Genomic DNA, 57,671 nt, shown 5'->3' with positions numbered 1-57,671 from the left:
CGATAGGGCTTTTATATTTTGACAATAAGTTCCAAACATCAGACTTAAATCGGTTCTAGATACTAAGTAAAAGTCACTTATCGCACAATAAAATAACCAACTTCCCTTAGAGTGAAAGCTAACTTGCGCTCCAACTTTCTTGTTCCCGCTGATCCCGCCCTAGCACCAAGATAATCCAAAACATCGCTTTACTATCCATAAAAACGCACTCTCATTTAGGCAAATTTATATGGTCGCTTTATTGTATTGCTAAAGGGTGGGTAAGAAATGTTGCACAAAATTAGCCTATTGAAGATAGCCTGAAGTTACTTAGTTTTTGCCTATATTAGCTACTTACACTCACACTAATCTTAGTAAAACAGTCTAAAGATTGTGTTGATGTTTTGCGAAATATCATAATGTGCCAAAACCAAAGTCACCAACAAAAAAGTAAAGTCCAATTACATGATTTTACATCCAACACCACCCTCAAACATAATCCGCCAAAAAACAAAAACAAACTTAGTGCTGAGCTGAACTATCACTCTTCCTTGACAAAAGTGTGATCTAGACCAGCTATAACCATCGTCAATTTACGATTGATAATCTGTTACAAGTAAAGAGCCTGATTTATAAGTAAGGGGGGTGTCAAATGTATAAATATTCACTTAACCATGAAAGTGACGAATACATTATACAAGCCGAATTTGCACGCAAAACAATTTCAATTACTTCAAAAGTGAAGAAGAAAAGCTTCAATCTCACTATTTCTGAGAAAGAGGCTGTAATACTAGAGGCAATTCTGAATAGTAGCAGCCCACTTTCACCAGTATCCGCACGCGATATCGAGCAGTACTATTTACTCAAGACAGGGATAGAACTGCACTTTAATTCATTAAAGAATACTATTGCATCTCTTAGGAAGAAGTTTCATACACTCCTCACCTATTTCTATCAGAGTCTTCCATATAAGAGTGATCGATTCATTTTGAATATGAATCGAAAAGGATATTTCTGGGTTCTAAACGAAGCCAAAAGCATACCAAAGTTAAACAATGAACAATTGTCTATTCGTCTACCTTGGTATCGAACTTATGGCCAACTGCTTACTCTACTTAGCTGCAATATTAAACCAAGTAGCGTAATTAAAGCACTATTATGGCCGCTACTCATAACTGTATCTATATATGCTTTGCAGGCTTTACTTATCGTAACGATGTTTAACTCATACTCGATGGACGCAACAAACACCCTTCTCAAATTTCAAGAGTTTGGTTGTGACAAGCCACCAGCCTTACTTCATCGCACCCTGAGGCAAGGAAAAAATATAGATTCGGTTTACTATATATCAAACACGGGAGCCAAGTGCTTTATCAACCCAAGTTCAATATTAGAACCATCTCAATATTCATTTTTAAAATGGTTTTCCAATCATGAAGGCTTCTTTTATACGAAAATAACATCCGATGATAGTGTGGTATGGGGGCGTTTTACTCGATCAAAAATTCATGCCCGTTATAAACTATATATGATTCCCTACTTAACAGATAGAGTGGAAATATATAAAAATGGGCATCTATTGAATACTTTTGATAACACTAAATCTACAGGTAATCTAAATAGATTCTTTAAATATAACGCAAAAAACAGCACTAGTATTGAGCTATTTTCAGATTACTTATACGAGAGGTTTTTGTTAATCCTACTATGTATCCTAGTAATTCAACAAAGGAAGTTAATTATTTCATTGACTCACCTTATAACTCAATGTGCTCGCTTAGAAGTAACGTTAGATCCTGTTATGGATAGAGCAACGGAACAGGTTCTATATTATGAACTACAGAGTTTTACGAACAGATGGAAAGATACAAACTCACAAAAACCAAATAATAACTCACACTGGAATTACATATATACTCTATTCCTATTAGGCACCATATCCAACTTCACTAGTGCTCGAAAAGTTGGTCTTAAAATATGCTCATCAGTGTTCGAGTCTAGATTAAAATCGGATAAGGTAAAAGAAATTATCACTAAAATGAATCAAGATCTTTTGATTATAGAACTATGGGATCAACATGGATTTCATTACAACAAACAAGCTATAGAATGTATAAAGAAGTTAAAAACCTGCAACCGTGTCAAGATAGCTATGACTGATTTTGGGGTAGAAAATAATCACATCCAAAACATAGCCCAAATTAAACCAGATTTTGTCAAAACAAATAGACATCTAACATCTAAAGCTGTTGCCCAAGAACATAAGTCTCTTGTTCACATAGAGACATTAAATACATTACATTCCGTATGTGACGTATATGATGTAATTATCATCTATACAGGTGTAGATGACGAAAAAATTTCGAATTCATTATTTGAAATGGAAGGTTACTACCAACAAGGAAAAATGTTCAATTACTAATACAGTTCTTTACTAGCTCTTATTTTATGAGGTTCCACTTCTGATACTCAATTCAGAGTGGAACAAATTATTAATTAGAAAAGTTCAAAAAAACCAACATTAACATCGCTACAAACTCCTTTTACTGATGATAGCTTGAATTATCCGTCATGCAATATGGATAGTTAAATCCTCCCCCGCACCTAAAAAGCATCCGACTCCCCATTGAATAAATAAGCCACCGAATCATTTATAAACTCAAGAGAATGCTATCGGATTATCTAATTTTTATTTAGATAAATATCTAATTTTATATATTTATTCGTTAACAAGTTTATATTAAAGATTCTTATCGTGATTGGTTGAGCTTTCACTTACCTTCACTATGAATATGTCGCTATGACATCAGTGGTTTTTCGATTTTACTATTATAAAGAATTTTGTTCTTTTAATAGAAATCGAATTATAAAAATCATAAAAAAACAAAGGACTAGTAAAATATGAAATTTGACAAATTGATGCTGATAATTGGCATTCATTTTTCTTCTGGAGCAATGGCCATTAATGGAATTCATATTGAAGATGAATTTTATGTTGGTGGGAAAGTCGGGGCAACAAAACTAAACATAACTTGTTCTAATGGCTATAGCTCATGTGATGACGATGATTTGGGTGCTGGTCTTTATGCTGGCTATCAAATAAAAAATTGGCTTGCTGTCGAAGGTGGTTATAACTACTTAGGTAGCTTCGATGCTACATACCTGTCTCAAAATAAGCTAGATGCGACAATTCAGGATATTGATTTAGGAATTAAAGCCGACTACGGACTGACTGAAAAGTTAGCATTATACGGTAAAGTCGGTAGTGCCTATTCAATAATTAATAAATCAATAAAAAATGGGGCAACCCAATACTCAGAAGAAAAAGAGTCAGACTTTGCCTTATTGTTAGCAACGGGTCTCGATTACCGATTAAATCGAAATTGGAATACTAGGTTGAGCTATGAATACGTCAATAATATCGACAGAGATACTGACCTTCACTTCCTAAACCTAGGGATAGATTATCGCTTTGGAAATAGTGCTCCACAACGTGAGTTAGAACCGACTCCAACTCCCCCTCCTCCAGTTGTTGTTGAGCCTAAGCAGCCTCAAGTTGTGGAGCACTTTACACAGGAGTTGAGCAGTTATAGCAACGACTCTTTATTTGAGTCGAATAGCGCTAATTTAACCTTCTCACTTCGTGAACAACTCAGACCTATGCTAAAGCGATTGAGAGCATACCCAACCTCAACAGTAGAAATTACAGGTTATACGGACAGCACAGGAGCGTCTAATTATAACCAGCGTCTCTCAGAACAACGTGCAAAAGCCGTTGCACAATTTTTCATACAAGAAGGGATCGACACCAGTCGTATTACAACCCGAGGTTATGGAGAACTATTTCCAATATCTTCCAACGATACAGAAAGTGGCCGTGCTAGAAACCGACGTGTTGAGTTGAACTCTCCGAAGCTAACTATAAAAAAATAACAATAATAGAAGGAATTAATTATGCAGTATTGGAAAATAAAGCCAGTAAAAGTTACACCAGCGATGATTCTATTATCATCTTTAATCATTACCGGATGCCAAGATAAAACCAGTGATGATGCACTATTAGCTCGCCATTCCACAAAAGCATGTGAGACTGAGTATACCGACTATTGTGATTCTGATGGAGATGGTATTTCAGATAGTAAAGAAAAAGAAAGTGGCTGGGATAGTAACGACCCGCATGTTCCAGTTGAGAACGGCAATCGTGACTATGACGGTGATGGCATTAAAAATGGTCGCGAGTCCGTAGCTAACTGGGATATGAATGATCCAAATGTTCCAGTGAACAATGGCAACTTCGACAGTGATGGTGATGGCATAAAAGATGGTAGAGAAGCCATAGAAGGATGGGATTCTAATGACCCTAACAGCCCTGTAATCGATGGAGATGCCGATGAAGATAGAGACGGTATCAATAAGGGGCTAGAAGAAATTGAAGGCTTGAGCGACACAAATCCAGATGACTCGGTTAAGAGCGGAGACTCCGATAGTGATGGCGATGGAATTAAAAATGGTAAAGAAACAATTGAAAACTGGAACCCTGATGATCCTAACGACCCCGTAAACAAGGGGGATTCAGATAGTGACGGCGACGGAATAAAAGATGGCAAAGAAACTATAGAAGGCTGGGATCCGAGTGATCCTAACGACCCTGTCGCTAGCGGTGACTCTGACGATGACGGGGATGGGATTGAAAATGGCCAGGAAGTAGTCAACGGTTGGGATCCTAACGAACCCAATGACCCTGTTGTCGATGGCAATATTGACAGCGACGGTGATGGTATCCCAAACGGTAAAGAAACCATCGAAGGTTGGGACCCTAACGACCCTTCCGACCCATATGATGGCGTCTGCTCTTCGCCACAAGAAGATGGAACGCCCGACTGTGACGGTGCAGACAATAATGGCGATGACAACGACTCCTTCTCTAACTTCAGCAACGCTGTATGTGGGGGGCAATTAAATGATACCGACAAAGAAAATGCAAAAGGTAGCTGTTTAAAAATTGCTACAGCCTCAGTTGATGGTAAAGCGTTTTGGTATACATCAAGCCCTAGTGTCTCACTAGTACAAGAACTTGGCTTTGTAACTTTTAAAGGCGGTATCAATACCAACAATGGTCTTACCTACGCCGATAGTTGGACTGAATCAGGTGCTCATGGGCCAACTGGCGGCGTATTTGCAAGGTTTGATCAACTATCATATGACGGGGTGGGTATCGAGAACAGTCAATATGCCCGATGGTGTAAACACTTGGCCTCAATAAACTATGCAGGTCGCGATAATTGGCGCTCAGCAAGCGTGCATGAGCTAGGAATACATCCAGCTAACGCTGATGAATTAGGTCTCAGTAAAGGTCAAGGTTTACGCAATGTCAAAGGTAATATGTGGCTAAACTTTGGCTGGCCAACCGAGCTCCACTATTGGACTACCACACTATATAATGAGAGCTATTACCTCAACTTAGACCTTGGAGACTCTCAATATCGTTATAGTCAATACAACTCTCAAGCTGATTATGCATCGTGTGTTTCAGAATAACTTAAACGCCTGCTCATAGGGCAGTAAACAACAGCGCCACTTTCATTACCAGAGCGGCGCTTTCATTTATTGCACAAACCAGAACATCAACTCATCAACTCATCAACTCATCAACTCATCAACTCAAGGTTAACAGTAATTTGTCTATTCATTCGTTACAGATTATCTTCAATTAAAACTTCAAATTCAAAACGTACTCGTGACTTCGACTTAAGCTCATTGCACTTAGCATGACAAAAGTAGCTGGCAGAACCACACGCTTGCAGTTTTTCAAGCAATTCATCACACTCCGGACAGAAAGCAACTTTCTTAAAATGCAAACTACAACTTTCACAATGATACTTGCCATCCCAAGCTAGCTCAGACTGGCACTTAGGGCAGATATTTTCACTCATTAGCATTTCCTAATTCACTACTCTTTTTACAATCTACTACTGCTGGGACTTAGCTTGCTTGATTTGATACATGTTCTTATCAGCTTGTGCAATCAACTGGTCTAACCCTTGAGGATCTTTTTCACAAGAAAGCCCGACGCTCACAGAGAACTGCACATCATTGATATAAAGAGCCTGTTGTAAGGTTTTTTCTAAGTTGTGGTAGAATTTAACAACACTTTCTTTATCATCAAAGCAAGAGAAAACCACAAACTCATCACCACCATAACGGCCTATCTTGGCACATGCCGTGGTTGCCTCATCAAGAACCTCGGCAACCGCCAACAGCACATCGTCACCGAAACTGTGGCCATAGGAATCGTTGATCGATTTGAACTTATCGACATCGACAAACAGACACGCCATCACTTTTTGTGCAAAGCACCGTTTAGCCAAGACTTTTTCGGCTTCATTGAACAGTGCGCGACGATTCAAGCAATGAGTAAGAGAATCACGATTCGCAAAAAAGTTAAGCTGATTCTCCAACTCAAACTTCTCTAGTGCTACCGAGTACAGGGAAGCTAATAGCTCTAAGATCTCGAGCTCAAATTCATGTGGCTCAGAAATGTACTGACTATAAATAGCGAAGGTACCTAACACATTACCGCGCGACGAGATGATTGGCACCGACCAACAGGCATGCAGATTCGCTTGATTGGTTAAGGCTAAGAAAGGTGCCCAATTTGGGTGTGCATTTATGTTGGAGACCATCACAGCTTTTTTAAGCGCAGCCGCCTCGCCACAGGAACCTATCCCCTCACCAATCCCCACCCCTTCTATCTGTTGATTATAAAAATCAGGCAAGTTCGGGGCGTATTCAAGGTGTAAAGTTTTTGACTCTGAGTTGAGCAGTAAAATTGAAGCCATGCGCTGCCCAAAAAGCTGCTCGGTAAGCTGAATGATCTTGTGGTTTAAATCTTTGCGATCCATCCCAAGAGCAAGCTTACGCAGTAAACTATTTACGGCTCGATGGCCTTCTAATAAAAATTGTTGTTCCATTCACTAAGGCTTTCAATTGTGCAATCGGGTACAGCTTGTTCTTATGCAAGCTTGTTATTGATTAATAATAACACACTAAATTAGTACGACACACAATCGAAGATCATAGGTTGATCTTTCGCTTTATCTATTTTGATCAGCGATCTACCCCAAAAAGAATATTTATATCACCACACACCGAAAGCATAAGTTACATGTGCTGCATTTCAATTTTAAATAGTCGTTTATATTGAAAGTGACATATAAAAACAAAATAAACAGCACAAGCCATTTCGATCTGTAGTCTAAATCATCGAATTACATGCGTCAGCATTTCAATATGTTGGTCATCTAACTGGGTTAACTTAACGGACAATGCCTTAAGCTCTGAGGTGTTCTCAATGTGAGTACCACCACACGGAATAGACACTAAAGTATCGGCATCCAACTGCCATTCCCAATAGCGAGAGTCTGTTAACGCCTCGCCTTCCAGTCTCATCGCTACTGGCGTCGACTTTGCGAGCCAGCCTGCAATCATCTGATTAATGTCGGCTTCAATGCCATCAAGGTTTGCTAGCATGTCCGCAACGTTCAAACCGCGCTTCTTCAAGGTTTTGCCTAAGCGATACTTATCGGTACACAGCTCAGGAGTCACAAAGCTAGTCACCTGTGCGTAGCTATTGAAGTCGTAACTACCAAGCGGATCTTTTCTATCTGCATCTTTGCGCCAGTAGCTCTCAGCCAGTACTTTATTCAGGGCTAAGAAAGCGATGTGGCCAGCACTGTGACCACGGCTCAAGCTGGCTTGGTACTCTTTATCAACCGACAACACGACTTCGTCGTTAATATTAATCATAGAAGCAGATGTAGGTAGTTGGTGGGCAACCACAAACGCCCACCCTTCCGTATCACGCTTAACAGGGATATCTGCTGCGATATAAAGCTTACCAGTAGATTGTTCTATTGCACCAACAAGACAGTCTTCAACGGGATATTGCACGTCGCCTACATTCACAAAGCCTTGGTCCGCAGGGTGATCGGGCCAAATATGGCTCACTGGGTGGAAAGGTGTCACCTCAGTGATCAGGTAAGTTTTGCTGTCGTCGCTTTCAACGTACAGCGCTTTAGCATTGAGCTGCCAAGACTGATGACAAAATTGAGTGATGGTTGGTGTGATTGCTGACGCAGGTGTAATCAAATCGCTAGTAGTCATATCGTTCTTCTTTTGGAATCGAGTCTGATTCGTTAAGCCATGTGATAAAAACATATTGTTATGGCTTAACGTGAATTTTGATTAAAAAAATACCCGAGACAGGCTCGGGTATCAAATCTATTGGAAAGGTTTACTTACGACCTTTAACCATGCTCATCATACGCTTACGTTTACGTTCTTGAGAAATTGTCAGCTTGTTTGTCTTAGCTTCAAATGGGTTCTCGCTGTTCTGGAATTGAATGCGAATAGGTGTACCCATAATTTCTAGTGAACGACGGTAGTAGTTCATCAAGAATCGTTTGTATGAATCTGGCAAGTTACGAACTTGGTTACCGTGGATAACGATAATCGGTGGGTTGTAGCCACCAGCGTGCGCGTATTTCAGTTTCACACGACGGCCACGAACCATAGGCGGTTGGTGATCATCAGTCGCCATCTTCATGATACGAGTTAGAACAGAAGTACCAACACGAGTCGTCGCTGACTTGTAAGCTTCTTGTACAGACTCAAACAAGTGACCAACACCTGTACCGTGAAGTGCAGAGATAAAGTGAATACGTGCGAAATCAACGAAACCTAAGCGACGGTCTAGCTCTTTCTTAACGCGTTCTTTAACGTCGTTATCTAGGCCATCCCACTTGTTTACAGCAATAACAATTGAACGACCAGCGTTCAACGCAAAGCCTAACAAGCTTAGATCTTGATCTGAGATGTTTTCGCGAGCATCAATAAGCAGCAATACAACGTTAGCATCTTCAATCGCTTTCAGTGTTTTAACCACTGAGAACTTCTCTACCGTTTCGTTGATATTTTTACGACGACGAACACCCGCAGTATCGATTAAAACGTATTCACGCTCATCACGTTGCATTGGGATGTAGATAGAGTCACGAGTCGTGCCTGGCATATCGTAAACAACCACACGCTCTTCACCAAGAATACGGTTAGTTAGCGTTGATTTACCTACGTTAGGACGGCCAATGATCGCTAGCTTGATCGGTTGATCTTGAAGGCGCTTGAATTCTTCTTCAGCTTCTTCTTCTGTAAACTCAACCTGCTCTTCTTCTTCGTCTTCAAACTCAGTCAAATCGCTTACTTCGCCATTCTCAGCTTTTAGCGCTTCTGCGAATGGGTTAAGAGCAAGGTCAATAAGTGCAGTAACACCACGACCGTGTGCCGCAGCGATTTGGTACATGTCTTCTACACCTAGTTGCCAGAAGTCAGCACTTGCAGCATCAGGGTCGATACCATCAACCTTGTTTACTACTAGCATTGAAGGCTTTTCTAGTTGACGTAGGTGCTTAGCAATCGCCACGTCTGAAGGGGTTAGACCCGCACGGCCATCTACCATAAATAGAACAACATCAGCTTCATCAATCGCCGCTAGCGACTGTTCAGCCATTTTAGTTTCAACACCTTCTTCAGTACCGTCGATACCGCCAGTGTCAATAACAATAAAGTCATGCTCGCTAAAATGAGCATGACCGTATTTACGGTCACGCGTTAAGCCAGGGAAATCCGCAACCAATGCATCACGAGTTCGAGTCAATCGGTTAAATAACGTAGATTTACCTACGTTCGGACGCCCTACTAGAGCAACAACAGGTACCATAACAACCTCTACAATTTCTTCTCTAAATGTAGTTATAGGTAAGCACTTGTTCGCAAGTTTAAACTCTTACCTATAACCACACGGTTTATTAATTTTTAACAACAAAACGGCTCCTGGCTGTTACCAACCAGGAGCCGACTGTGAATTATATCACGCTTTTATTGGCTAATCGTTAGTTTCTTTACATCGCCATTGCGAGTCGTCACTAAGTAGCCTTCAGGCAGTTCAATTGGTGCAACCGCAAAGCCGCTATCATCGACAAGTTGTTGAGCAACAAACTCACCCGATGAACGATCTAACCAGTGCAGATAACCTTCTGTGTCACCCACGACTACATACCCATTAATAATAGCAGGTGCTGTCAGTAAGCGGTTTTCTAACAATGGAGTGCTCCAAAGTTCAGTACCACTACGAGCATCAACTGCAACCACATGGTCTTTGTCGGTAACAACGAACAAACGGCTGCCATCACTTGCTAAATCAATCGCTGACGAATAGTTACGTTTCCAAATTGGCTTACCAGAACGAAGATCGATTGCAATCAGCTGACCGTTGATACCTACAGTATATAGGGTTCCACCAAGAACAATTGGAGATGCATCAACATCAACCAAACGATCGATTTCCGTTGCACCTTTTGGCGTACCTACTGGCTGTTGCCAAATAAGCTGACCACGGTCAACGATAGCTGCAGCTAGACGACCATTTGCAGTACCCCAGAATACACCACCAGAAACCGCAACAGGCGAGCTATCGCCACGAAGTGTTAGGCTTGGTACTTCAGTACTGATGGTCCATTTTTGTTCGCCGCTTACTTGATCTAACGCGATCAACATACCGCGACTGGTATGAACAATAACCATGTTGCTATCAGTTGCAGGGGATGCAAGCACCTCGCCATTCACTGATACACGCCACAGCTCTTCACCTGTTGATTCATCCATCGCGATCACTTCGCCATTTTCAGAACCAACAAATACTTTGCCGTAAGCCGCCGTTAAACCACCCGATAAACGAGCCAGTACGTCTTTCTCAAGATCGACTTTCCACAGCTCTTTACCTGTATCAGGATCAAGCGCTTTAACCATACCTTCACGGCTCGCAACAAACACTTTGTCGTAAGCCAATTCTGGCGATAGTTTTGAAAAGTAGTGACCAACACCATCACCAACCGACATAGACCATTCCTGACTAGGAGTGAACTCGCTGTTTACCGTTGGTACTGGAGCCATGATTACGGTGTCTTCTTCACCCGCACAGCCAGCTAGTAGGCCAAGAGCAATCGCACACAACGCCGCTTTTGGAAACATCTTCTTCATTCAAAGCGCCTTATTTAGCTAGGTCGTCAAGTTTGATTTGAAGCGTTTGGCTAGCGTCAACAGCTTGCTGTGCTTCTGTGTAAGCACTGTATGCTGCGTCAGTGTCGCCTTTACGAAGTGAGATATCACCACGCAGTTCAGCAACACGGCCTTTCCAAGATTCGTCTGTCATAGCAGCAAGATCAGCCAGCGCTGCGTCAAATTCACCTTGCTCAGCTTTAATACGTGCAACACGGTAAGTAAGTAGTGGCGCAAGTGCCGCGTCCTTAGTTGCCGATTTTGCCCACTCAAGCTGTTCAAGTGCTGCTGCTAGCTCACCCGCTTGTACTTGTACTTTTGCTAATTGCATAGCAGCAAGTACTGAGTACTCAGCATCTTTGTTTGCGTCGATGAAAGCTTGAATATCAGATTGAGCATCAACGCCCTTAGCATCAAGAGCTGAAATTACAGAGGTGTAGCTTTCTGAAGCAGCTTCACGCGCTTCAACGACTGAATCTTGGTAATAGCGCCAGCCAAATAGACCACCTAAACCAATAACCGCACCAAAGATTACGGCTTTACCGTTCTCTTTCCACCAATCTTTAATGGCTTCAACTTGTTGCTCTTCGCTATCGTAAAGTTCCACTTCCTGTCCTCTTTAATTCTTTAAACGCCAGCATAGTGCTGACGTTAGTATTCATTATGAGCGTTTGCTCAATGGCTAATTAGATTAGCGCAGCAACTTTCTCTGCAACTTCCGTTTGAGACACGGTTTCTTGCTCGCCGCCAACCAGATCTTTTAGCACAACTGTATTGTCAGCAACTTCGTTCTCACCAAGTACCAGCGCCACAACAGCACCTACTTTGTCAGCACGTTTGAATTGCTTCTTGAAGTTACCACCACCGAAGTGGTTCATTACACGTACGCCTTCAACAGTGTCGCGTAATTGATTCGCTAACTGCATACCCGCGATCATAGTACCTTCGCCAGCAGCAACTACGTATACATCAACACTACGGCGAACTTCTGTTAGCTCTAGCGTTTCCATCATCAGAACCAGACGCTCTAGACCCATTGCGAAGCCAACTGCATTGGTTGCTTTGCCGCCTAGTTGCTCAACAAGACCATCGTAACGGCCGCCGCCACAGACTGTACCTTGAGCACCAAGACTATCAGTGATCCACTCAAATACGGTGCGGTTGTAGTAATCTAGACCACGAACTAGACGCTCATTAACTTGGTATTCGATACCAACAGCGTCAAGAAGTTCACATAAACCAGCAAAATGTTGCTTCGATTCTTCACCTAGATATTCAGATAGTCGAGGTGCGTCACCTAAGATAGCTTGAACATCAGGGTTCTTAGTATCCAGTACACGTAGAGGGTTAGTGTGCATGCGACGTTTACAGTCTTCATCTAGCACATCAATGTGTTGCTCAAGGAAAGCCACTAACGCAGTGCGGTAGCTTACGCGATCTTCTTGAGAACCGATTGAGTTTAGCTCTAGGCGAACGTGCTTATCGATACCTAGCTCACGCCATAGACGTGCTGTCATCATGATAAGTTCTGCGTCAACATCTGGACCATCTAGGCCAAACACCTCAACACCACATTGGTGGAATTGACGGTAACGACCTTTTTGAGGACGCTCGTGACGGAACATCGGGCCCATGTACCATAGGCGCTGTTCATCACGGTTGATAAGGCTGTTTTGAATACATGAACGAACACAACCTGCTGTGCCTTCTGGACGCAGCGTTAGGCTATCGCCATTGCGGTCATCAAAAGTGTACATCTCTTTAGAAACAACGTCTGTCTCTTCACCAACTGCACGGCTAAATAGGTTTGTTTCTTCAACGATAGGCATACGCACTTCGTTGTAACCGTATGCACTCACCACGTTTTTAACTGCGCTTTCTACTTTCTGCCACAGTGGTGATTGAGTTGGAAGGCAGTCGTTCATGCCTCGAATTGCTTGGATATTTTTAGCCACAGTATTTATTCCGTAATTTCTCACGACCAGGTGTTAGTGCGAATAGACAATCACACCCCATCGCGTTGTATTAATCTTCTAAGTTTTCTACATCAATGCGATTTGCTTGATCAAGCACTGACGCTTTTGCACGAATCTTAGCTTCAAGTTTGTCGACAAGGTCATCGTTGTCGAAGCGCTCTTTCTGACGCTTACCGTCTTCGTAGAAGGCGCTCTTACGTGCACTACCGGCTAAACCTAAGTGAGACACTTCAGCTTCACCAGGGCCGTTAACCACACAACCGATGATTGACACATCCATTGGAGTGATCACGTCTTCTAAGCGCTCTTCAAGGGCATTAACAGTGTTAATAACATCGAACTCTTGACGAGAACAGCTCGGACACGCAATGAAGTTGATGCCACGCGAACGAATGCGCAAAGATTTAAGAATATCAAAACCAACTTTGATCTCTTCAACAGGATCAGCCGCTAGCGAGATACGCAGCGTGTCGCCGATACCTTCAGAAAGAAGCATACCTAAACCTACCGCGGACTTCACAGAGCCAGCACGCGCACCACCCGCTTCGGTAATGCCAAGATGAAGAGGTTGGTCAATCTGCTTAGCAAGCAAGCGGTAAGAACCGACTGCAAGGAATACATCAGACGCCTTAACGCTGACTTTGAATTGATCAAAGTTCAGACGGTCGAGGATATCTACGTGACGCATTGCTGATTCAACAAGCGCTTCTGCTGTAGGTTCTGTGTATTTCTCTTGGATCTCTTTCTCAAGAGAACCGCCGTTAACACCAATACGAATCGGAATATTCATATCACGTGCGCAATCAACAACTGAGCGGATACGGCTTTCATTACCGATGTTGCCTGGGTTGATACGCAGACAGTCAACGCCGTATTCAGCCACTTTAAGTGCGATACGGTAGTCGAAGTGAATATCAGCAACCAAAGGAACAGAGACCTGCTGCTTGATTAGCTTAAAGGCTTCAGCGGCATCCATAGTCGGTACGGATACGCGAACGATATCAGCGCCAACTTTTTCCAGAGCTCTAATTTGAGCAACGGTCGCGGCTACATCTGTTGTTCTTGTGTTGGTCATGGATTGCACAGCAATTGGTGCACCATCACCGATCGGCACATCACCCACATAAATACGGGTTGATTTGCGACGAATAATAGGAGATTCGTGTTGCATATTAACTCTAAGGTAAGGTTATTCTAGCTACTTTGCCTGAAGTATACCCAGAAAGGTCGACAGGTTCACTTGCAAATGTCATTGATACGCCTTCTGGCGCACCTAGAATCACTTTATATGGCGCGGTTCCTGATAGATTTAACAACTGACCTGCTTTTTTGATGCCAGTCGACAAGATTTTACCCGTTGCATCTTTTACTTGGATCCAGCAATCAGCAGAGAACTGCATCACTAGCTCGTTAACCACAGCTTCAGGAGTAGTGTTTGCTTCAACAGCTTCTGCATTTGCATTAACTTCAGCAGTTGGTTCTGTCTCTGTTGCATGTGGTGCAGGCGTTTCGTCAGCAACAGCATCTGAACTATCTTCCGCATCGCTTATCGCAGCAAGGCCTTCAGTACCTTCAACAACAGAAGCACCCGCTTCGTTTTGTTCAGCTTCAATCACTTCTAAAGAGGTGAATTCAGGGGCGAGTGATTCTTCTACTGCTAGCTCTTCTGAGCTTTCAGTATTCGCTAAAGATTGAGATAAGGTGTCTTGTTGTTGGTTCTGCCACCACCAAAGTGAGGAGATACCCGCAATGACCGCAAAAATGCTCCAAGTCAGGATCATAATACGGCTGTTGTGCTTCTCGGTTTTGGTCTTACGAGAAAAGCTCAACATTTCTTGTTCTTGATGCTGAGCATCACCGGCGTGATGCAGCGCACTCAATACCACTTTTTCGTCAAGATTGACGTATTTCGCGTATGAACGAATATAGCCACGCATAAACGTCGCCACTTGATCTGACTCGAATTGGTTTTCTTCAATTTGTTGGATCAGCGTAACGCGAAGTTTCAAGCGATCAGAAATCTGCTTTTGCGTTAAACCAAGAGATTCTCGTTTATTCTTAAGCAGCGTACCCGCTTCCAAAGCTGGAGCTACGGTTTCTTGTGTTTGTGTATCTTGTTCTGTGTTCATAGAGAGTGAACTTCTAAAGTATTATTGCAGGTTGAGGAGAGCGTTTTTTTTATTGTCGTTTAAGCTCAATCTAACAACCCACGTTATGTGGAATTTTTCCTGCTATCTAAATCATCAACCCTTAAAGGCGAACATCATTCATTTATTATGGATGACCTTCTCAGGAAGCTAGTTTATCAAGTAGCCAACCTAAATAGACATATTGACGATCAGTAGCAAGCGAGCACTTAAATTAATTTAAGATTAGTTAATCATAAGCTAATGCCATTACAAGGCAAAAACACTTTAAACAAAATTTACCGTCAGCTCATGGTTTTGTCCAAAATTTGACGAAAAATGTAAGAAAGCGTGGGCAAGAAGTCCAAAAAATCAAAAACTGTACCCCAGAAAAGCAACAAGCCAGAAGTAAGACTTCTGGCTTGTTTAGGTTCTAATCGCGTTTTATACCGCTTTTACTTCAATCACATCACCGGCAATCAAGTTCGCTTCAGAGGCTGCTTTAAGCATTTTAGTACGCTTGGTTCTGTCAATAACATCACCGACTAACTGACCACACGCGGCATCAATATCATCACCACGAGTTTTACGAACCGTTACTGTGTAGTTATATTCCATCAGCGTTTTTTGGAAGCGATCAATACGAGAGTTGCTTGGCTTCTTATAAGGCGAACCCGGGTAAGGGTTGAATGGAATCAAGTTGATTTTACAAGGCGTCTCTTTCATTAGCTCTGCAAGTTCACGTGCGTGGTCCATATCATCATTCACATGGTCCAATAACACGTACTCAACCGTTACTTTACCGCGGTTAGCATTTGAAGATGCAATGTAACGACGAACAGATGCTAGGAAGTCTTGGATATCCCAACGGTCGTTGATCGGCATGATTTGGCTACGTAGTGCATCGTTTGGCGCGTGTAGAGAGATAGCCAATGCTACATCGATGTTGTCTGTCATTTGGTCAAGGCCAGATACAACACCAGAAGTTGATACGGTTACACGACGCTTAGACAGTGCGAAACCTAGATCATCAAGCATGATTTCTAATGATGGCATTAGGTTCTTCATGTTCAATAGAGGCTCGCCCATACCCATCATTACAACGTTAGTAATTGGACGGCGACCGGTTTCTTTTTCTAGGCCGATTTCGCGAGATGCGCGCCAGATTTGGCCAACAATCTCTGAAACTTTTAGGTTACGGTTGAAGCCTTGTTGAGCTGTAGAACAGAACTTACATTCAAGTGCACAACCCACCTGTGAAGACACACACAGCGTCGCACGGTCACCATCTGGGATGTATACAGTCTCAACGTCTTGGTCGCCAACGCTCATCGCCCATTTAATTGTGCCATCTGAAGAGTGTTGAGCTTCAGAAACAACAGGTGCAACAATCTCACAGCGACGTTGAAGTTTCTCACGTAACTTTTTGTTGATGTTGTTCATCTGTTCGAAGTCATCGACACCGAAGTGATAAATCCACTTCATCACTTGCTCTGCTCGAAACGCTTTCTCATTCAGTTCTTCTGTGAAAAATTTACGAAGACCTTTACGATCAAAATCGAGTAGATTGACTTTAGCTGTGGTCATGATGCCTCTCAATGACGGAACAATAATTAAGGGCGCGAATTGTACAGGCTTTACGCAACTTCAACAAGCATTGTAAAACCCTGTGTTTATTAAGACATTCAAACTTAAGCGATTAAAATTTAAACAGTTGTATTTATCGGCCTGATATTACCCAATTTGAAGAAAAGATTCCCGATTACACTCCTCCGTCTCTTTCGGGAATGACGTAAATATTCACCAACAGCTCGGTAATATTTACCACGAGATTGTGGCTCCAAAGCTCCCCGTCATTCCAGAGCCGAGGGACGAGGTATCTGGAATCTCCAATAACAAAAACAGATTCCCGACTACGCTCCTTCGTCGCTTTCGGGAATGACGTCGGTATTCACCAGCAACTTCCCATTTATCACAGTAAGGTCGAATAACGTAAAATCCACTGACAAAAAAGGCCTCACCGAAGTGAAGCCTTTAGAATGATTTGCTATGCCTATTATTTAGCTGGGCGTGGGCAAATTTCAGATTCTGGGAAGAAGAACTCGATTTCACGAGCTGCAGACTCAGGGCTGTCGCTGCCGTGTACTGAGTTGTAACGCATGCTGATTGCGTAGTCAGCGCGGATAGTGCCGCATGCTGCTTCTTCTGGGTTCGTTTTACCCATAAGCTCACGGTAACGAGCGATTGCGTTTTCGCCTTCAAGTACTTGAACCATGATAGGACCAGAAGTCATGAACTCTTTTAGTGGACCAAAAAATTCTTTGCCTTCATGTTCCGCGTAGAAGCCGCTCGCTTGCTCTTCAGTAAGACGAACCATCTTAGCGGCAATAATTTCTAGGCCTGCTTTTTCGATACGGTGGTAGATTTCACCAACAAGGTTACGCTTAACTGCATCCGGCTTAACAATTGAGAACGTTCTTTCTAGAGCCATAGGGATTCCTTCACTTCATTTTTTTGTTATTAAATACTGAAATTACTGAGATCATTCGATCTAAGTTTATGAATAAGCGATATCGAAATACCGCTCACACTTATTATTATTTTGCTTGGTCGATAAGAAGACGAGCCAGTGTGCGAACGCCCATACCCGTTGCGCCTGCCGCCCACTTGTCACTTGCTGACTTACGGTAAGTACCCGCACAATCCATATGAATCCAACCTTTTTTGTAGTCATCTACAAAGTAAGAAAGGAATGCCGCTGCTGTACTTGCGCCCGGCGTGTAATCACCCGTGCTGATGTTTGAAAGATCAGCAAAGTTTGAAGGCAACATACCACGGTGGAAATCAGCAAGAGGCAGTGGCCACAGGCCTTCTTTCTCTTGGTTTGCCGCCGTTAGCGCTTGGTGGGATAACTCATCATCAAAACTTAATAGTGCGTGGTAGTCGTTACCTAGTGCGTTTTTAGCAGCGCCTGTTAGCGTTGCACAGTCGATGATCAGATCAGGGCTTTGTGCACTTGCGTACATTAGGCCATCAGCCAACACCAAGCGACCTTCCGCATCGGTGTTCATAATCTCAACGGTCTTACCATTTTTGTAAGTAATGATGTCGCCAAGCTTCAATGCGCGACCAGAGATCATGTTCTCTGCGCAACATAGAATAAGCTTAATACGCTTGTTCAGACCACGTTCAATCGCAAGGCCCAAACCACCAGTAATCGTTGCTGCACCGCCCATGTCAGCCTTCATCGCTGTCATGAATTGACCTGGCTTGATGCTGTAACCGCCTGAGTCAAAAGTAATACCTTTACCCACTAAACAAGCAAACACTGGTGCGTTTTCGTCACCGGTTGGGTTGAAGTCCAGTTGCAGCATTGCTGATGTACGCTCAGAGCCGCGGCCGACCGCGTAGATGCCTTCCCAACCTTCGGTTAGTAGATCCTTATCTTTAACGATCTTCGCTTTAACAGTGCCCGCTGGTGCCACTGACTTGATGTATTCTGCAGCCATAGTTGCGAGTTGACGAGGTGCCACTTCTTCAGCAGTTTTATTGATAATGTCACGCGTCCAGTCTGTCGCGCGAATACGAGCTTCAAGCTCTGTTTGATCGGCTTCTGAAAGTGCATCCCATTCCAATGCATTCTTTTTCTTTGGTCCACGGTAGCCTTGGTAGAAAGCCCAAACGCTTTCTAGATCCCAACCTTCACCACGAAGTGAAACGAATGCGATACCTTGTCCGTCAAGCGTACGACCAGCACGCTGAATTGCGCCTAGATCGTGGCCTTCACCAATGTGAATTGTCGCTCCTGCTTCCGAGAACGATAAAATAGCTCTTGCTCCCCACTGAGGCTGGGCAGCTTCTTGACTTAAAAATACTGACATCTGTGTAGACATGATTTCTCCTTGTCATGAACCACTTTGAGTATGTGATTCTGATTATTTTTTATTAGCGCACTGATGTTAGCATTATGTAGGAGGAAAATGTCATTTTGATAAAAAAACGGACCATAAGGTCCGCTTTTTTTAGTAAGAATTGTTAACTTGGCTGCGTTTTATATTGGAGTATTTCCAACCCGTGACCAAATCATTAGATGAGATGATTAATCCATCTCATCCATCCAGCACAAAATAATAGCCTCTAAGATTTTTTCATTCGAGTGGTTAGGCTCGTCATCAAACTCTTCAAGGTCTAGCACCCATTGATGCAGATCGGTAAAACGTACCGTTTTAGGATCAGTATCAGGGTACAAATCACATAGCTCAATTGCGATATCTCGCGAATCAATCCACTTCAAGCTCATAACACTTCCTTATATTTATCAGCGACGCTCTGTCACCTATATGATCTATATTCTAGGCCAGTTTTCTTAGTCTGTTTGTCTAAGCAATAGCTCTCTCAGTCATCACTGTCTTAGCCATGACTGAGAACAGGTTCTTAGTGGTCTTCAGAAGCCAGGTTCAACGTGTACTTTGGAATTTCTACAACAAGATCCGTATCAGCCACTTTAGCTTGGCAACCCAGGCGAGATTCCATCTCTAAGCCCCATGCTTTATCTAGCATGTCGTCTTCTAGATCATCACTCTCTTCTAAAGAATCAAAACCTTCACGAATCACAACGTGACATGTTGTACATGCACACGATTTTTCACATGCGTGTTCAATACCAATACCGGCCTTCAGTGCAACATCAAGAACCGTCTCACCAGTTTTTGCTTCTAAAACAGCGCCTTCTGGACATAGATCTTCGTGAGGTAAAACAATAATCTTTGGCATGTTTATCTATTCTCTAACTATTAAATATTATCGACTGACTGACCTGACAGTGCAGCACGAATTGATTTATCCATACGACGAGAAGCAAAGTCTTGGCTCGCTTTGTCGGTATTCTTAATTTCTAGTTCAATGGCATCAGCATTGTCGCCATTACGCACTGCAATCAGTGCTTCAATCGCTTGAACAAGTTGTTGTTTGCCTTGCTCATCAAGCAGCTCATCGCCATCGGCTTGCATTGCAGCGATAAGGCCTTCGATAACGCGATCCGCTTCTACGCGTTGCTCAGCCAGAGCACGCGCTTGCATGTCTTCTTTTGCAAACGTCATCGAATCTTTCAACATGCTAGCCACTTCGTTATCGCTTAGACCGTAAGACGGCTTAACTTGGATTTCAGCTTGAACGCCAGTGCTCTTCTCCATTGCGGTAACCGATAGCAGGCCATCAGCATCCACTTGGTAAGTCACACGAATATGAGCAGCACCTGCAGTCATCGGTGGAATGCCTTTCAAAGCAAATCGAGCTAATGAACGACAGTCATCAACCATTTCGCGTTCACCTTGCACTGTGTGCACTGTCATAGCAGTTTGACCGTCTTTGAACGTGGTAAATTCTTGTGCGCGAGCAACTGGGATCGTGGTGTTACGAGGGATGATCTTTTCGACCAAGCCGCCCATGGTTTCGATACCAAGAGACAGAGGGATAACATCCAATAGCAACATTTCTGAGTCAGGCTTATTGCCGACTAAGATATCCGCTTGAATCGATGCACCAATCGCAACCACTTCATCAGGGTTGATACTAGTTAATGGCGTGCGCCCAAAGAAGTCACCAACCATTTCTCGAACAAGTAATGTGCGAGTTGAACCACCGACCATCACGACTTCTAGAACTTCATCTGCATCAACTTCCGCATCTTTCAGTGCTCGACGGCACGAAAGCAGTGTTTTCTTAACGAGCGGTTTAATGATCTCTTCGAACTCTTCACGAGTTAATGAACCAGACCAACCTAGTACGTCAACCTCAACGCTTTCCGCTTCAGATAAGCCAATCTTCGCTTCTGTTGCTGCGTCTAGAAGAATACGGTTCTGTTCTGCTGTTAGCTCTGATAAACCCATTTGCTGTTGGAGATGCTCCGCAACTAAATGGTCAAAGTCGTCGCCACCTAATGCTGAGTCACCGCCTGTTGCTAAAACTTCGAAGACACCTTTAGATAGGCGTAGGATAGAGATATCAAACGTACCACCACCTAAGTCATAAACCGCAATTACTCCTTCTTTACCTGAATCCAAGCCGTAAGCAATCGCAGCTGCAGTGGGTTCATTAAGAAGACGTAACACATGAAGACCAGCAAGTTGCGCCGCGTCTTTTGTGCCAGCACGCTGCGCATCATCAAAGTAAGCAGGAACGGTAATAACAGCACCAGATAGCTCACCACCGAGTGTTGACTCCGCACGTTGACCTAGCGCTCGCAGAATGTCTGCAGATACTTGAATTGGGTTCTTGTTACCTTGCTCTGTGCGAATCACAGGCAAACCATTATCACTTTCTTCAAACTGATATGGCAGAGATGGGTATCGCTGTTGAATATCTGACAGTGAACGACCGATTAGTCGCTTAACTGAGATAATGGTATTTTTAGGATCTGTCTGTGCATTTGCACGAGCTTCATCACCAGTCGTGTACGACTCTGACGTATAGTGAACAACCGAAGGAAGAATACTGCGACCTTGTTGATCCGCAAGTGTGCTCGCCTCACCACTGCGCACCGACGCAACCAATGAATTTGTTGTACCTAAATCAATACCCACAGCAAGCTTGTGCTGGTGAGGAGCGGCGCTTTGCCCTGGTTCTGCAATCTGAAGTAGTGCCATGGATGTGTCCTTGTTATACGAACTAGCCGATCAAACGATCTTCAACTAACTCGATTTCATTCTTTAATTTTGCAATAAACTTTAGCTTTCTTACTCGGTCTGCAGCTTCCAACCAAGCCTGACTGTCTAGTTCTTGTTGGATAGCGCTTAATTGTTGTTTATACATTTTGCTAACCTTTCCTTCAAATGCAAATAAAGCATCTTCAGGGTCAGAACTGTCGGCGATGTCTTCAAGCTCTTCACGCAATTCCATTTGCTCCATAAGAAACATTGGATCTTGCATGGTCTGTTGTTCACCACGGATATCTTCAGCATGTTGAACTAACAGGTATTCTGCACGGCTAATTGGATTCTTCAACACCTGATACGCATCATTAATTTGCGCAGCTTTTTGCACCGCTAACAGACGATCTCGCTCAGAAGCAGTGGCAAATTTATCAGGGTGGAATTGGCGTTGCAGATCTCTAAACTGAGAAGAAAGAAGGCTACCATCCAGTTGAAACTGAAGTGGTAGCCCAAATAATTCGAAATGATTCATGTAACGGTGGTCCTAAGTTTAGGCTCTTCAATCAGAGCCTAATTTTATTCTTCGCTCACTATAAACGCTTAACGATTGAAGCGTTTATACGTTGAAGCTCTCACCACAACCACATTCGCCTTTCGCGTTAGGGTTGTTGAATTCAAAACCTTCGTTTAGGCCTTCTTTTACGTAATCAAGCTCAGTACCGTCTAGGTAAACTAGGCTCTTTGGATCAATGATGACCTTAACACCTGAATGCTCGAACACTTCGTCTTCTTCGTTGAGCTCGTCAACGAATTCTAGTACATACGCCATACCCGAACAGCCAGTCGTTTTTACCGCTAAGCGTAACCCGATACCTTTACCTCGGTTATCTAGGAAAGCTTGAACTCGGCTTGCTGCCGTATCTGTCATGGTGATGGCCATACTACAACCTTGTGTTTTATATAAATTGAGAACTCAGGGGGAGCACAAAGGATGCTCCCAAATATTGCTTATTTTTGTGATTACTTAATAAGACGATTAACGCTTCTTTTTGTAATCCGCAACAGCAGCTTTGATTGCATCTTCAGCTAGAATTGAACAGTGAACTTTCACTGGTGGCAACTCTAACTCTTCTGCGATTTCAGAGTTTTTAATAGCCGCTGCTTCATCAATACTTTTACCTTTAACCCACTCAGTTACTAGTGAGCTAGAAGCGATTGCACTACCGCAACCGTAAGTTTTGAATTTTGCATCTTCGATAATGCCTTCTGGCGTTACCTTGATTTGCAGTTTCATTACGTCACCACAAGCTGGTGCGCCAACCATGCCGCTACCTACACTTGGGTCTTCTTTATCAAACGAACCTACATTACGTGGGTTTTCGTAGTGATCAATTACTTTTTCGCTATATGCCATGATAGTTACCTCGAATCCTCTATTTCAGTGAGATTAGTGATGAGCCCACTCAACAGTGTTCAAATCAATCCCTTCTTTATACATATCCCATAGAGGAGACATGTCGCGTAATTTGTTTACCGCTACACGGATTTGTGCAATCGCGTAGTCGATTTCTTCTTCCGTTGTGAAACGGCCGAATGAGAAACGTACTGAGCTGTGTGCCAGTTCATCGTTCAGACCAAGCGCACGTAGAACGTATGAAGGCTCTAGGCTTGCTGATGTACATGCAGAACCAGATGATACCGCTAGGTCTTTTAGAGACATAAGCAGAGACTCACCTTCAACGAAAGCGAAGCTCACGTTTAGGTTGTGCGGTACACGTTGGTCTAGGTCGCCGTTTACCGTTACCGCTTCTAGATCTTGAACACCTTTCAATAGGCGCTCACGAAGTGCTAGTGCGTGATCGTAATCTTTCTGCATGTCTTGTTTAGCGATTGCAAAAGCTTCGCCCATACCCACGATTTGGTGAGTAGCAAGAGTACCAGAACGGAAACCACGTTCATGACCGCCACCGTGCATTTGCGCTTCTAGGCGAATACGTGGTTTACGACGAACATACAAAGCGCCGATACCTTTAGGGCCGTATGCTTTGTGTGCAGACATAGAGATAAGGTCAACTTTCATCTCTTTTACGTCTAGTGGGATTTTACCCGCAGACTGCGCTGCATCAACGTGGAAGATGATCTTGCGTGCACGACATAATTCACCGATTGCAGAGATATCTTGGATTACACCAATCTCGTTGTTCACGTGCATGATAGAAACTAGAACCGTATCTTCACGCATTGCAGCTTGTAGCTTGTCTAAATCGATGATGCCATTTGCTTCAGGCTCTAGGTAAGTTACCTCAAAACCCTCACGCTCTAGTTGGCGACATGGATCAAGAACCGCTTTGTGTTCTGTTTTGCACGTGATTACGTGCTTACCTTTCTTCTCGTAAAAGTGCGCTGCACCTTTGATAGCAAGGTTATCTGACTCTGTAGCGCCTGAAGTGAAAACAATTTCACGTGGGTCTGCATTTAGTAGGTCAGCAATTTGCTCACGAGCATTATCTACTGCTTCTTCTGCCTGCCAGCCGTAACGGTGTGAACGAGATGCAGGGTTACCGAAGTTACCGTCCATCGTCATGCACTGAACCATTTTCTCAGCAACTCGTGGATCGACTGGGCATGTAGCTGAATAGTCAAAGTAAATAGGCAGTTTCATTTTCTACTCCAATGTAAAAACTGACCGCTAAGAGCGGGCATTAACACCGTGAGGTGCTGCACTAATCGTTGTAGTGCTCGTATTTTTTTGTGCAAAACTATTATTAACCGCAAGATCGATATCTTGACGATCAGAAATCTCTAAAACTTCGTTATCTTTCATTAGCTCACCGAGCGTAATGTCGTTCAAGAAGCTGCTAATTCGGGAGCTTAAATCACGCCATAGGGTATGAGTTAAACAACGACTGCCACCTTGGCAATCTGCTCGACCGTGACACTTAGTTGCATCTACTGATTCGTCGACTGCAGCAATTACAGTTCCGACAGCAATGTCGTTCGCTTCAGCACCTAAACGGTAACCACCGCCAGGGCCGCGAACACTAGCAACTAAGCCAGCTTTACGTAACTTAGAAAATAGTTGCTCTAAGTAAGATAACGAGATGCCTTGTCGCTCTGAAATATCAGCCAGAGGAACTGGGCTTTTTTGCGAATGCAGTGCTACATCTAGCATAGCTGTTACCGCATATCTTCCTTTAGATGTAAGCTTCATATCACACCGTATCCACATTGTTTATGTGGTTGGGATTTTTTCATACCTGACTAAAATGGTCAAGTATTTAATTGACTATTTTAGTCAGGTATTCACCCTTAGGGTTTGCATGGGCTTTATTTGTCGTTTTTGCTCTTCTCAATTGAAGTCAAAATGCCGCGTAGAGTGTTGATCTCTTGCAGCTCTGGACGAGCTCGACTGAACAGACGACGTAGCTTATTCATCACCTGTCCCGGCTTATCCTTAGAGATAAACTGGGTATCGATAATCACTTTTTCAAGGTGCTCGTAGAACATTTCTAGTTCTTCGTGACGAGGGTACTCATCTTGTTGCTGTGGCTTGTACTGGCTAGCCACCATATCAAGGTGTGCAACGCGAACTTCATAGCTCAGAGTCTGCACTGCCATTGCTAGGTTTAGCGAGCTGTATTCAGGGTTAGCTGGGATACATACATGGAAGTGGCACTTCTGAAGCTCATCATTGGTTAAGCCAGTACGCTCGCGACCAAACACTAAAGCTACAGAGTGCTTCTGACCTTCAACCGCAAATTTTTGGCCACACTCACGTGGTTCAAGCATTGGCCATTCAAGTGTACGAGAACGAGCACTCGAGCCCACAACTAAGCCGCAATCTTTTACCGCTTCTTCTAATGTAGAAACAATTATCGCGTTTTCTGCGATGTCACCTGCACCCGCAGCCAGTGCTAAGGTCTGCTCGTCAACTTCACATTGAGGGTCTACAAGAACTAATTGACTCAAACCCATCACTTTCATTGCGCGAGCTGCTGATCCGATATTTCCCGAATGAGACGTACCAACCAGAACGACTTTTACATTGTCTAACATGCTATATGACACCACTTTAAAAATAATCGCGAGATATTAACACATAGCAAAGTAAAATGGTCAGACCCTTCGCGTAATGTGAAATCAAGAGTTCAAAAAATAACCACTTCCCTTTTGGTAAAACTTTGGTATACTCGCCGCCGCTTTAAATTGTTCTTTAACATCTTGTGGGAAAAACCATATGCATCCAATGCTAAACATTGCGATACGCGCTGCGCGTAAAGCTGGCAACCATATTGCTAAATCTCTAGAAACAACTGATAAGATCGAATCGTCTCTAAAAGGTAACAACGATTACGTTACTAACATTGCTCAAGAAGCTGAGTACATGATCATTGAGACAATCAAAGCATCTTACCCAGAGCACAGCATTATTTCTGAAGAGAAAGGCCTGACTGAAGGTAAAGACTCTGACGTACAATGGATCGTTGACCCACTAGATGGCACCAACAACTTTGTAAAAGGTTTCCCTCACTTCTCTGTATCTATCGCTGTTCGTATGAACGGTCGTACAGAAGTTGCTTGTGTTTATGACCCAATGCTAAACGAGCTATTCACAGCTCAACGTGGCGCTGGCGCTCAACTTAACAACGCTCGTATGCGTGTTACTCAACTAAAAGACCTTCAAGGTACTGTTCTAGCGACTGGTTTCCCATTCAAGCAAAAACAACACTCTGAATCTTTCATGAAGATCATCTCTGGTCTATTCATTGACTGTGCTGATTTCCGTCGTACAGGTTCTCCTGCTCTTGACCTATGTTACCTAGCAGCTGGCCGTGTTGATGGTTACCTAGAACTTGGCCTTAAGCCATGGGATCTAGCAGCTGGCGATCTAATCGCTCGTGAAGCTGGTGCTATCATGACTGACTTTGCTGGCGGTACTGATTACATGACTTCTGGTAACGTTGTTGCTTCAAGCGCACGTGGTGTTAAGTCTATCCTTAAGCACGTTCGTGAGAACGCTAACGAAGGTATGCTGAAGTAATTCAGACCTTACGTTAAAGCTCCTTTTTTAGGGGCGCATAGAACTTCCAAAGCCTCGCTATTGCGAGGCTTTTTTGTAATACGAGCACAAGGTGGTGGATAGTAACGATGAGCACCACGCCCTTCGCCGATAAATTGCATAGAGCTTCCCCACAAAATACAGACGTAAAAAAACCGCTAGTTACCTAGCGGTTTTTTTGGTTTAGCGAAACGTATTAAGCCAAGGCCTAAGGCATCTCGTCAAACTCTTCACCTTCTTTTTCCACTTGTGGTGGCATTAGGTGTTCACGCGTAATACCCAACTTCATTGCTAGTGCAGATGCAACGTAGATAGAAGAGTAAGTACCAACCGTAATACCGAGTAGAAGTGCAGTTGCGAATCCGTGAATCATAGCGCCGCCCTGAACGAACAGTGCGATAACTACGAATAACGTTGTACCAGAAGTGATCAATGTACGGCTCAATGTTTGTGTGATTGAGCTGTTCAGCACTTCAGGCGCTTCACCTTTACGCATCTTACGGAAGTTCTCACGAATACGGTCGAATACAACGATGGTATCGTTGAGGGAGTAACCGACTACCGTTAGCAAGGCTGCTACGATGGTAAGGTCGACCTCAATTTGCATTAGAGAGAACACACCCAGTGTGATAATAACATCGTGCGCCAGTGCTAATACCGCACCCGCTGCCAAACGCCATTCAAATCGCACTGATACGTAGATCAAGATACAGATAAGAGAAACTAGGATAGCAAGGCCACCCGCTTCTGTTAATTCGTCACCCACGTTAGGACCAACGAACTCGATACGACGCATTTCAACTTGCTCACCAGTACCATTCTCAATAGCAGAAAGGATTTGGTTACCAAGCGTTTCGCCCGCTACGCCATCACGTGGACGTAAACGAACCATTACATCACGAGCTGAACCGAAGTTCTGTACCGTTGCATCACCAAAGCCTTCTGCTTCTAGTGCACTACGGATATCAGGAAGATGTGCCGGTTGTTCAAAACCAACTTCAATCAGAGTACCGCCAGTAAAATCTAGACCCCAGTTCAACGATTTTGTTGTTAGGGTGAAGATAGCAGTACCAATCATCAAGATAGAAAAAACAAAGGCAACCTTTGACCAACGCATAAAGTCGATCATTTTGTCTGCTTTTAGAATCTGAAACATATTAATTCCTAGCCTTAGATCGACAGTTTTTTAACGCGTTTGCCGCCATACATCAGGTTCACGATACAACGTGTTCCGACAATAGCTGTAAACATTGAAGTCAAGATACCGATAGACAGCGTTACCGCGAAGCCTTTGATAGCACCAGTACCCACAGCAAATAGAATGATTGCTGTTAGTAGTGTGGTGATGTTGGCATCGGCGATTGTGCTGAATGCGTTCGCGTAACCTTGGTGAATCGCTTGTTGTGGACTGCGTCCATCTCGAAGTTCTTCACGTATACGCTCAAAGATAAGAACGTTGGCATCAACTGCCATACCGACCGTTAATACGATACCGGCAATACCTGGCAGGGTCATGGTAGCCCCCGGAATCATCGACATAACACCGATAATCAACACCAAGTTAGCCATTAGCGCAACGTTCGCAATCAAACCGAAAGTACGGTAGTAAAGCAGAGTAAACAACATTACTGCAGCCATACCCCAAACCATCGCCATGATACCCATATCGATGTTTTGTTGCCCCATAGATGGACCAATCGTACGTTCTTCTACAATCGAGATAGGCGCAATCAATGCACCCGCACGTAGTAGAAGTGCCAAGTTATGAGCTTCAGCCGTTGAGTCGATACCTGTAATACGGAAGTTACGACCTAGCGCAGATTGAATCGTCGCTTGGTTAATTACTTCTTCGTGCTTACTTAAGATAACTCGACCTTCCGGTGTTTTACGACCGCTGTCTTTGTACTCTGCAAATACCGTTGCCATTAGCTTACCGATATTCTGACGAGAGAATGCAGACATCTTGCTACCACCTTCGCTGTCTAGCGAGATGTTAACTTGAGGACGACCATATTCATCAACACTTGAGCTTGCATCAGTAATACTGGAACCGCCTAGAATAACGCGTTTCTTAAGTACCACAGGGCGACCATCACGATCTTGCTTGATTTCGCTACCCGCAGGGGCACGACCAGAAGCGGCAGCGGCTAAGTCAGCACTGCTATCCACTTCACGGAACTCAAGCGTCGCAGTCGCACCAAGGATTTCTTTAGCGCGAGCCGTGTCTTGAACACCAGGCAATTCCACTACGATACGGCTAGAACCTTGACGTTGAACCAAAGGTTCAGCAACACCAAGTTCGTTTACACGGTTACGTAGAATAGTAATGTTTTGCTCAACCGCGTAGTTACGGATTTCTTGAAGACGAGCCTCTGTAAAGCTTGCAACCAAAGAGAAGCGACCGTTAGATTCAGAATCTACGAACGTCATATCTTGGTGCTTAGATTGCAGTAGCGATTTCGCTTCAGCAAGCTGCTCTTCGTTACGTAGGATCACTTCAACCGCATCTTTACCAGATGGGCGAATCGCACGGTAACGGATTTTCTCTTCACGAAGTTCACTACGGAATGCTTCTTCTTGTTGACCGACCAGCTTTTGCATCGCAGCGTCCATATCCACTTCCATTAAGAAGTGAACACCACCACGCAGGTCAAGACCAAGTTTCATTGGCGCTGCGCCAATAGATTCAAGCCAATCAGGAGTTGAAGCCGCTAGGTTTAAAGCAACGATAACGTCATCACCTAGTGCTTCTGTGATGATATCACGGGCACTAATTTGCGTATCTGTGTCGTTAAAGCGAACAAGAATGGAACCGTTTTCGAGAGCAACGGATTTAGTAGAAAGGTTTTCTGCTTCAAGAGCATTGGTGACAGCATCCAGCGTAGACATATCTACAGAGGCGCCGCGCGCCCCTGTAACTTGAACTGCCGGATCTTCACCGTATATATTTGGAAGTGCGTACAACGCAGCGATAGCGATGGCAAACACCACCATCAAATACTTCCATAACGGGTAACGGTTTAGCACAGCGAGGATCCTCTAGCTGTTTATAGAGATTTCAGAGTACCTTTTGGTAGCACTGCTGTAACGAAGTCTTTCTTGATAACTACTTCGTTGTTTGCATTCAGTTCGATAGCAACGTAGTCGCTGTCTTCAGCAATCTTAGTGATCTTGCCGATTAGGCCGCCGCTTGTAAGAACTTCATCGCCTTTGCCCATAGAAGACATAAGGTTCTTGTGCTCTTTAACACGCTTAGCTTGTGGACGGTAGATCATGAAGTAGAAGATCACAGCGAACATACCTAGCATGATAAGCATTTCGAAACCGCCGCCTGCTGGTGCACCTTCTGCTGCTGCATGAGCTTGAGAAATAAACATTTAAAACATCCTCTATTTATATTTTCGTAATTGTTTGTCTAATTGGGTCGCATCCCTTTATTTTCAAGCCCCATCACTCGGAAGAGAGATAGGGCTCGCAAAAAAGAAATACTAAGATTCTTTACCTAGTGGTGGCACTTCACGCCCCATTCTTGCGTAGAACTCTGCAACGAACTCTTCAAAGCGGTCTTCATCGATAGACTGACGAATGTCTGACATTACTCGTTGGTAGAAACGCAGGTTATGAATCGTGTTCAGTCGAGCACCTAGGATTTCGTTACAACGATCCAAATGGTGTAAGTACGACTTGCTGTAGTTCTTACAAGTGTAACAGTCACACTCTGAATCTAGTGGTGTTGTATCGGTTTTATGCTTCGCATTACGGATCTTGATCACACCTTCAGTCACAAACAGGTGGCCGTTGCGTGCATTTCGCGTTGGCATTACACAGTCAAACATGTCGATACCACGACGAACACCTTCAACTAGGTCTTCTGGTTTGCCTACGCCCATTAGGTAACGTGGCTTATCTTCAGGCAGTTGAGGACATGTGTGCTCAAGAATGCGGTGCATATCTTCTTTTGGCTCGCCTACTGCTAGGCCGCCAACTGCATAACCGTCAAAACCAATTTCAGTTAGGCCTTTAACAGATACATCACGAAGGTCTTCGTACACACCACCTTGAACGATGCCGAATAGTGAGTTCAGATTTTCAAGCTTGTCGAAGTGGTTGCGTGAACGCTCAGCCCAACGAAGAGACATCTCCATTGAGTCTTTTGCTTCTTTGTGTGTCGCTGGGTAAGGCGTACACTCATCGAAGATCATTACAATGTCTGAACCTAAGTCTTTTTGGATTTCCATAGACTTCTCAGCGTCCATGAAGATCTTGTCACCGTTTACAGGGTTACGGAAGTGAACACCCTCTTCAGTGATCTTACGCATTGCACCTAGGCTGAACACTTGGAAGCCGCCTGAATCAGTCAGGATAGGACCGTGCCAGTTCATGAAATCATGCAAGTCGCCGTGCATTTTCATGATTTCTTGACCAGGACGTAGCCATAGATGGAATGTGTTACCTAATAGAATTTCAGCGCCTGTGTCTTTCACTTCTTCAGGTGTCATACCTTTCACAGTACCGTAAGTACCTACAGGCATGAATGCTGGGGTTTCAACGGTACCGCGTTCAAACTGAAGTTGACCACGACGTGCGCCGCTATTAGTTTTTTTAAGTTCGTATTTTAATTTCACGAAGCCTCCAATATGCCAGAGAAACAATCTGACTGTTAATTCAGAACCTTAAGCCAAACAAAAGTTCAGTCTAGTGGGTTCTATGAGGAGCGGTCGCGTATTCCTTGCGAGAGATTAGACAGACACCCTGCCCGACTCCTAGCTTACTGCTAGCACCCGTAAATTCTGTTTATATCGTTTATAACTAGCTTAAATTAGCTCGTTTTCTTATTGATGAACATGGCATCGCCGTAGCTGAAGAAACGATATTCGCTCTTCACCGCGTGATCGTATGCGCCCATCACATGGTCGTAGCCAGCAAATGCACTTACCAACATAATCAGCGTTGATTCTGGCAAGTGGAAATTGGTAATCAAGCAATCCACCAACTGGTACTCATAACCAGGGAAGATGAAAATTTCTGTATCACCAAAGAAAGGAACTAACTCAGTGCCGTTTTTCAGTGCATCTTGAGCCGCACTTTCGAGTGAACGTACAGATGTTGTGCCGACAGCGATAATACGGCCGCCACGAGCTTTTGCTGCAGCTACAGCGTCAACCACTTCTTGCGGTACTTCAACGTACTCAGCATGCATGTGGTGATCATTGATATTATCGACTTTTACTGGCTGGAACGTGCCAGCACCAACGTGAAGTGTCACGTAAGCAAACTCGACACCTTTCTCTTTCATACCAGCCATTAGCTTGTCATCAAAGTGAAGACCTGCTGTTGGCGCTGCAACCGCACCCGGCTTTTCATTATAGACAGTTTGGTAGCGCTCTTTATCTGCATCTTCATCAGGACGATCGATGTAAGGAGGCAGTGGCATGTGACCAACACTGTTAAGAATCTCTAAAACGCTTTGATCAGATGTGAAATGGATTTCAAATAACGCATCGTGACGCGCCACCATTTCAGCTTCATACTCATCGTTCTCACCAAGGAACAACTTGGTGCCCGGCTTCGGTGATTTAGAACAACGAACATGCGCAAGAATGCTTTTCTCATCAAGCATACGTTCAACCAACACTTCAAGCTTACCGCCTGATGCCTTGCGACCAAATACACGAGCAGGAATTACTCGAGTGTTATTGAAAACGACAAGATCGCCTGGCTCAACTAAGTCTAAAACGTCTTTAAACGAACCATCATCTAGGTTACCGCTATTGCCATCTAATTTAAGCAGGCGGCTTGCTGTACGCTCCTCTTGAGGGTAGCGAGCAATGAGTTCATCTGGTAGGTCAAAGTGAAAATCTGAAACTTGCATGTGTCTAGTCTTGTCTTAGTTGATGAGATTTGTGCCATTAACGAATTATAAATCGTAGTTGATGAACAATGGTTACGGTAAGTCAATCATTACCGGAAACACATCGCAAACACGACTAAAAATTTCGCAGTGGGCTAGTATAGGCACACGAGCCGCAATAGCAAGGTTTACAGCAATGGATTATTGTAAAGAGGCGTAAAATAATGCTACTGATTCACCTCCTTAAACTAAAAAATTAGTTGCATAAAACTCACTCAAAAATGCGTCAGATCTCAGTTATTTTTGGGATAAAAAACTATAGTAATAGTAACAAATAAAAAAGAAGGAGGTTCGTATGATCAAGGTTGAAGATATGATGACTCGCAACCCTCATACTCTATTGCGCTCACACTCACTGGCCGATGCTAAGCACATGATGGAAGCACTTGATATCCGCCATATTCCTGTCGTTGATTCCGACAGAAAGCTACTCGGTGTTGTCACACAACGAGACGTTCTAGCCGCTCAAGAATCCAGCCTACAAAACATCCCACAAGCTCAATCTTTTACTCTTGCCACCCCCCTCAACGACATCATGCACAAAAGTGTTATGTCAGTAGAACCTCGTGCAGGATTGAAAGAGTCAGCTATCTATATGCAGAAACACAAAGTGGGCTGTTTACCTGTCGTAGAAAACCATGAACTAGTGGGGATTATTACAGACAGCGATTTCGTCACGATAGCGATCAATTTGTTAGAGCTACAAGAAGAAGTCGAGCCAGAAGAAGCAGAAGTAGAGTAACGCTCGGAAGTGACATAAAGAAGAGCGGCTAATTAAGCCGCTCGAAGGTTTTTTTTGTCGATACGGACTATTATAAAAGTTCAGAAACCACATCCGCTAACTGATGAAATGTCTCACGACGTGAAGAGCTTGGTCGCCACACCAGACCAATGTCTCGGTACGCCTGTTGACCTGGAGGATCGATCACCACGAGATTCTGGTTTTGCAGCAAACCATGGTCGATCGCCATCTGAGGAATAAAGGTAGTACCTAGCCCGTTTGCCACCATTTGAACCAATGTATGGAGACTTGTCGCTGTGAATGGGTTTATCTTCTCTTTATCTGTTAATTTACAAGCTGACACCGCGTGCTCGGTTAAACAATGCTCGTTCTCCAACAAAAATACAGACTCATCTGGCAAGTCATCATATTTAATCGGGACCCGAATACCATCGGCTTGAGTTCGACTGATCACCATTCTGAAGGGATCTTGCCCGACAACTTTGCTTTCCATATTGTCGATATCGACAGGCAAGGCCAAAATCAGTACATCTAACTCACCATGACGTAGTGCAGCCAACAGATTGGTTGTCGTGTCTTCACGTAACAGTAAATTCAACTGTGGAAAGCGCTGGTTCGCTTCTTGTACCAAATCGCACAAAAGGAACGGTGCAATGGTAGGAATACACCCTACTCGCAGCTGCCCTTGCATCGCATCTCCGTTACATAGGTTGCCGAGTTCGACAAGATCTTGCCCTTTCGCCAATAGCTCTCGTCCATGCTTGACCACCAGATCACCCGCTTGCGTGAAGACCAATGGACTCTTTTTATCTTTCTTCTCATAAAGAGGACAACCAATGAGTTCCTCGAGGTTTTGAATGCCCTTACTGAGCGTAGATTGGCTGACGAAGCAGCGATCAGCGGCATCACTGAAATGACGAGTTTCGTGAAGAGTAACAAGATAGTGAAGTTGCTTAAGACTTGGCCATTTATTCATGAAATTACTTTGTAATATGAGTAGGATAAGTTACGTAAAGGTCATGAGACCTAAGAACAGGACAAAGAATAAGCTTATCGCTTTTTTCGATTAACTTAATCTATTTAATTCGCTTTTTTCTATAGTACCGATTGTACTATAGTTTGTCGCGTAGAAACGGAGCCCAAACAAAGATGTGTTGGGCCAACTAATTTTTTAGGAGATTCCAAAATGGTACTAGTAGGTCGTCAAGCCCCTGACTTTACTGCAGCAGCTGTTCTAGGTAACGGTGAGATCGTTGATAACTTCAACTTCGCAGAATTCACTAAAGGTAAGAAAGCTGTAGTTTTCTTCTACCCACTAGACTTCACTTTCGTTTGTCCTTCAGAGCTAATCGCTTTCGACAACCGTCTTGAAGATTTCCAAGCCAAAGGCGTTGAAGTAATCGGTGTTTCTATCGATTCTCAATTCTCTCACAACGCATGGCGTAACACTGCTATCGCTGATGGCGGTATCGGTCAAGTTAAATACCCTCTAGTTGCTGACGTTAAGCACGAGATCTGCAAAGCATACGATGTTGAGCACCCAGAAGCAGGCGTTGCTTTCCGTGGTTCTTTCCTAATCGATGCTGACGGTCTTGTACGTCACCAAGTAGTTAACGATCTTCCACTAGGTCGTAACATCGACGAAATGCTACGCATGGTAGATGCACTAAACTTCCACGAGAAGAACGGTGAAGTTTGTCCTGCACAATGGGAAGAAGGTAAATCAGGTATGGACGCATCTCCAAAAGGTGTCGCAGCATTCCTATCTGAGCACGCTGACGACCTAAGCAAGTAATTACCTCTTAAGCCCGAACTCAACGCGGGTTAATGGTTGGAAGACTCTCTATAAAGAGACATAAAGCATAAGCTAATAGCGCAAAGCGCACCGCCAATCAGTTAAGAAGTAAAGTCTTATTCAAAGCCCGAAGTTCACGCTTCGGGCTTTTTACATCTATCGCTTCAATAATGATTTATTCCACGCTCATATCCACTATGAATAGGGGTAACCGCAAAGCCAAACTTTACCTCTATTTTCCTCTATCTCTACCTATTCAGAATCATCCCAAGATTGCTATGATTTCCTCAGTCTCAATTTGAACGAGTAAAATAGCATGAACATCGAAATTGAAGTTTGTATCGATAACCTAGAATCCCTACACAATGCCCTAGCAGGCGGAGCTAATCGTATTGAGCTCTGCTCTTCACTAGCACTTGGTGGGTTAACCCCGAGCTTCGGAATGATGAAGCAAGCGGCAAGAATCTCGTCCGTTCCGGTCTACGCGATGATACGCCCAAGGCAGGGTGACTTCATATTCGATGATGACGATATGCTCTGTATGCTTGAAGATATTGAAGCTTGTGCTAGTGCAGGATTGGATGGAGTCGTACTTGGTGTGTTAGCGCCTAACGGAAATATTGATATGCCAAAAATGCAACAACTGGCTGACAAAGCGCACTCGTTAAATCTTGGGATTACGTTCCACAGAGCCATTGATCAAAGCGCTGACTTCCAAGCAGCATTAGAGCAGGTCATCACTCTTGGATGCGAAAGAATCCTGACATCAGGGCTTGCTGTTAATGCTGAGCAAGGCATCAATGTGTTGTCAGCAATGGTAAAACAAGCCAATGGCAGAATCGATATAATGGCAGGGGCTGGCGTCAACGCAACGAATGCCAAAACGATTCAAAGCACCACTCAAGTGCCTGCACTTCATCTTTCTGGAAAATCGACAAGAGCAAGCCGAATGGAAAACAACTCAAGTGCTCAAATGGGCAGTGATGATATTGATGATTATCAGATCCCCGTGACAGATGCGAGTAAGATATCCGATGTAAGAGCCTCTCTCACCGCTTAGGGTAACAGTCGCTCACACAAATCTAGAGAACCTCGCTGACTAATCTAACTGACTGACGTATATTAGATTTAATAGCGCAGAAATTTTTCATGGATAGATATGGCTAAAGACTTATTCAACTCTCTTGATTTAAACTTGTTACGAACATTTCTGATTGTTTATCAAGAAAAAAACACCAGAAAGGCTGCGGAGCGACTCTTTGTTTCACAGCCTGCAGTTAGTCAAGCTTTGCAGAAGCTGCGTCATCACTTTTCGGATGACTTATTTGTTAAAGTCCACGGAGGTTTGCAAGCCACAGCATTTAGCGAACAGCTAGCAAATGAAATCACACCTCATTTAGATGGTTTGAAAACGGCGATTAACTCTTCAAATACTTTTGACCCTAAAGAAATCGACTACTCAATAAAAATCGCGCTTTCCCCTGTCGTACTTTCATGTTTGTCGGGGGCTCTTTACAAAATCATCAAGCAACAGGCGCCTAACTGCGAGCTAGAGCTAACGAGCTGGACGACATCCTCAGCTGAAGACATACAAAAAGAAAAGATCTTTTTAGGCGTTGCTTATCAACTCTCTGATGTTTCAAAAGAAATTCATATTCAAAAGCTCATTGATATTGATGGGCGGCTATTTGTAAGAAAAGATCATCCAATAAGAAAATCAATTGTCACCCCACAAGATTTGGCAGGCTATGAGATTGCATCACTAATATCACCAGGTTGGAACGATAACTTTAGTCAAGCTTCACGAATATTAGAAACCCACTCGATTCCTCATCGCGTTGGATTCCGTTCTGAAATGGTATTAGCTCTTGTAGATGTTCTGCTTAACTCTGATATGTACATGCCACATTCCACCCTCTTTCCTATCCACAACTATCCCAACCTGAGATCCATTGATGTAGACATCGCGAGCGAACTAAAAACGGTGGGAGTGTATAGCCATATCCATATAAAGAATCGTAATAACCCTCTTCATATGTGGCTCTACGATGTCGTTCAGCATGCACTAAATGAACAAATCAATAAGTAATACTTATTAAAACTATATAAAATACTACTTCACCTAAAAATAAAACACTGTTTAATATCCATTCCATCGACACGGAGTCCATCAATTAAGCCATAGTAAGGATGCTCAATATTAAAGTTTATTGAGAGTGTTATGAAATTACTTAAAACAGTTACTACAATCATCGCCTTATCTACAGCAACTGCAGCTTACGCAAATACCGACTATTCAGGCCACCGCATCGGAATGGGCTTTGTTTCTAGCGAAGTCGATCACCTAGATTCAGACTACACCAAAAGTGACTTAGGCAATGGCCTTAAGTTCGAATACGGCTATGATATCAACCGAATGTTTGGTGTGAACGTTGCAATGGACACCAGCAAAGATGATGAGAGTTACCACGGGTATGGTTACGATTCTAAAGTATCGACATTTAAAATTGACTCAGATATTGGTTACGCATTTCTATTAGATGGGTTTAACATCAAACCTTACGGTGCTATTGGTATTGCACGTGTCGAGGAGAAGCTACCTTTAAAAGAGCCAGGAGATAGTATTAGTCTTAAAAATAAAGAAACATCACTCCTACTCGGCACTGGTGTAAGAGCAAACTTTGATTTCGGCCTATACACTGACCTGCGTTTCAATTTCATCATGATGGATGATTACGATATCGACCAGTTATCTTTCAGCGTGGGTTACAAGTTCTAACCTCTCTCGTAATCAGGTACGCTATTTTGCTCACAATTATTTCTTATTGTGAGCAAAATAATTAATACCATCTCTTTTCTAGTCTTCTGGACGCCAACTCAATGCACTCGCGATAGTACCAATAACTAGCGTATCTTTCTTATCATCATTAAGTTCAGGCATCATCTGTAAAGTTAGCATTCCATTCGTCTGAGCGGCTGCTACCTCTTGTGAAGCTTGTTTAAAGCTATACCCTAAAGGTTTTTCAACTGACATCAAAAGGTCTTTGCTTGAGTGGACAGTTTCTACATCATATTTATTCGACCCAATTCGTATGTAGCCAGCTTCTTTCTTCTCTAAACTAACTTTAATCATCCCAGATTGAGGCTCTAAGACGAACTCTCCTACTTTCTCATTCCTTTGGGTTACAGAGCAGCGATAAGGCTTATTGCCACCGAAATCAACACCCATATAGTTAACTGAAGTCCCACCGCCAGAACAAATTAAGTTCCACACCTGACCATTGTCGTTTCTAGTGATCTCAGCAGCAAGCTCTCCGTCTTTAAAAGAGACAGTATCAAACCATGTTGAGCTTGATGAGTTTCGACTGTATTTACCTTGATACATACCTGCAATATCAAACGTTCCTTCTTGTCCCAATCCCCAGAAGTCACCATCTGTTTTAATAATAAGTTGCGGTTGCTTACTAACCACTTCTGATTTGTCCATGATGGCAACGCTGCCGCACGCTGTTAACGTGAAAAGAGGGGTCAAAACTAAAAGAAACTTTTTCATACTGATATCTACCTGAAAAATAAATGTGGAGGATAAATTCAGCAAGAGAATAAATTAAAGATTAATCGGAATATAGTAAACACTAATGAGCCACATCAACATAATCGTCATTTTCATCATTACATCGGAACAAATACACTAAATAACATAAGGTTAAGTAGACGTTTATCTATCAAACTCATTTTGTAAGGCTACGTAAGACAAAGCACTCGCTAAGTAACGATAACAACTACTGATAAGTACACGTTATTACAGAGATAACCAATGCGAATTAGCCTGCCCTTTCAAAGTCCATATAATGATTACCGTTATCCAGTTTAATTCTCTGGGTTCATTCATGGATCGACCTAATGCTAAGGAGAGCAAAAATTACTTCGGTGGTACCATGAAACTAAAAACACTTCTTCTAACTTCGGCTTTATTCTCAACCTCTGCATTTTCAAGTGGTCTTCATTTATCCCCTGAACTAAAAATTGGTTCTTATCATGGCTTCGGGTTACAGGCGGGTATTACTGATGTGGCAAATTTAGGTGCCGTTTACCTAAGTTACTCTCACCTTTGGTATGACAGCGATCGATATGATGAAACTGTCGATGCATATCGTGTTGGTATCCAAAATATGTTTGGAAGAAACCAAAACCACGGCTTTCAGGCTGAGATAGGTGTGGCAAGTTATGATGGTACAAAAACGCGCTCAGGCGAAGTGGAAGAAAAGACAACACATGGGTTAAGCCTTGGCGGAGCCTACGTTTACCAAGCGACACCAATGCTTGGACTGCGTGCAGGTGTTGATATGAATATTTTTGATCACAATAAAACCTTTGTGCCTTACGACACGACGATCAATTTCAATCTTGGTGCAATTCTTAGCTTTTAAAGAGTCCCCTACTTCAGTGCGTCATCTAGGCTTTGATCCCCTAAATGGCGTACATCTTTCCCTTTCACAAAGTAAATAATGTATTCACAGATATTCTGGCAACGATCCCCCACTCGCTCAATCGCACGAGCCGACCACATCACCTGTAAAATATTTGGGATGTTCTTAGGATCTTCCATCATATAAGTCATTAACTGACGAATGACAGCCTCGTATTCCGCATCTAACTTATCATCAAGCTTATGAACTTCTGCTGCCGCATCGACATCCATACGAGCAAAAGCATCTAATACTTGGTGAAGCATGGTGATAGCCTGACGGCAAAGAGGCTCTAACGAAACATGGAACTTTTGTTCTTTGGTCGAAGGGATCTCAATCGCACCTTGAGCGATTTTAGAGGCAACATCGCCAATACGTTCTAGATCGGTAATCGTTTTGATGATCGCCATAATCAGACGCAAATCTTTCGCTGTCGGCTGACGCTTTGCAATGATTCGAGTACACGCCTCATCAATCGACACTTCCATCGCATTCACTTTATGGTCGTCACGAATCACTTTTTTAGCCAATTCAACATCGTCTTTATGAAGCGCCTGCATTGCAAACGAGAGTTGCTGCTCCACTAACCCACCCATGGTTAATACATGAGTACGGATCGACTCTAACTCGACATTGAATTGCCCTGAAATGTGGCGACCGAAATGCATACCTGCTCCTTGAAAGAAATGAAGAAAGCCATTTTTATAGAGTGACTTAGCTCTAGCTGACACCTCTATAGAGGTTAGCCATATCTACCAGTAATGTAGTCTTCCGTCTGATTTTTCAATGGAGACGTAAAAATTGAGTCCGTATCTGAGTACTCGATCAATTTTCCCATATGAATAAAGGCAGTATGATCACTCACACGCGCGGCTTGTTGCATGTTATGGGTAACAATCACCACTGTGTATTGTGTTTTGAGATCGTTAATCAGCTCTTCAATCGTCAAAGTAGAAATCGGATCGAGTGCAGATGTCGGTTCGTCCAACAAGAGTACTTCAGGCTCAATCGCGACCGCACGAGCAATAACCAAACGCTGCTGTTGACCGCCAGATAAACCAAAGGCGTTCTCATGCAGTCGATCTTTCACTTCATCCCATAGCGCTGCAGCACGAAGAGAGCGCTCAACCGCATCATCAAGGTCTCGGCTGTTGCTAACACCTTGCAGCCTCAAACCATAAACCACATTCTCATAGATAGATTTAGGAAAAGGGTTCGGGCGCTGGAATACCATACCAACACGACGCCGTAAGGTCGCAACATCCACCTCAGGATGATAGACATTCTTGCCATGAAGCTTCACTTTCCCAGAAACCTTACACCCCTCAACTAAGTCATTCATACGATTAATGCAGCGCAACAAGGTCGATTTACCACACCCTGATGGGCCAATAAAAGCCGTCACTTGCCCCTTCGGAATTTGCATTGAAATATCATCGAGTGCTTGGCTCTCTTTATAATAAAGATTCAGCCCCTCAATCGAGATAGCAACTTGCTCATCCTTCAGGTTATGAACATCTAGTGGTGCTTGGTAACCCAAGGTTTCATTAATCGAGAACATTTAATCTTGTCCTAAGGTTCGGTATTTTTCACGCAAGTTATTACGGATATTGATGGCTGTTAAATTCAATCCAACAATCACCGTAACCAATAAAAATGAAGTGGCATACACTAAAGGTCGTGCCGCTTCGATATTAGAGGTTTGAAACCCAACATCATAGATATGAAAGCCTAAATGCATGAACTTTCTGTCTAAATGTAGATATGGAAACTGACCATCTACTGGCAAGCTTGAAGCTAATTTCACAACACCCACCAGCATTAGTGGAGCCACTTCCCCTGCGGCTCTTGCGATTGCCAAAATTAAACCAGTGATAATTGCAGGACTTGCCATCGGTAAAACAATACGCCAAAGCGTCTCAAATTGAGTCGCACCTAGCGCTAATGAACCGTGCCTTACAGAGCTAGGAATCCGCGTTAGCCCCTCTTCGGTGGTTACAATAACTACTGGAAGCGTCAATACCGCTAAGGTTAGAGCAGACCATAATAGGCCTGGGGTACCAAATGTCGGAGCAGGTAATCGCTCAGCATAAAACAGCGTGTCAATCGAGCCGCCAATGGTATATACAAAAAAGCCTAAACCAAAAACGCCGTATACAATCGACGGGACACCCGCCAAGTTAATCACGGCAATACGAATCAAGCGCGTCAGGGCGTTGTTTTTTGCATATTCATGAAGATATATTGCAGCAACTACGCCAAGAGGCATCACTACGATCGACATAAGAATAACCAACAATACAGTGCCGAAAATCGCAGGAAACACACCGCCTTCAGAGTTTGAGTCTCGTGGATTCTCTGATAAGAATTTCCAAACTTGTTTACCCCAATGCCCTACCTTCTCAGGGTAAGACATCTCGTTGGGATACCAATAATCTAGAATATGACTGAGTGGTATTTCAACCTTTTCGCCCGTCATATCCTCCACAAGTAAACTTTCTACATTGAGCTGTGTTCTGAGATGCTCAAGCTTTACTTCTGCGTCATCTAACTGACGGTTTAATTCCAGTTTAGTTTGAGTATAGGTTTTAAGGTATTCATCACTCACTGACTCATTGAGTTCAAGCTTACGCCTTTCTAAACGCAAGTTTTCTAATTGCCAGCTGATATTACGGATTTCTTGATTCACCACACGTGATGTTTCTTCGCGTAACGTATCAGCGAATGCCAAGCCTTGTTCGAGCTTTTGATCAATGTTCGAATCGAATGTGCCAGAAGCGGTCTTAAAGCCCACCGGCTTACCAAAGAAATAACCACCACGACTTCGTTCAATCACAGCCCACTCAGACGGAGTTGTTGGTTCATGTAAGTTAACATCCAGAATCGAAACGAAGTCCGCAGGGTACAGCTCTCTGTTCGCGACTTTGATACTTAAGCGTTGTATTAAGCCCGTCGACAAATTTTGAGGAGACAATAGATCGTGTGCTTGTGGAACTTGCTCTATCGGGATGTATTTTCGTTCATATAACTGACCAATCAGCATACCTGGCTTTGATTCCGTTTCGTCAAGCTCTGCAACTAACGAAAGATCTTGGGAGTCGACTTGCCATTGGTATAAAGGAGCTGGCCAAAAATAGGTTAGGCCCTTCCAGCCAATCAACAGCATGAGACCAAGGACAGAAAGCATACTGATGCTCACCGCCCCACCCGTTAGCCATATCCACGGAGAGCCCGATCTGAACCAAAATATTAATGACTTAAATTTATTCATCACGATCTACCTTACTCTTGACGAGCGGACTCAAGGAACAGCAAATGCCACGAGGTAGGCTAGTCAAACAGCTAACAGTCATTGATGCATATTGAAGTACATCTTTAAAACTACAGCGCACGATATTTATCTCTCAGTCTTTGTCTAACCCACTCTGCAACTGAGTTCACCGCAAACGTGAAAATAAACAGCAACAATGCTGCCAAGAACAATAAGCGGAAGTGAGAACCGCCAACTTCTGATTCAGGCAATTCAACTGCAATCGTTGCTGATAGCGTTCTCATCCCTTCCAAAATATTCCAATCGAGAATTGGTGTGTTACCTGTAGCCATCAAGACGATCATTGTTTCGCCCACCGCTCGTCCTAACCCCATCATGATGGCTGAAAAGATACCCGGACTAGCCGTCAATAACACTACATAAATAAGGGTTTGCCACGCTGTCGCGCCCAACGCCAATGAACCATCTGATAGGTGTTTAGGTACAGAGAAAATAGCGTCTTCGGCGATAGTGAAAATTGTCGGGATAACCGCAAAGCCCATAGCAAAGCCAACCACCAGCGCATTACGTTGGTCAAAATCGATGCCATAACTAGCCAAAAAAGTACGAATATCACCACCAAACAACAAGGCTTCAATGCTGTTTCCACCAGCAAACACAGCGACCACCGTAATCATCAATACGGGTATCAATATTAAAGCATGCCAGCCATTAGAGAAGCGACTCGTCACCATTTTAGGTAAGCAGTACCAAACAAGCCCCGTAAATAATGTGCTTAGTGGTAATAACACCATTAATGAGAAGACTGCAGTTAAATGCGTTTCAACAATTGGAGCAAACCAAAGCCCGGCCAAAAAACCGATGATCACGGTCGGAAGTGCTTCCATCAGCTCTATCGAAGGCTTCACCACTCTTCGCATTCGTGGAGACATGAAGTATGCAGTGTAAATGGCTCCGAGCACAGCAACCGGCACGGCAAACATCATCGCAAACAGAGCGGCCTTAATGGTACCGAACGTGATAGGTACTAAACTGAATTTCTCTTCAAAATCATCGTTCGCCGACGTTGATTGCCAAACGTATTGTGGCTCAGGGTAACTTTCATACCAGACCTTTTGCCAAAGTGATGAGAATGATATTTGTGGGTACTCATTGTCGACTTTAGCCACACTGATAGTGCCGTCAATCAACGTTGCCAGATGCAGTTCATTGGCAGACATAGCGGCTAATTGTGGTGATTTATCAAACGCTCGTTCAAACAACGACAGCTTTTCACTGGTTGTATAATGGCTTTGTAATGTGCCGTTTTTATAGAAGCTGTAAAAACCTTTTCTATAAGTATCGGGCAGAATAAATTGCACTTGTTCGGCAAGTTGGAAATCTCGAATATGGGTCAGACTACGCTTTTCATCTTTGAGTACATCGAACCACTGAGAAACCTGGCCGTCCTCATGCGTGACCAACAACGAGTATGCCCCAGACAGTAAATCGATACTTTTTACGGAATGCTTCGCATCGTTTAAGCTAAGGTCAATCACTTCACGAACACCAAAGCCGGTATCTGATAGTTTTAAAACAACCAAATCCGATTGTGCTCGGAGATATAAAGTTTGCCCATCAGGTGTTACGAGCAGTTGCTGCTGCAAGCCCAATTTATCCGACAGCCATTCGCTCTTCTGAAAAACATACTGACCAGTAAGGTCACTCTGATACCACTTAACCAAGACTCGCTGGTCACTTAACTGAGCAGCAACCGTAATACCGCGTCCATTTTTTGAGAACGCAAATTTGTCGATCGTTGCCCCGTTTGAGGATTCATCATTTAAAAATGGTTCAGGGAGATCGATTTGCTCAATTTTAGGTTCGGCTTCGCTGCCCTTTTTCAGCACAGGCGCACTATACTCAGGATAGAAAAAAGTAAGATTGCTTGCGCTGTCGGCAAAAGCAAACCAGTTTTCAGATGGGGTATTTCGAGAAAAGGCGACTGGGTTGTCTACAACATTACGCTCAAAGTAAGAGTGTGTATTTTGGGCCTCTAAATCCCAAAACTGTACCAAACCGGATTTTTCGATAGTAAATGCATGCTGACCATATTCATCAACTGATAAGACGATAGGCTTTTCTACGGCAACGGTCTTCACGGCTTGGTCAGTATCTAAACCAGTGTCAGAAAATACCGGTAAAATGACCATCGCCAAATAAACAAAGATCAATACCAGAGCAGCGAGAACACTGACCGCACCACATGTCACCGAAAAACGGACGAGACGATCTTTCAACCATCTTTTTTTGTCGCGCTCTTTCAATGAAAATTGGGCTGAAGCCATCTGTTTATCTACCTTTTTTTAGCTACTGACATAATATGTACCTTAGATGACAATTATATTACAAGTTACGTTAAACAACTGAAACTAATAACAAGTTTGTTAGCCATATTTCTTAAAGTAAGATCATAGATTTTGTGCATTTTGCTATTCTAAATTAAAGTAATCAGCTCTATAGCCAGTACTCAAGGATTCTCATCTCGATGGAAAAAGACTATGTCACAAAAGAACTTAGCTGGTTATCGTTCAACGAAAGAGTGCTCCAAGAAGCGGCAGACAAGTCAGTACCATTAATCGAAAGAGTTCGTTTTTTAGGTATTTACTCGAAAAACCTCGATGAGTTTTACAAAGTTCGATTTGCTGATGTGAAGCGAAAGATCTTACTTCAAGATCCACAGCTACTCTCCAACTCTCCGAAAACCTTACTGACTCAAATGCAGAGTAAAGCGAGCAAGCTCGATGCTCAATTCCATGACCTGTATAACGACCTGTTGTTGGAACTAGCGCGCAATCGTATTTTTCTGGTCAACGAACAGCAAATCAGCGAAGAGCAAAGTGACTGGATCAAAAAGTACTTTAAGAAAAAAGTGCTACCACACTTAACTCCGTTTCTCTTGAACGAAGATAGCCAGTTGCTCAACCTTCTCAAAGACGAACAAAGCTACTTAGCCATCGACATCGGGCATGAGGCATCTTCTCAATATGTCTTACTCGAAATCCCATCAGAGGCACTCCCTCGATTTGTAAAGCTACCGGAAGCTTCGGGTTCGCAGCGTACGACTTTGATCTTGTTAGATAATATAGTTCGATTTTGTTTAGATGACTTGCTTAAAGGATTCTTTGAGTATGACTCATTGCGTTGTTTTGCGATAAAAATGACGCGTGATGCCGATTATGATCTTCAAGAGGACAATGAAAATAACCTATTGGAATCGATGTCTTTAGGCTTAGAGCAGCGCTTAACGGCACTGCCGATACGTCTGATCTATGAATCAGAAATGCCTGCTGAAATGCTCAACTTCTTGCAAGTCAGACTTAAATTGTCTGACTATGATAGTGTCATTGCAGGTGGTCGTTATCATAATTTCAAACATTTCTCTGAGTTCCCAAGCCTTAACCGACGTGATTTAGTTAATCGCCCACTACCCGCGATTAAGTGCGCAAATTTCAACCACCACCAAAACTATTTCGAAGCAATCAAAGCGCGTGACATCTTACTCTATTACCCTTATCACACCTTTAATCACATCACTGAACTTATTAGGCAGGCTTCCTTTGATCCCAAGGTTACTTCCATCAAAATAAATGTTTACCGTGTTGCGGAAGGCTCAAAACTCCTCAGCTCGATCATCGACGCTGCGCACAATGGTAAAAAGGTCACCGTGGTTGTCGAGCTGCAAGCCCGCTTTGACGAGCAAGCCAATATTCAATGGACCAAGAAACTTCGAGAAGCGGATGTAAAAGTCATCCATGGCATCCCGAGCTTAAAAATTCACTCCAAGCTGCTGCTCATTAAACGAAAAGAAGGCAAGCATACAGAGCATTATGCCCATATTGGCACCGGTAACTTTCATGAAGTTACAGCGCGCGTGTATACCGATTTTTCTCTGCTCACTGCGAATGAAGATTTGACTCAAGAAGTGAGGCAAGTCTTTAAGTATATTGAAAATCCTTATCAAAAGTCACAGTTCAAACAACTGATTGTGTCACCAAAGAATACAAGAAAACGCCTCTACCAGTTGATAGATAATGAAATACAAAATTCGATAGAAGGTAAGCCCGCAAGCATCACTCTAAAACTCAACAACTTGGTTGATCGAGAGATCATTGAAAAACTCTATCAGGCCAGCCAAGCCAATGTAAAAGTGAGAATGGTCATTCGCGGCATGTGCTCTCTTGTCCCTAGCATACCCAACATCAGTGACCATATTGAGATTGTCAGTGTGGTCGATCGTTTTCTCGAACACCCGAGAGTGATGATATTTAGTAACGCTGGAAAGCCGAAAGTCTATATCTCCTCTGCTGACTGGATGACACGAAACTTTGATCATCGCATCGAGGTTGCCGCCCCAATTTTAGATCCAAAGATCAAGCAAACCATTATCGATCTCACCGAGTTTCATTTCGATGACAGTAACAAAGCTCGAGTGTTAGACCAATCGATGAGCAATCCTTACATACAACCACCAGCTAACCCACTTGATTACCCGACGTCACAACTCTCCACTTACCACTATATTAAACGTATGGAGAAACTTGCTCGCAAGAAGTACAAACAAGAGAAGAAATCATGCCGCTAATTGATAACAAACATTCTCGATGTATTGCCGCTATCGACTTGGGTTCGAACAGCTTTCACATGGTAGTTGCCCGAGTATTCGATCAACACCTGCAATTAGTCAGCAGACACAAACAGAAAGTGAGATTAGGTAATGGATTGGATGAACGTAACTTCTTATCCGAAAGCGCTATCGAGCGAGGCCTAGAATGCCTTAAAGTATTCGCAGAGCGACTAGCGGATTTTGAACTTGATGATGTCAGAGTTGTTGCGACTCATACTCTCAGAAAGGCCAAAAACGCTAAAGACTTCATAGAGCAAGCTAAACCATTGTTCCCTTTTCCAATAGAGATCATTTCCGGTCAAGAAGAAGCTCGAATAATCTATAACGGCGTAGAACATACTCAAACCGCCTCTGAATCTAAATTGGTTATTGATATTGGTGGAGGGAGTACCGAACTCGTCGCAGGACAAGGTTTTACTCCCTTAATTATGCGCAGTTTACCTATGGGATGCGTCAGTTTCACTCAACGTTTCTTTGCTGACGGAGGGCTAACCTCAAAACCCTTCTCAGATGCTTATACCGCGGCTACTCGTCTATTGATGCCATTAATTGAAGAATATACAAAAAAACCTTGGGAAATCGCCTTTGGCTCATCAGGGACGGCTAAATCAATAAAAGAGGTACTCACTGGCTTAGGGTTCACCGATGGCCTCATTACGCCCCAACGCCTGTCCTATTTAAAGAATCACTTATGTGAATTTTCATCATCCAAAGCCTTAAATCTTTCAGGTTTAAGTGATGAGAGAAAGCCAGTGTTTGCAGCTGGCGTCACCATTCTTTCAGCAGCCATGGATACGCTTGACATCAAAGAGTTACATTTTTCTGATGGTGCCCTGCGAGAAGGCGTTCTTTATGACATGGAGGATCGATTTAAAGATATTGATGTTCGAACAAGAACTGCCGAAACGCTCGTCTCTCGATACCATGTAGACGTAACTCATGGCAAGAAAGTGAAAGAACTCGCTCTTTCATTGCTGAAACAAGTACAGCCTCAAGTGACAACGGCGGTCACTAATGAGCTGTATGATCTGCTTAGTTGGGCTGCATTGCTTCATGAGGTAGGACAAAGTATTGCATTCCAAAGCTATCATCGCCATTCGGCTTATCTGCTGAAGCACACAACAATGCCAGGCTTCAATACTGAGCAGCAACGTCTGATCTCAACATTGGTTCGCTATCAAAGAAAAGCGCTCAAGCTACAAGAGTTTCCGGAGCTTTCTCTATTTACTCAGCAACAAGTCACACTGCTGATTCGTATATTGAGGCTTGCTATCTTACTCAACCGTCAGCGAAATCAAGCACAGGCCCCAGACGTATCGCTAACTATAAAACAACAGGATAACTGGGAATTGAAAGGGTCTAACAGCGATTGGTTGGCCCATAACCAACTGCTTGATTGTGAACTCAGAGAAGAGCAACGACGTTGGCAAAATGCTGGATGGTTGTTGAGGCTAAAATAACGAACCATTAAAATAAAAACAGCCTGCGACATCGCAAGCTGTTCATATGTTTCTTTTCTAAGTTTGTAGTAGCCTCAATCAGAGCCCGACTTTTGCCAACTCTTGCTCTGCGAACTCAGACGGTATCGCTAAATAGCCATCTTTCTCTACCAATTCTTGCCCTTGCTTTGAGAACACAAAAGTGAGGAACTCTCTCTCAACAGGAGAAAGCGGTTTATCTGGGTGTTTGTTCACGTATACATAAAGAAAGCGTGATAGAGGGTAATCACCACTCAAGATATTCGCTCGAGTCGGCTCTACATAATCAGAACCATGCTTGGTAATAGGAATTAACTTAACGCCCGCCACTCGATAGCCAATACCCGAATAGCCAATCCCACTGATTGATGAAGCGACCGACTGTACAACCGATGCAGAACCAGGCTGCTCATTGACTCGGTTCTTAAAGTCACCACCGCATAAGGCGTTTTGTTTGAAATAGCCGTAGGTTCCCGAAACGGAGTTACGACCAAACAGTTGAAATCGATGTTTTGCCCATGGCTGATCGACTCCTAAATCTTGCCAGTCGGTTAACTGCTTCGTTGCACCGCAACGCAGTGTCTCTGAAAATATACCGTCAATTTGGCGAAAATTGAGCCCTTCAATAGGGTTATCACGATGCACAAAAATGCCAATGGCATCAATAGCAACTCGCAGTGCCGTCGGCTTATAGCCATGCTCTCTTTCGAATGCTTCGACTTCTCTTAGGCGCATCGGTCGACTCATTGGCCCTAAGTGAGCAGTACCTTCGGTTAAGGCTGGAGGAGCGGTAGAAGAACCAGATGCTTGGACTTGAGCATTTACATTCGGGTAGTAAGACTTGAACTCTTCCACCCATAGCGTTGTCATGCCTGCCAAGGTATCCGAACCCACCGACAATAAACTCCCTGAAATACCCGGAACCTTAGAATAATCAGGAAGAAAATCGACACCCTGTTCTGCATGGACAGAGTTAACCAAAGCCAACGCTAACAATGAACTGACGGGTAAACGCACCCTGCGTATGAGGGAAATCATGACACAGTCAATCGATTTGGAAGCGTGAAGTAGAAGCGGCTACCGACACCCACTTCACTTTGAATTTCCAAATGTGAGTCATGGTGACTAAGCGCATGTTTCACAATAGCTAATCCAAGACCACTACCACCAGTATCACGTGAACGTGCTTTATCTACACGATAGAAACGCTCTGTGAGTCGATGTAAATGCTGAGGTTCAATACCATCCCCCGTATCTGATACGTCTAAGCAGGCGCCTTGACTAGTCTGATACCAACGTACCTTAACCGTTGCGCCCGGTGGTGTGTATTTCACTGCGTTGTAGACCAAGTTAGATATCGCACTCCTCAGTTGATCTTCATCAGCTAAAACTCGTAGGCTCTTATCGATATCAAATTCCAGCTTATGCTCACGCTCACCACTTAGGCTTGCAGCCTCTTTTTCAAGAACCTCAAGCATCGCCGGAACGTTGACCACTTCATCGAGATCATGCATTGGCGCAGCTTCAATTTTAGAAAGCGTGAGTAGTTGATTAACCAGACTGTTCATGCGATTCAATTGCTCAGTCATCACACCATGCGCCTTAGGCCACATAGGCCCAACGATCATGTCTGGATCTTCCGTCATTTCAAGGTAGCCCTGAAGTACGGTCATTGGAGTTCGTAGCTCGTGAGAAACGTTAGCAAAAAAGTTACGACGCATTCCCTCCAACTGCTTAAGCTGAGTAACATCACGTACCACCATTAGGTGTTCACCCTCGGTGTACGGAACAATACGCAGTTCGAGCATCCGCTCCACATTAAGTGGAGAAGGCATCTCTAATGGCTCAGAGAAATCTTGCTTATTCAGGTACTTAATAAAATCTGGAGTGCGAATCAAATTCGAGATAGGTTGACCAGAATCGTCTGGCCAACGAAAGCCCAACAAATACTGAGCCAGTTTGTTACACCAAACGATATTGCCTTCGCCACGAAATACCACAACGGCATCGGGAAGGGATTCTGCACCGTTGCGGAAACGGCGAATAAGATTAGTCAGTTCTTTACGTTTGCGACGCTGTCTCTGCTGCATACGATAAATACCGTTAAACAGAGATTCCCAGTTTCCTGAGCCTGAAGGTGGCGTTAAACGCTTTTCATCCCACAACCATGCAGACAAACGCATTTGATTGTGCAGATGCCAACCGAGCTGCAATACAGTTGCAGCCAGCAGTAACCAAGGTAAGTAACCGAATATCCATCCGACTAAAACCCATGGTGCGTAAAAAAAAGCCAGCTCCCAAGCCAGCTTTTTCCAGGTTAACTTTTCAACCATTCAGGACTCCGTAAACTGGGTAGCGAAGCCACACTAAGCCTTTGTAGAAAAACGGTAGCCGGCGCCGCGAACCGTTTGGATTAGCTTGTCGTGACCAGCAGATTCAAGCGCTTTACGCAGGCGTCGAATATGTACATCAACAGTACGATCTTCAACGTAAACGTTGGTGCCCCAAACGTTATTCAGCAGTTGCTCTCGGCTGTACACACGCTCTTGGTGCGTCATAAAGAAATGCAGCATTTTGAATTCTGTTGGGCCCATATCAACTGGACCTTCGCTTGCGGTAACGCGGTGTGATACTGGGTCTAATTTAAGACCTTGTACATCAATCACATCTTCCAGTGCCGTTGGTGTTACACGGCGGATAACCGCTTTCAGACGAGCGACGAGCTCTTTGGGTGAAAATGGTTTGGTAATGTAGTCGTCAGCACCCACTTCTAAACCACGAACCTTATCTTCTTCTTCGCCACGAGCCGTCAGCATCACCACTGGGATGTTGCGAGTTAACTCTTCACGCTTCATGTGCTTGATAAAGTTTATCCCGCTACCACCAGGTAGCATCCAATCTAGTAATACTAGATCTGGGAAAGGTTCACATAGCTTGTTTACCGCTGTATCGTAATCTTCAGCCTCTACTGCTTGGTAGCCTTTTTGTTCAAGCACGAAACACAGCATCTCACGAATAGGTGCTTCATCTTCAACAACCAGAATCCTTCTCGACATAATTGAATAGCCTTTGTATTTAATCAACGCATTGCATTATCTGAGTTAATTATGACACTTTTGTGACCTTTGAAAACAAATTTTCATATAACTGTCTCAAACATTTCACTTTATAACTTTTGATACAGAGCTAAGGACAAATCGAATTAGATCTCATATCATGAAGCACTTCTAAAAAGGTATGAGAAAAATTATGTGGTTTAAAAATTGCCTAGTCTATCGCTTCAACCGTGATATTGATTTCAATGCAGATCAGCTAGAGAAACAACTTGAAGAATTCCGTTTTACTCCTTGTGGTAGCCAAGACAAACAGAAATTTGGTTGGGTACACGCAATGGGTAGACATGGCGATATGATGACGCACGTATCAGAAAACCGCATTCTAATCTGTGCAAAGAAAGAAGAGAAAATGCTACCGGCTTCTGTGATCAAAGAATCATTGAACGCAAAAGTAGAAACGCTTGAGGCAGAGTCTGGCACACCTCTGAAAAAGAAAGAGAAAGACAGCCTAAAAGAAGACATCATCATTGATCTACTTCCTCGCGCATTCAGCCGCAGCAACTTCACTTACGCGCTGATCATGCCAAAAGAAGGCTTTATCGTAGTTGATGCGAGCAGCTACAAAAAAGCAGAAGATGTATTGGCATTGCTGCGTAAGACAATGGGTAGCCTACCGGTTGTTCCTGCGATTCCAGAGCAAGCGATTGAAACAACGTTAACTGAATGGGTAAAGTCAGGCGATACGCCTCAAGGTATCACTATGCTTGATGAAGCAGAGCTAAAGTCTATCCAAGAAGACGGCGGTATTGTTCGAGTTAAGAAACAAGAACTAGAAGCGGATGAAATTAAGAACCACATCGAAGCCAATAAGATGGTGACGAAACTTCTTATCAACTGGCAAGACCGCATTGAATTCATTCTTGCAGAAGATGGCAGCATCAAACGCCTAAAATTCAGTGATGAACTAAAAGACGAAAACGACGATATTCCTCGTGAAGATCAAGCTGCACGTTTTGATGCAGACTTCTCTCTACTTTGTGGTGAGTTCAGTGTTTTCCTTCCAAACCTGTTCGAGTCATTAGGCGGGTTAACTCAACCTAACGCTTAATCAGTCCAACTGTAAGCTCAGGTGCTAACGGTATCTGAGCTTATTTCTCACTAAGTTCTCGCCTATATCTTCCTATCTACCCTCTTGTTAATGTCATTGCTACCTTTAGGGCTATCAACCAAACTCATTTTAGCGTAAAATTTGCGCCCCTTTGATATCACTTGGTGGTATCAACCTGACTTGAGATCAGATTAGAGAACGAAGCAATGACGACACAAAAACCATTTGTACCTGAACTATTATCACCGGCAGGAAGCCTTAAAAACATGCGTTACGCATTCGCCTACGGCGCAGATGCAGTTTACGCAGGCCAGCCACGTTACAGCCTTCGCGTTCGTAACAACGAGTTCAATCACGAAAACCTACAAATTGGTATCGATGAAGCTCATGCTCAAGGCAAAAAGTTATATGTTGTATGTAACATTCAGCCACACAACTCTAAATTAAAAACATTTATTCGCGACCTTAAACCAGTTGTCGATATGGGCCCAGACGCTCTTATCATGTCAGATCCTGGTCTTATCATGATGGTTCGTGAAGCATTCCCTGAAATGCCAATCCACCTTTCTGTTCAAGCAAACGCAGTAAACTGGGCGACCGTTAAGTTCTGGTCAACTCAAGGCGTTGAGCGTGTGATTCTATCTCGTGAGCTTTCTCTTGAAGAGATCGAAGAGATTCGCGAACACTGCCCAGAAACAGAACTAGAGATCTTTGTTCACGGTGCTCTTTGCATGGCGTACTCTGGTCGCTGCCTACTTTCTGGTTACATGAACAAGCGCGATCCAAACCAAGGTACTTGCACTAACGCTTGTCGTTGGGAATACAAAACAGAAGCGGCAAAAGAAGACGAAAACGGTCAGATCGTTGAAGCAAACCCTACTGGTGTTGCTATTCAGGAAGTAGAAACGCAAGATATTGAAGTTCAAGACGAACGTCCAGACAACACATTAGGTCTTGGTAAACCAACCGACGAAGTTGTGTTACTTTCTGAGTCACATAAGCCAGAAGAAAAAATGGCAGCGTTTGAAGATGAGCATGGTACCTACATCATGAACTCAAAAGATCTTCGCGCGATCCAACACGTTGAACGCCTAACGAAGATGGGTGTCCACTCTCTGAAAATCGAAGGTCGTACTAAGTCTTTCTACTACTGTGCACGTACAGCTCAGGTTTACCGTAAAGCTATCGATGACGCTGTCGCGGGCAAGCCGTTCGATGAAAGCCTAATGGGTACACTAGAGAGCTTAGCGCACCGTGGCTACACTGAAGGCTTCCTACGTCGTCATACTCACGATAGTTACCAAAACTACGAGTACGGTTACTCTATCTCTGATACTCAACAGTTTGTTGGTGAGTTCACAGGTAAACGCCGTGGCGACCTAGCAGAAGTAGAAGTGAAGAACAAATTCCTAGTTGGTGACAGCTTAGAAATGATGACACCGAAAGGTAACGTTGTTTTCAAACTGGAAGTTATGGAAAACCGTAAATCTGAAGCGGTCGACGATGCGAAAGGTAACGGTCACTTTGTCTTTATCCCGGTGCCAGCAGATCTAGATTTAGAGTATGGCTTACTGATGCGTAACTTGAGCGAAGGCCAAGATACACGTAACGCTTCAGGTAAGTAACTTTACTTAGAAACTCAACTGAGAAGAAAGCAATGGCTCTTTTAATCACTGACAAGTGCATAAACTGCGATATGTGTGACCCTGAATGCCCAAATGGTGCAATCACAATGGGTGACAGCATCTTTGAGATCGACCCAGATTTGTGTACTGAATGTAAAGGTCACTATGAGAAGCCAACGTGTCAGTCTGTATGTCCAATTACAAAATGCATAATCACTGATCCAAACCACATTGAAACTGAAGATGAGCTACTAGAGAAGTTTGTTATCATTCAAGGCTTGACCTAAAAGAAGAAAGGTTCAACTTAACCATAAGTTGAACCTTTTTTTTAACCTGATTTTTCGATTGGGTAAATATTGCAGAAGAGCTCTTTTTCAAATTGGTACTCGAGTCGCTCTCGCCAGTTTATCGACTGAGATACAGGAACAAGATAAAAGTTTTCCCTGCTGGTATCTGTCACAAATGCCATTCCATACTGCATCAATTCATAGTGCACATCATTTACGAAGCTAGGGTCTAAACGTTGTCTGCCCGTCAATTGGGTGATGTCATCCCTCGAAATAGAAATACCCGAGCTTTCAGCGTTGAACCTATGTCTTAACCATCCTGAAAATTCCTTTGCACAAATCATAGTCATAGTCTTATCCTTGAATTATCTATCTACGGGTATCAGACTCTGATTTTACATACTGCACATAAGCCGCATCTTTCACCCCAAAAACACGCCATCCTTGACCAAGCCGTGTCAAATTCGTCATCGCCCTTGCTGATACCGTTATTAGTTTTATTAATATCAAACGATGTTCTTAATCTCGTGTTTATAAACTCTAGACAAAAGTGTGATGTTTCTCCAGTTTTAGAGTCGAGAAAACCAGTGGCTGTACCACTGTAAAAAGCCTCGATTAACAGGATTACTTATTCGATATCAAAGCTAAACACTGACTTGGCATCACTTTAACTTTTTTCTTTTTCTTATTTTTCGCTACTTTTGGGGGAGGTGGAACTGGAATGGTCTTTGGAGCCCAACTGGCAAGTTCATCTCCACAGCCATCACCTTGAGGAGGATTTGCTTGAGCTATACAATTTGAACTGCCTTCAGGACACTTTAAACGAACGTGGAAATGTGAATGATGTCCCCACCAAGGCCTTATTTTGCCTAACCAAGCTCTATCATTAGCGTCAGAGCCTTCTTGTTCACAAAGGGTTTGCTTAATCACTGGATGAACAAAAATGCGTACCACTTTTTCATCTTTCGCTGCATAGCGAATAACTTGAAAATGATCATTCGTCCAATTAGATTGACGAAGTTTGTAGTTGGTAAGATCCACAACACTGACAGGTTTAGGGACTGCGAGTTCATTTTCAGACAGCCTATTATTGGTTAACCTTAACCATATATCAATATCCAAGCCTGTTTGATGACTTGAATGACCAGACGAAAAGCGCCCCCCTCGTGGTAAAGAAATGTCACCAACCAGTAAATTAGTATTGAGTTTCTCGCTGGTAGTTACACCTAACCTCTCAATAAACTTTATGGCTTCTGTATGGCCATAGTAGCGCTCCCTCTGAGGCCGAATAACCTGATAACCTTGGCCGTTAATCGGTAAAGCCTGTGCACCTTCAAGGCAACCATTGGCATAACTACCTATTGATGAGGTTGAGTTTATTGTCGGGCTTTTTTCTTTTTCCCACGGAGTTGCCGATACGTAAAACGAGCAAAAGATCAGAGCCAATATACAAAGTAACCTCATAACTATTCCAAATGAATGATCATTACTTTTCATACTAGTCGTCATTAGGAAATAGGTGCATATTGAGGGCGATATTTTGGATACAAAAGAGGGATTTTATTTAGAGAAGGAGGTTAATTCTCAAATCATAGAAAGCAAAAAGGCTCTAGCATTTCTGCCGGGACGCGCAGTCTAGAGCCTTAAATATGGCAGGGGTGGACTGGGCCGGCACTCCGGAGATTAGACCGGGCTGACGATCCAGCTCCCAACATTCCAACATTGCTTCGTAGAAGCAACAGATGCAAAAAAGCCTCAGCATTTCTGCTGAGGCTTCGTATATGGCAGGGGTGGAGAGATTCGAACTCCCAACACGCGGATTTGGAATCCGCTGCTCTGCCAATTGGAGCTACACCCCTATTTTCAGTTTTAAAGAGCTGAAACTCTGAATAAGTGGCGGAGTGGACGGGACTCGAACCCGCGACCCCCGGCGTGACAGGCCGGTATTCTAACCAACTGAACTACCACTCCGCAGTGGAATACTTGTCGTCGCTGACAAGTGTTCAAATTTAAAGCCTGGCGATGTCCTACTCTCACATGGGGAAGCCCCACACTACCATCGGCGCTATTGTGTTTCACTTCTGAGTTCGGCATGGAATCAGGTGGGTCCACAATGCTATGGTCGCCAAGCAAATTTTGCTTTTACTTTCAGCTTTTTTAAAAACTGAAGGCAAAATAATCTGGAAAACTGTATTTAAAAGTCTCTTTCAAACTCATTCAAGGTCTGTCTTTGAGTCCACAAAACCCCTTGGGTGTTGTATGGTTAAGCCTCACGGGCAATTAGTACAGGTTAGCTCAATGCCTCGCAGCACTTACACACCCTGCCTATCAACGTCGTAGTCTACGACAACCCTTTAGGAC

Annotated in this window: 52 protein-coding genes, 2 tRNA genes and 2 rRNA genes; 15 read left to right on the top strand and 41 right to left on the bottom strand. The window is 43.5% G+C overall.

Translation table 11 applies throughout. From position 1 onward, the window contains the following. The first annotated feature begins 631 nt into the window (after positions 1–631). The 3 genes from ATB74_RS19215 to ATB74_RS19205 all read left to right on the top strand — a co-directional run bounded on the left by ATB74_RS19215 (position 632) and on the right by ATB74_RS19205 (position 5,517). A complete protein-coding gene (locus tag ATB74_RS19215) occupies positions 632–2,401 on the top strand; it encodes an EAL domain-containing protein (protein ID WP_060983307.1) in 1,770 nt (589 codons plus the stop codon). A gap of 479 nt (positions 2,402–2,880) precedes the next feature. Further along, positions 2,881–3,912: an OmpA family protein gene (locus ATB74_RS19210; protein ID WP_060983306.1), complete on the top strand. Its 1,032-nt coding sequence runs from the start codon at positions 2,881–2,883 to the stop codon at positions 3,910–3,912. Positions 3,913–3,933: 21 nt separating this feature from the next. Further along, positions 3,934–5,517: a hypothetical protein gene (locus ATB74_RS19205; protein WP_060983305.1), complete on the top strand. Its 1,584-nt coding sequence runs from the start codon at positions 3,934–3,936 to the stop codon at positions 5,515–5,517. Positions 5,518–5,672: 155 nt separating this feature from the next. On the opposite strand, the gene ATB74_RS19200 is transcribed toward ATB74_RS19205, so the two are convergent. The 21 genes from ATB74_RS19200 to trmJ form a co-directional block, all read right to left on the bottom strand. After that, a complete protein-coding gene (locus tag ATB74_RS19200; RefSeq protein WP_060983304.1) occupies positions 5,673–5,912 on the bottom strand; it encodes a zinc ribbon domain-containing protein in 240 nt (79 codons plus the stop codon). A 36-nt stretch (positions 5,913–5,948) separates the two neighbouring features. Further along, a complete protein-coding gene (locus ATB74_RS19195) occupies positions 5,949–6,950 on the bottom strand; it encodes a sensor domain-containing diguanylate cyclase (protein ID WP_061019468.1) in 1,002 nt (333 codons plus the stop codon). A 289-nt stretch (positions 6,951–7,239) separates the two neighbouring features. Further along, positions 7,240–8,142 carry a hypothetical protein gene (locus tag ATB74_RS19190; RefSeq protein WP_061019467.1) on the bottom strand — a complete coding sequence of 301 codons (903 nt, stop codon included), beginning with the start codon at positions 8,140–8,142 and terminating at the stop codon, positions 7,240–7,242. Between the two features lie 130 nt (positions 8,143–8,272). Next, the gene (gene der, locus ATB74_RS19185) at positions 8,273–9,754 is read right to left on the bottom strand and encodes a ribosome biogenesis GTPase Der (protein ID WP_017629857.1); all 1,482 of its coding nucleotides are present in this window, start codon (positions 9,752–9,754) and stop codon (positions 8,273–8,275) included. Positions 9,755–9,912: 158 nt separating this feature from the next. Beyond that, a complete protein-coding gene (gene bamB / locus ATB74_RS19180) occupies positions 9,913–11,073 on the bottom strand; it encodes an outer membrane protein assembly factor BamB (protein ID WP_061019466.1) in 1,161 nt (386 codons plus the stop codon). A gap of 10 nt (positions 11,074–11,083) precedes the next feature. After that, positions 11,084–11,698: a YfgM family protein gene (locus ATB74_RS19175; protein ID WP_061019465.1), complete on the bottom strand. Its 615-nt coding sequence runs from the start codon at positions 11,696–11,698 to the stop codon at positions 11,084–11,086. Between the two features lie 79 nt (positions 11,699–11,777). Further along, entirely contained in the window at positions 11,778–13,046 is a 1,269-nt protein-coding gene (gene hisS / locus ATB74_RS19170; protein ID WP_017062514.1) for a histidine--tRNA ligase, read from the bottom strand. Positions 13,047–13,116: 70 nt separating this feature from the next. After that, positions 13,117–14,238, bottom strand: a complete 1,122-nt coding sequence (gene ispG, locus ATB74_RS19165; RefSeq protein ID WP_048658835.1) for a flavodoxin-dependent (E)-4-hydroxy-3-methylbut-2-enyl-diphosphate synthase — start codon at positions 14,236–14,238, stop codon at positions 13,117–13,119. Between the two features lie 7 nt (positions 14,239–14,245). Further along, positions 14,246–15,196 carry a cytoskeleton protein RodZ gene (gene rodZ / locus ATB74_RS19160; protein WP_061019464.1) on the bottom strand — a complete coding sequence of 317 codons (951 nt, stop codon included), beginning with the start codon at positions 15,194–15,196 and terminating at the stop codon, positions 14,246–14,248. Between the two features lie 441 nt (positions 15,197–15,637). After that, a complete protein-coding gene (locus tag ATB74_RS19155; RefSeq protein ID WP_060983298.1) occupies positions 15,638–16,780 on the bottom strand; it encodes a bifunctional tRNA (adenosine(37)-C2)-methyltransferase TrmG/ribosomal RNA large subunit methyltransferase RlmN in 1,143 nt (380 codons plus the stop codon). A gap of 469 nt (positions 16,781–17,249) precedes the next feature. Further along, complete coding sequence (ndk, locus tag ATB74_RS19150) at positions 17,250–17,684, bottom strand: nucleoside-diphosphate kinase (RefSeq protein WP_061019463.1); 435 nt, start codon at positions 17,682–17,684, stop codon at positions 17,250–17,252. Positions 17,685–17,790: 106 nt separating this feature from the next. Further along, positions 17,791–19,086 (bottom strand): aminopeptidase PepB, encoded by a 1,296-nt coding sequence (gene pepB / locus ATB74_RS19145; protein WP_061019462.1) that lies wholly within the window; start codon positions 19,084–19,086, stop codon positions 17,791–17,793. 206 nt (positions 19,087–19,292) lie between these two features. Beyond that, entirely contained in the window at positions 19,293–19,493 is a 201-nt protein-coding gene (gene iscX, locus ATB74_RS19140; RefSeq protein WP_004740335.1) for a Fe-S cluster assembly protein IscX, read from the bottom strand. 134 nt (positions 19,494–19,627) lie between these two features. Next, positions 19,628–19,966: an ISC system 2Fe-2S type ferredoxin gene (gene fdx, locus ATB74_RS19135; RefSeq protein ID WP_010440525.1), complete on the bottom strand. Its 339-nt coding sequence runs from the start codon at positions 19,964–19,966 to the stop codon at positions 19,628–19,630. Positions 19,967–19,986: 20 nt separating this feature from the next. Then, the gene (gene hscA / locus ATB74_RS19130; RefSeq protein ID WP_061019461.1) at positions 19,987–21,837 is read right to left on the bottom strand and encodes a Fe-S protein assembly chaperone HscA; all 1,851 of its coding nucleotides are present in this window, start codon (positions 21,835–21,837) and stop codon (positions 19,987–19,989) included. 22 nt (positions 21,838–21,859) lie between these two features. Beyond that, a complete protein-coding gene (hscB, locus tag ATB74_RS19125) occupies positions 21,860–22,375 on the bottom strand; it encodes a co-chaperone HscB (RefSeq protein ID WP_061019460.1) in 516 nt (171 codons plus the stop codon). Positions 22,376–22,459: 84 nt separating this feature from the next. After that, positions 22,460–22,783: an iron-sulfur cluster assembly protein IscA gene (gene iscA, locus ATB74_RS19120; protein WP_010440519.1), complete on the bottom strand. Its 324-nt coding sequence runs from the start codon at positions 22,781–22,783 to the stop codon at positions 22,460–22,462. 96 nt (positions 22,784–22,879) lie between these two features. Then, positions 22,880–23,257 (bottom strand): Fe-S cluster assembly scaffold IscU, encoded by a 378-nt coding sequence (gene iscU / locus ATB74_RS19115; protein WP_004740340.1) that lies wholly within the window; start codon positions 23,255–23,257, stop codon positions 22,880–22,882. A gap of 33 nt (positions 23,258–23,290) precedes the next feature. Beyond that, positions 23,291–24,505 carry an IscS subfamily cysteine desulfurase gene (locus ATB74_RS19110; RefSeq protein WP_060983295.1) on the bottom strand — a complete coding sequence of 405 codons (1,215 nt, stop codon included), beginning with the start codon at positions 24,503–24,505 and terminating at the stop codon, positions 23,291–23,293. 27 nt (positions 24,506–24,532) lie between these two features. Continuing rightward, on the bottom strand, positions 24,533–25,054 hold the full coding sequence (iscR, locus tag ATB74_RS19105; RefSeq protein WP_081090148.1) for a Fe-S cluster assembly transcriptional regulator IscR: 522 nt from the start codon (positions 25,052–25,054) through the stop codon (positions 24,533–24,535). 116 nt (positions 25,055–25,170) lie between these two features. Continuing rightward, a complete protein-coding gene (gene trmJ, locus ATB74_RS19100) occupies positions 25,171–25,899 on the bottom strand; it encodes a tRNA (cytosine(32)/uridine(32)-2'-O)-methyltransferase TrmJ (RefSeq protein ID WP_061019458.1) in 729 nt (242 codons plus the stop codon). A 181-nt stretch (positions 25,900–26,080) separates the two neighbouring features. On the opposite strand from trmJ, the gene suhB reads away from it, so the two are divergent. Next, positions 26,081–26,884, top strand: a complete 804-nt coding sequence (gene suhB, locus ATB74_RS19095; protein ID WP_017062836.1) for an inositol-1-monophosphatase — start codon at positions 26,081–26,083, stop codon at positions 26,882–26,884. A 226-nt stretch (positions 26,885–27,110) separates the two neighbouring features. On the opposite strand, the gene secF is transcribed toward suhB, so the two are convergent. From secF to queA, 5 genes are all read right to left on the bottom strand, one after another. Beyond that, a complete protein-coding gene (gene secF / locus ATB74_RS19090; protein WP_048658840.1) occupies positions 27,111–28,058 on the bottom strand; it encodes a protein translocase subunit SecF in 948 nt (315 codons plus the stop codon). Positions 28,059–28,072: 14 nt separating this feature from the next. After that, entirely contained in the window at positions 28,073–29,929 is a 1,857-nt protein-coding gene (secD, locus tag ATB74_RS19085; RefSeq protein ID WP_081090147.1) for a protein translocase subunit SecD, read from the bottom strand. 20 nt (positions 29,930–29,949) lie between these two features. Next, positions 29,950–30,279, bottom strand: a complete 330-nt coding sequence (gene yajC / locus ATB74_RS19080; protein ID WP_010440492.1) for a preprotein translocase subunit YajC — start codon at positions 30,277–30,279, stop codon at positions 29,950–29,952. 111 nt (positions 30,280–30,390) lie between these two features. Further along, positions 30,391–31,527 (bottom strand): tRNA guanosine(34) transglycosylase Tgt, encoded by a 1,137-nt coding sequence (gene tgt, locus ATB74_RS19075; protein ID WP_061019456.1) that lies wholly within the window; start codon positions 31,525–31,527, stop codon positions 30,391–30,393. Between the two features lie 194 nt (positions 31,528–31,721). Next, positions 31,722–32,774, bottom strand: coding sequence for a tRNA preQ1(34) S-adenosylmethionine ribosyltransferase-isomerase QueA (gene queA / locus ATB74_RS19070; RefSeq protein ID WP_061019455.1), 1,053 nt, complete (start codon positions 32,772–32,774; stop codon positions 31,722–31,724). A gap of 334 nt (positions 32,775–33,108) precedes the next feature. Here queA and ATB74_RS19065 point away from each other — a divergent pair, with 334 nt between their 5' ends. Further along, a complete protein-coding gene (locus ATB74_RS19065) occupies positions 33,109–33,555 on the top strand; it encodes a CBS domain-containing protein (protein WP_017070674.1) in 447 nt (148 codons plus the stop codon). Positions 33,556–33,625: 70 nt separating this feature from the next. On the opposite strand, the gene ATB74_RS19060 is transcribed toward ATB74_RS19065, so the two are convergent. Then, positions 33,626–34,531, bottom strand: coding sequence for a hydrogen peroxide-inducible genes activator (locus tag ATB74_RS19060; protein WP_061019454.1), 906 nt, complete (start codon positions 34,529–34,531; stop codon positions 33,626–33,628). Between the two features lie 210 nt (positions 34,532–34,741). Between ATB74_RS19060 and ATB74_RS19055 the strand changes: the two genes are divergently transcribed. The 4 genes from ATB74_RS19055 (at position 34,742) to ATB74_RS19040 (ending at position 38,129) form a co-directional block, all read left to right on the top strand. Further along, on the top strand, positions 34,742–35,350 hold the full coding sequence (locus ATB74_RS19055) for a peroxiredoxin C (RefSeq protein ID WP_004740353.1): 609 nt from the start codon (positions 34,742–34,744) through the stop codon (positions 35,348–35,350). Between the two features lie 316 nt (positions 35,351–35,666). After that, a complete protein-coding gene (locus ATB74_RS19050) occupies positions 35,667–36,410 on the top strand; it encodes a copper homeostasis protein CutC (protein ID WP_061019453.1) in 744 nt (247 codons plus the stop codon). A gap of 99 nt (positions 36,411–36,509) precedes the next feature. Next, the gene (locus tag ATB74_RS19045) at positions 36,510–37,439 is read left to right on the top strand and encodes a LysR family transcriptional regulator (RefSeq protein WP_061019452.1); all 930 of its coding nucleotides are present in this window, start codon (positions 36,510–36,512) and stop codon (positions 37,437–37,439) included. A 132-nt stretch (positions 37,440–37,571) separates the two neighbouring features. Then, positions 37,572–38,129 (top strand): porin family protein, encoded by a 558-nt coding sequence (locus ATB74_RS19040; protein WP_061019451.1) that lies wholly within the window; start codon positions 37,572–37,574, stop codon positions 38,127–38,129. A 78-nt stretch (positions 38,130–38,207) separates the two neighbouring features. Here ATB74_RS19040 and ATB74_RS19035 read toward each other — a convergent pair whose 3' ends face one another. After that, positions 38,208–38,903 carry a hypothetical protein gene (locus ATB74_RS19035; protein ID WP_061019450.1) on the bottom strand — a complete coding sequence of 232 codons (696 nt, stop codon included), beginning with the start codon at positions 38,901–38,903 and terminating at the stop codon, positions 38,208–38,210. Positions 38,904–39,288: 385 nt separating this feature from the next. On the opposite strand from ATB74_RS19035, the gene ATB74_RS19030 reads away from it, so the two are divergent. Further along, a complete protein-coding gene (locus ATB74_RS19030) occupies positions 39,289–39,780 on the top strand; it encodes a hypothetical protein (protein WP_061019518.1) in 492 nt (163 codons plus the stop codon). An 8-nt stretch (positions 39,781–39,788) separates the two neighbouring features. On the opposite strand, the gene phoU is transcribed toward ATB74_RS19030, so the two are convergent. The 4 genes from phoU to ATB74_RS19010 form a co-directional block, all read right to left on the bottom strand. Next, the gene (gene phoU / locus ATB74_RS19025) at positions 39,789–40,487 is read right to left on the bottom strand and encodes a phosphate signaling complex protein PhoU (protein WP_009848270.1); all 699 of its coding nucleotides are present in this window, start codon (positions 40,485–40,487) and stop codon (positions 39,789–39,791) included. Between the two features lie 74 nt (positions 40,488–40,561). Then, positions 40,562–41,380 carry a phosphate ABC transporter ATP-binding protein PstB gene (pstB, locus tag ATB74_RS19020; protein WP_060983284.1) on the bottom strand — a complete coding sequence of 273 codons (819 nt, stop codon included), beginning with the start codon at positions 41,378–41,380 and terminating at the stop codon, positions 40,562–40,564. Continuing rightward, the gene (pstA, locus tag ATB74_RS19015; RefSeq protein WP_061019449.1) at positions 41,381–43,090 is read right to left on the bottom strand and encodes a phosphate ABC transporter permease PstA; all 1,710 of its coding nucleotides are present in this window, start codon (positions 43,088–43,090) and stop codon (positions 41,381–41,383) included. It abuts the gene before it with no gap. A gap of 110 nt (positions 43,091–43,200) precedes the next feature. Continuing rightward, positions 43,201–45,417, bottom strand: a complete 2,217-nt coding sequence (locus ATB74_RS19010; protein ID WP_061019448.1) for an ABC transporter permease subunit — start codon at positions 45,415–45,417, stop codon at positions 43,201–43,203. A gap of 200 nt (positions 45,418–45,617) precedes the next feature. On the opposite strand from ATB74_RS19010, the gene ppk1 reads away from it, so the two are divergent. Both ppk1 and ppx read left to right on the top strand, forming a co-directional pair. Continuing rightward, complete coding sequence (ppk1, locus tag ATB74_RS19005) at positions 45,618–47,714, top strand: polyphosphate kinase 1 (protein WP_061019447.1); 2,097 nt, start codon at positions 45,618–45,620, stop codon at positions 47,712–47,714. Continuing rightward, a complete protein-coding gene (gene ppx / locus ATB74_RS19000; RefSeq protein ID WP_061019446.1) occupies positions 47,705–49,216 on the top strand; it encodes an exopolyphosphatase in 1,512 nt (503 codons plus the stop codon). The genes ppk1 and ppx overlap by 10 nt, the downstream gene beginning before the upstream one ends. A gap of 78 nt (positions 49,217–49,294) precedes the next feature. Here ppx and ATB74_RS18995 read toward each other — a convergent pair whose 3' ends face one another. Genes ATB74_RS18995 through phoB form a run of 3 tightly spaced genes read right to left on the bottom strand, consistent with a single transcriptional unit; the run spans position 49,295 to position 52,290 of the window. Continuing rightward, on the bottom strand, positions 49,295–50,272 hold the full coding sequence (locus ATB74_RS18995; protein ID WP_061019445.1) for a PstS family phosphate ABC transporter substrate-binding protein: 978 nt from the start codon (positions 50,270–50,272) through the stop codon (positions 49,295–49,297). Beyond that, positions 50,269–51,567, bottom strand: coding sequence for a phosphate regulon sensor histidine kinase PhoR (gene phoR / locus ATB74_RS18990; RefSeq protein ID WP_061019444.1), 1,299 nt, complete (start codon positions 51,565–51,567; stop codon positions 50,269–50,271). Before phoR ends, ATB74_RS18995 begins: the two co-directional genes overlap by 4 nt. A 33-nt stretch (positions 51,568–51,600) precedes the next feature. Further along, positions 51,601–52,290: a phosphate regulon transcriptional regulator PhoB gene (gene phoB / locus ATB74_RS18985; protein ID WP_004735064.1), complete on the bottom strand. Its 690-nt coding sequence runs from the start codon at positions 52,288–52,290 to the stop codon at positions 51,601–51,603. A 193-nt stretch (positions 52,291–52,483) separates the two neighbouring features. Between phoB and rdgC the strand changes: the two genes are divergently transcribed. The 3 genes from rdgC to ATB74_RS18970 all read left to right on the top strand — a co-directional run bounded on the left by rdgC (position 52,484) and on the right by ATB74_RS18970 (position 55,310). Continuing rightward, positions 52,484–53,398: a recombination-associated protein RdgC gene (rdgC, locus tag ATB74_RS18980; protein ID WP_017062534.1), complete on the top strand. Its 915-nt coding sequence runs from the start codon at positions 52,484–52,486 to the stop codon at positions 53,396–53,398. Positions 53,399–53,604: 206 nt separating this feature from the next. After that, positions 53,605–55,023, top strand: a complete 1,419-nt coding sequence (gene yegQ, locus ATB74_RS18975) for a tRNA 5-hydroxyuridine modification protein YegQ (RefSeq protein WP_061019443.1) — start codon at positions 53,605–53,607, stop codon at positions 55,021–55,023. Between the two features lie 32 nt (positions 55,024–55,055). Beyond that, positions 55,056–55,310, top strand: a complete 255-nt coding sequence (locus tag ATB74_RS18970) for a YfhL family 4Fe-4S dicluster ferredoxin (RefSeq protein ID WP_004740368.1) — start codon at positions 55,056–55,058, stop codon at positions 55,308–55,310. Between the two features lie 41 nt (positions 55,311–55,351). On the opposite strand, the gene ATB74_RS18965 is transcribed toward ATB74_RS18970, so the two are convergent. The 6 genes from ATB74_RS18965 to ATB74_RS18940 all read right to left on the bottom strand — a co-directional run. Beyond that, positions 55,352–55,660, bottom strand: a complete 309-nt coding sequence (locus ATB74_RS18965; RefSeq protein ID WP_060983276.1) for a hypothetical protein — start codon at positions 55,658–55,660, stop codon at positions 55,352–55,354. Between the two features lie 274 nt (positions 55,661–55,934). After that, positions 55,935–56,774, bottom strand: coding sequence for a penicillin-insensitive murein endopeptidase (mepA, locus tag ATB74_RS18960; protein ID WP_061019442.1), 840 nt, complete (start codon positions 56,772–56,774; stop codon positions 55,935–55,937). A gap of 318 nt (positions 56,775–57,092) precedes the next feature. Next, a tRNA-Trp gene (locus tag ATB74_RS18955) sits at positions 57,093–57,169 on the bottom strand. A 35-nt stretch (positions 57,170–57,204) separates the two neighbouring features. Beyond that, a tRNA-Asp gene (locus ATB74_RS18950) sits at positions 57,205–57,281 on the bottom strand. Between the two features lie 43 nt (positions 57,282–57,324). Further along, a 5S ribosomal RNA gene (rrf, locus tag ATB74_RS18945) occupies positions 57,325–57,440 on the bottom strand. Between the two features lie 129 nt (positions 57,441–57,569). Beyond that, positions 57,570–57,671: ribosomal RNA gene (locus ATB74_RS18940) — 23S ribosomal RNA — on the bottom strand; the annotation flags it as partial.

It is taken from the genome of Vibrio splendidus (genome assembly GCF_001557875.1).
Classification (GTDB): Bacteria; Pseudomonadota; Gammaproteobacteria; order Enterobacterales; family Vibrionaceae; genus Vibrio; species Vibrio splendidus_F.
This window is presented reverse-complemented; position numbering and strand designations above follow the sequence as displayed.

What these genes read in the sequence shown, in the direction of transcription:
- ATB74_RS19050 (WP_061019453.1), top strand. Translation starts at nt 35,667, where the DNA reads ATGAACATCGAAATTGAAGTTTGTATCGATAACCTAGAATCCCTACAC.
- ATB74_RS19045 (WP_061019452.1), top strand. Translation starts at nt 36,510, where the DNA reads ATGGCTAAAGACTTATTCAACTCTCTTGATTTAAACTTGTTACGAACA.
- fdx (WP_010440525.1), bottom strand. Translation starts at nt 19,966, where the DNA reads ATGCCAAAGATTATTGTTTTACCTCACGAAGATCTATGTCCAGAAGGC.
- der (WP_017629857.1), bottom strand. Translation starts at nt 9,754, where the DNA reads ATGGTACCTGTTGTTGCTCTAGTAGGGCGTCCGAACGTAGGTAAATCT.
- ndk (WP_061019463.1), bottom strand. Translation starts at nt 17,684, where the DNA reads ATGGCTCTAGAAAGAACGTTCTCAATTGTTAAGCCGGATGCAGTTAAG.
- ATB74_RS19030 (WP_061019518.1), top strand. Translation starts at nt 39,289, where the DNA reads ATGAAACTAAAAACACTTCTTCTAACTTCGGCTTTATTCTCAACCTCT.
- ATB74_RS19035 (WP_061019450.1), bottom strand. Translation starts at nt 38,903, where the DNA reads ATGAAAAAGTTTCTTTTAGTTTTGACCCCTCTTTTCACGTTAACAGCG.
- hscA (WP_061019461.1), bottom strand. Translation starts at nt 21,837, where the DNA reads ATGGCACTACTTCAGATTGCAGAACCAGGGCAAAGCGCCGCTCCTCAC.
- secF (WP_048658840.1), bottom strand. Translation starts at nt 28,058, where the DNA reads ATGTTTCAGATTCTAAAAGCAGACAAAATGATCGACTTTATGCGTTGG.
- ATB74_RS19055 (WP_004740353.1), top strand. Translation starts at nt 34,742, where the DNA reads ATGGTACTAGTAGGTCGTCAAGCCCCTGACTTTACTGCAGCAGCTGTT.
- ATB74_RS19205 (WP_060983305.1), top strand. Translation starts at nt 3,934, where the DNA reads ATGCAGTATTGGAAAATAAAGCCAGTAAAAGTTACACCAGCGATGATT.
- ATB74_RS19210 (WP_060983306.1), top strand. Translation starts at nt 2,881, where the DNA reads ATGAAATTTGACAAATTGATGCTGATAATTGGCATTCATTTTTCTTCT.
- phoB (WP_004735064.1), bottom strand. Translation starts at nt 52,290, where the DNA reads ATGTCGAGAAGGATTCTGGTTGTTGAAGATGAAGCACCTATTCGTGAG.
- ATB74_RS18970 (WP_004740368.1), top strand. Translation starts at nt 55,056, where the DNA reads ATGGCTCTTTTAATCACTGACAAGTGCATAAACTGCGATATGTGTGAC.
- phoU (WP_009848270.1), bottom strand. Translation starts at nt 40,487, where the DNA reads ATGCATTTCGGTCGCCACATTTCAGGGCAATTCAATGTCGAGTTAGAG.
- queA (WP_061019455.1), bottom strand. Translation starts at nt 32,774, where the DNA reads ATGCAAGTTTCAGATTTTCACTTTGACCTACCAGATGAACTCATTGCT.
- hscB (WP_061019460.1), bottom strand. Translation starts at nt 22,375, where the DNA reads ATGAATCATTTCGAATTATTTGGGCTACCACTTCAGTTTCAACTGGAT.
- trmJ (WP_061019458.1), bottom strand. Translation starts at nt 25,899, where the DNA reads ATGTTAGACAATGTAAAAGTCGTTCTGGTTGGTACGTCTCATTCGGGA.
- ppx (WP_061019446.1), top strand. Translation starts at nt 47,705, where the DNA reads ATGCCGCTAATTGATAACAAACATTCTCGATGTATTGCCGCTATCGAC.
- yegQ (WP_061019443.1), top strand. Translation starts at nt 53,605, where the DNA reads ATGACGACACAAAAACCATTTGTACCTGAACTATTATCACCGGCAGGA.
- ATB74_RS19200 (WP_060983304.1), bottom strand. Translation starts at nt 5,912, where the DNA reads ATGAGTGAAAATATCTGCCCTAAGTGCCAGTCTGAGCTAGCTTGGGAT.
- ATB74_RS19195 (WP_061019468.1), bottom strand. Translation starts at nt 6,950, where the DNA reads ATGGAACAACAATTTTTATTAGAAGGCCATCGAGCCGTAAATAGTTTA.
- ATB74_RS18965 (WP_060983276.1), bottom strand. Translation starts at nt 55,660, where the DNA reads ATGACTATGATTTGTGCAAAGGAATTTTCAGGATGGTTAAGACATAGG.
- ATB74_RS19065 (WP_017070674.1), top strand. Translation starts at nt 33,109, where the DNA reads ATGATCAAGGTTGAAGATATGATGACTCGCAACCCTCATACTCTATTG.
- ATB74_RS18995 (WP_061019445.1), bottom strand. Translation starts at nt 50,272, where the DNA reads ATGATTTCCCTCATACGCAGGGTGCGTTTACCCGTCAGTTCATTGTTA.
- iscU (WP_004740340.1), bottom strand. Translation starts at nt 23,257, where the DNA reads ATGGCATATAGCGAAAAAGTAATTGATCACTACGAAAACCCACGTAAT.
- mepA (WP_061019442.1), bottom strand. Translation starts at nt 56,774, where the DNA reads ATGAGGTTACTTTGTATATTGGCTCTGATCTTTTGCTCGTTTTACGTA.
- iscX (WP_004740335.1), bottom strand. Translation starts at nt 19,493, where the DNA reads ATGAGCTTGAAGTGGATTGATTCGCGAGATATCGCAATTGAGCTATGT.
- rodZ (WP_061019464.1), bottom strand. Translation starts at nt 15,196, where the DNA reads ATGAACACAGAACAAGATACACAAACACAAGAAACCGTAGCTCCAGCT.
- ATB74_RS19215 (WP_060983307.1), top strand. Translation starts at nt 632, where the DNA reads ATGTATAAATATTCACTTAACCATGAAAGTGACGAATACATTATACAA.
- pepB (WP_061019462.1), bottom strand. Translation starts at nt 19,086, where the DNA reads ATGTCTACACAGATGTCAGTATTTTTAAGTCAAGAAGCTGCCCAGCCT.
- ATB74_RS19190 (WP_061019467.1), bottom strand. Translation starts at nt 8,142, where the DNA reads ATGACTACTAGCGATTTGATTACACCTGCGTCAGCAATCACACCAACC.
- iscA (WP_010440519.1), bottom strand. Translation starts at nt 22,783, where the DNA reads ATGGCCATCACCATGACAGATACGGCAGCAAGCCGAGTTCAAGCTTTC.
- ATB74_RS19110 (WP_060983295.1), bottom strand. Translation starts at nt 24,505, where the DNA reads ATGAAACTGCCTATTTACTTTGACTATTCAGCTACATGCCCAGTCGAT.
- ispG (WP_048658835.1), bottom strand. Translation starts at nt 14,238, where the DNA reads ATGCAACACGAATCTCCTATTATTCGTCGCAAATCAACCCGTATTTAT.
- pstA (WP_061019449.1), bottom strand. Translation starts at nt 43,090, where the DNA reads ATGAATAAATTTAAGTCATTAATATTTTGGTTCAGATCGGGCTCTCCG.
- ATB74_RS19060 (WP_061019454.1), bottom strand. Translation starts at nt 34,531, where the DNA reads ATGAATAAATGGCCAAGTCTTAAGCAACTTCACTATCTTGTTACTCTT.
- suhB (WP_017062836.1), top strand. Translation starts at nt 26,081, where the DNA reads ATGCATCCAATGCTAAACATTGCGATACGCGCTGCGCGTAAAGCTGGC.
- yajC (WP_010440492.1), bottom strand. Translation starts at nt 30,279, where the DNA reads ATGTTTATTTCTCAAGCTCATGCAGCAGCAGAAGGTGCACCAGCAGGC.
- phoR (WP_061019444.1), bottom strand. Translation starts at nt 51,567, where the DNA reads ATGGTTGAAAAGTTAACCTGGAAAAAGCTGGCTTGGGAGCTGGCTTTT.
- bamB (WP_061019466.1), bottom strand. Translation starts at nt 11,073, where the DNA reads ATGAAGAAGATGTTTCCAAAAGCGGCGTTGTGTGCGATTGCTCTTGGC.
- pstB (WP_060983284.1), bottom strand. Translation starts at nt 41,380, where the DNA reads ATGTTCTCGATTAATGAAACCTTGGGTTACCAAGCACCACTAGATGTT.
- ATB74_RS19010 (WP_061019448.1), bottom strand. Translation starts at nt 45,417, where the DNA reads ATGGCTTCAGCCCAATTTTCATTGAAAGAGCGCGACAAAAAAAGATGG.
- ATB74_RS19155 (WP_060983298.1), bottom strand. Translation starts at nt 16,780, where the DNA reads ATGACCACAGCTAAAGTCAATCTACTCGATTTTGATCGTAAAGGTCTT.
- ppk1 (WP_061019447.1), top strand. Translation starts at nt 45,618, where the DNA reads ATGGAAAAAGACTATGTCACAAAAGAACTTAGCTGGTTATCGTTCAAC.
- rdgC (WP_017062534.1), top strand. Translation starts at nt 52,484, where the DNA reads ATGTGGTTTAAAAATTGCCTAGTCTATCGCTTCAACCGTGATATTGAT.
- iscR (WP_081090148.1), bottom strand. Translation starts at nt 25,054, where the DNA reads ATGAAGCTTACATCTAAAGGAAGATATGCGGTAACAGCTATGCTAGAT.
- ATB74_RS19040 (WP_061019451.1), top strand. Translation starts at nt 37,572, where the DNA reads ATGAAATTACTTAAAACAGTTACTACAATCATCGCCTTATCTACAGCA.